This window comes from Streptomyces canus (assembly GCF_030816965.1).
Classification (GTDB): Bacteria; Actinomycetota; Actinomycetes; order Streptomycetales; family Streptomycetaceae; genus Streptomyces; species Streptomyces canus_E.
This window is the reverse complement of record NZ_JAUSYQ010000002.1, coordinates 9,196,049-9,250,715: the sequence shown is the minus strand read 5'-3', so window position 1 is coordinate 9,250,715 and position 54,667 is coordinate 9,196,049. Positions and strand designations below refer to the sequence as shown.

At 71.5% G+C, this 54,667-nt stretch carries 57 protein-coding genes and 1 pseudogene (2 of these 58 cut by a window edge); 25 read left to right on the top strand and 33 right to left on the bottom strand.

Annotation, left to right across the window (positions count from 1 at the left end; translation table 11 throughout):
* Positions 1-78 carry the 5' portion of an SDR family NAD(P)-dependent oxidoreductase gene (locus QF027_RS43175; RefSeq protein ID WP_307080890.1) on the bottom strand. It extends 372 nt beyond the left edge of the window, so only the first 78 of its 450 coding nucleotides appear in the window; the start codon lies at positions 76-78; its stop codon lies off the left edge, out of view.
* Between the two features lie 375 nt (positions 79-453).
* On the opposite strand from QF027_RS43175, the gene QF027_RS43170 reads away from it, so the two are divergent.
* Positions 454-936: a hypothetical protein gene (locus QF027_RS43170; RefSeq protein WP_307080888.1), complete on the top strand. Its 483-nt coding sequence runs from the start codon at positions 454-456 to the stop codon at positions 934-936.
* Positions 937-1,144: 208 nt separating this feature from the next.
* Here QF027_RS43170 and QF027_RS43165 read toward each other — a convergent pair whose 3' ends face one another.
* The 4 genes from QF027_RS43165 to QF027_RS43150 all read right to left on the bottom strand — a co-directional run bounded on the left by QF027_RS43165 (position 1,145) and on the right by QF027_RS43150 (position 4,563).
* Positions 1,145-1,738, bottom strand: a complete 594-nt coding sequence (locus QF027_RS43165; protein ID WP_307080886.1) for a hypothetical protein — start codon at positions 1,736-1,738, stop codon at positions 1,145-1,147.
* Positions 1,739-1,967: 229 nt separating this feature from the next.
* Positions 1,968-2,897, bottom strand: coding sequence for a sensor histidine kinase (locus tag QF027_RS43160; RefSeq protein WP_307080883.1), 930 nt, complete (start codon positions 2,895-2,897; stop codon positions 1,968-1,970).
* Positions 2,894-3,190 carry an STAS domain-containing protein gene (locus QF027_RS43155; protein ID WP_307080881.1) on the bottom strand — a complete coding sequence of 99 codons (297 nt, stop codon included), beginning with the start codon at positions 3,188-3,190 and terminating at the stop codon, positions 2,894-2,896. Before QF027_RS43155 ends, QF027_RS43160 begins: the two co-directional genes overlap by 4 nt.
* A gap of 161 nt (positions 3,191-3,351) precedes the next feature.
* Entirely contained in the window at positions 3,352-4,563 is a 1,212-nt protein-coding gene (locus QF027_RS43150; protein WP_307080880.1) for a PP2C family protein-serine/threonine phosphatase, read from the bottom strand.
* Between the two features lie 335 nt (positions 4,564-4,898).
* On the opposite strand from QF027_RS43150, the gene QF027_RS43145 reads away from it, so the two are divergent.
* Complete coding sequence (locus QF027_RS43145) at positions 4,899-5,102, top strand: cold-shock protein (protein ID WP_020120296.1); 204 nt, start codon at positions 4,899-4,901, stop codon at positions 5,100-5,102.
* A gap of 452 nt (positions 5,103-5,554) precedes the next feature.
* On the opposite strand, the gene QF027_RS43140 is transcribed toward QF027_RS43145, so the two are convergent.
* Positions 5,555-5,716 (bottom strand): hypothetical protein, encoded by a 162-nt coding sequence (locus QF027_RS43140; RefSeq protein ID WP_306973410.1) that lies wholly within the window; start codon positions 5,714-5,716, stop codon positions 5,555-5,557.
* A 236-nt stretch (positions 5,717-5,952) separates the two neighbouring features.
* Positions 5,953-6,858: a LysR family transcriptional regulator gene (locus QF027_RS43135; protein ID WP_306973411.1), complete on the bottom strand. Its 906-nt coding sequence runs from the start codon at positions 6,856-6,858 to the stop codon at positions 5,953-5,955.
* Positions 6,859-7,005: 147 nt separating this feature from the next.
* Between QF027_RS43135 and QF027_RS43130 the strand changes: the two genes are divergently transcribed.
* From QF027_RS43130 to QF027_RS43095, 8 genes are all read left to right on the top strand, one after another.
* Entirely contained in the window at positions 7,006-8,124 is a 1,119-nt protein-coding gene (locus QF027_RS43130; RefSeq protein WP_306973412.1) for a PrpF domain-containing protein, read from the top strand.
* Complete coding sequence (dctA, locus tag QF027_RS43125) at positions 8,121-9,518, top strand: C4-dicarboxylate transporter DctA (RefSeq protein WP_307080878.1); 1,398 nt, start codon at positions 8,121-8,123, stop codon at positions 9,516-9,518. Before QF027_RS43130 ends, dctA begins: the two co-directional genes overlap by 4 nt.
* Before the next feature lie 202 nt (positions 9,519-9,720).
* The gene (locus tag QF027_RS43120) at positions 9,721-10,323 is read left to right on the top strand and encodes a cadmium resistance transporter (RefSeq protein WP_307080877.1); all 603 of its coding nucleotides are present in this window, start codon (positions 9,721-9,723) and stop codon (positions 10,321-10,323) included.
* Positions 10,324-10,577: 254 nt separating this feature from the next.
* Positions 10,578-11,288, top strand: a complete 711-nt coding sequence (locus QF027_RS43115; protein ID WP_307080875.1) for a YqjF family protein — start codon at positions 10,578-10,580, stop codon at positions 11,286-11,288.
* A complete protein-coding gene (locus QF027_RS43110; RefSeq protein WP_307080873.1) occupies positions 11,285-11,923 on the top strand; it encodes a hypothetical protein in 639 nt (212 codons plus the stop codon). Before QF027_RS43115 ends, QF027_RS43110 begins: the two co-directional genes overlap by 4 nt.
* A gap of 117 nt (positions 11,924-12,040) precedes the next feature.
* Positions 12,041-12,376, top strand: a complete 336-nt coding sequence (locus QF027_RS43105) for a hypothetical protein (RefSeq protein WP_307080871.1) — start codon at positions 12,041-12,043, stop codon at positions 12,374-12,376.
* Positions 12,377-12,422: 46 nt separating this feature from the next.
* A complete protein-coding gene (locus QF027_RS43100) occupies positions 12,423-12,617 on the top strand; it encodes a hypothetical protein (RefSeq protein ID WP_307080869.1) in 195 nt (64 codons plus the stop codon).
* 230 nt (positions 12,618-12,847) lie between these two features.
* A complete protein-coding gene (locus QF027_RS43095) occupies positions 12,848-14,029 on the top strand; it encodes a cytochrome c oxidase assembly protein (RefSeq protein WP_307082697.1) in 1,182 nt (393 codons plus the stop codon).
* 98 nt (positions 14,030-14,127) lie between these two features.
* Here QF027_RS43095 and QF027_RS43090 read toward each other — a convergent pair whose 3' ends face one another.
* Both QF027_RS43090 and QF027_RS43085 read right to left on the bottom strand, forming a co-directional pair.
* Entirely contained in the window at positions 14,128-14,310 is a 183-nt protein-coding gene (locus QF027_RS43090; protein ID WP_307080867.1) for a hypothetical protein, read from the bottom strand.
* Positions 14,303-14,437 carry a hypothetical protein gene (locus tag QF027_RS43085; protein WP_307080865.1) on the bottom strand — a complete coding sequence of 45 codons (135 nt, stop codon included), beginning with the start codon at positions 14,435-14,437 and terminating at the stop codon, positions 14,303-14,305. The genes QF027_RS43090 and QF027_RS43085 overlap by 8 nt, the downstream gene beginning before the upstream one ends.
* Positions 14,438-14,571: 134 nt before the next feature.
* Here QF027_RS43085 and QF027_RS43080 point away from each other — a divergent pair, with 134 nt between their 5' ends.
* Entirely contained in the window at positions 14,572-15,486 is a 915-nt protein-coding gene (locus QF027_RS43080; RefSeq protein ID WP_306973420.1) for an SDR family oxidoreductase, read from the top strand.
* A 4-nt stretch (positions 15,487-15,490) separates the two neighbouring features.
* Here the strand turns inward: QF027_RS43080 and QF027_RS43075 are convergent, their stop codons facing one another.
* Positions 15,491-17,377 (bottom strand): ABC transporter ATP-binding protein, encoded by a 1,887-nt coding sequence (locus QF027_RS43075; RefSeq protein ID WP_307082696.1) that lies wholly within the window; start codon positions 17,375-17,377, stop codon positions 15,491-15,493.
* A gap of 150 nt (positions 17,378-17,527) precedes the next feature.
* On the opposite strand from QF027_RS43075, the gene QF027_RS43070 reads away from it, so the two are divergent.
* The 3 genes and pseudogenes from QF027_RS43070 (at position 17,528) to QF027_RS43060 (ending at position 20,398) form a co-directional block, all read left to right on the top strand.
* Positions 17,528-18,502, top strand: a complete 975-nt coding sequence (locus tag QF027_RS43070; protein WP_306973421.1) for a lysylphosphatidylglycerol synthase transmembrane domain-containing protein — start codon at positions 17,528-17,530, stop codon at positions 18,500-18,502.
* A gap of 245 nt (positions 18,503-18,747) precedes the next feature.
* Positions 18,748-19,149 (top strand): annotated as a pseudogene (locus QF027_RS43065) (amino acid permease); the annotation flags it as partial.
* Between the two features lie 163 nt (positions 19,150-19,312).
* A complete protein-coding gene (locus QF027_RS43060; protein ID WP_306986452.1) occupies positions 19,313-20,398 on the top strand; it encodes a mechanosensitive ion channel family protein in 1,086 nt (361 codons plus the stop codon).
* Positions 20,399-20,402: 4 nt separating this feature from the next.
* On the opposite strand, the gene QF027_RS43055 is transcribed toward QF027_RS43060, so the two are convergent.
* Positions 20,403-21,938, bottom strand: a complete 1,536-nt coding sequence (locus tag QF027_RS43055; RefSeq protein WP_306973422.1) for a M1 family metallopeptidase — start codon at positions 21,936-21,938, stop codon at positions 20,403-20,405.
* Between the two features lie 207 nt (positions 21,939-22,145).
* Here QF027_RS43055 and QF027_RS43050 point away from each other — a divergent pair, with 207 nt between their 5' ends.
* Positions 22,146-24,365: an NADP-dependent isocitrate dehydrogenase gene (locus QF027_RS43050; RefSeq protein WP_307080863.1), complete on the top strand. Its 2,220-nt coding sequence runs from the start codon at positions 22,146-22,148 to the stop codon at positions 24,363-24,365.
* Between the two features lie 108 nt (positions 24,366-24,473).
* On the opposite strand, the gene QF027_RS43045 is transcribed toward QF027_RS43050, so the two are convergent.
* The gene (locus tag QF027_RS43045; RefSeq protein WP_307080862.1) at positions 24,474-24,803 is read right to left on the bottom strand and encodes a DUF5713 family protein; all 330 of its coding nucleotides are present in this window, start codon (positions 24,801-24,803) and stop codon (positions 24,474-24,476) included.
* Between the two features lie 47 nt (positions 24,804-24,850).
* Between QF027_RS43045 and QF027_RS43040 the strand changes: the two genes are divergently transcribed.
* Positions 24,851-25,648, top strand: coding sequence for an N-formylglutamate amidohydrolase (locus QF027_RS43040; protein ID WP_307080861.1), 798 nt, complete (start codon positions 24,851-24,853; stop codon positions 25,646-25,648).
* Here the strand turns inward: QF027_RS43040 and QF027_RS43035 are convergent.
* From QF027_RS43035 to QF027_RS43025, 3 genes are read right to left on the bottom strand one after another with little or no spacing between them, the layout of a single operon-like run.
* Positions 25,638-26,150: a hypothetical protein gene (locus QF027_RS43035; RefSeq protein WP_307080860.1), complete on the bottom strand. Its 513-nt coding sequence runs from the start codon at positions 26,148-26,150 to the stop codon at positions 25,638-25,640. The two genes, QF027_RS43040 and QF027_RS43035, sit on opposite strands and share 11 nt — an antisense overlap.
* Complete coding sequence (locus tag QF027_RS43030; protein ID WP_306973426.1) at positions 26,147-26,722, bottom strand: RNA polymerase sigma factor; 576 nt, start codon at positions 26,720-26,722, stop codon at positions 26,147-26,149. Before QF027_RS43030 ends, QF027_RS43035 begins: the two co-directional genes overlap by 4 nt.
* Before the next feature lie 59 nt (positions 26,723-26,781).
* A complete protein-coding gene (locus QF027_RS43025; RefSeq protein ID WP_307080859.1) occupies positions 26,782-28,209 on the bottom strand; it encodes a S8/S53 family peptidase in 1,428 nt (475 codons plus the stop codon).
* 148 nt (positions 28,210-28,357) lie between these two features.
* On the opposite strand from QF027_RS43025, the gene QF027_RS43020 reads away from it, so the two are divergent.
* A complete protein-coding gene (locus QF027_RS43020; protein ID WP_307082694.1) occupies positions 28,358-30,928 on the top strand; it encodes a CHAT domain-containing protein in 2,571 nt (856 codons plus the stop codon).
* Between the two features lie 85 nt (positions 30,929-31,013).
* Here the strand turns inward: QF027_RS43020 and QF027_RS43015 are convergent, their stop codons facing one another.
* On the bottom strand, positions 31,014-32,990 hold the full coding sequence (locus QF027_RS43015) for a LuxR family transcriptional regulator AbsR2 (protein ID WP_307080858.1): 1,977 nt from the start codon (positions 32,988-32,990) through the stop codon (positions 31,014-31,016).
* Positions 32,991-33,088: 98 nt separating this feature from the next.
* On the opposite strand from QF027_RS43015, the gene absR1 reads away from it, so the two are divergent.
* Positions 33,089-34,174, top strand: coding sequence for a beta-glucuronidase AbsR1 (gene absR1 / locus QF027_RS43010; RefSeq protein ID WP_307080857.1), 1,086 nt, complete (start codon positions 33,089-33,091; stop codon positions 34,172-34,174).
* Between the two features lie 135 nt (positions 34,175-34,309).
* Positions 34,310-34,822, top strand: coding sequence for an AAA family ATPase (locus QF027_RS43005; RefSeq protein ID WP_307080856.1), 513 nt, complete (start codon positions 34,310-34,312; stop codon positions 34,820-34,822).
* Here the strand turns inward: QF027_RS43005 and QF027_RS43000 are convergent.
* On the bottom strand, positions 34,803-35,246 hold the full coding sequence (locus QF027_RS43000; RefSeq protein WP_306973431.1) for a GNAT family N-acetyltransferase: 444 nt from the start codon (positions 35,244-35,246) through the stop codon (positions 34,803-34,805). The genes QF027_RS43005 and QF027_RS43000 overlap by 20 nt on opposite strands.
* A gap of 8 nt (positions 35,247-35,254) precedes the next feature.
* A complete protein-coding gene (locus QF027_RS42995) occupies positions 35,255-36,247 on the bottom strand; it encodes a helix-turn-helix transcriptional regulator (RefSeq protein ID WP_307080855.1) in 993 nt (330 codons plus the stop codon).
* A gap of 111 nt (positions 36,248-36,358) precedes the next feature.
* Here QF027_RS42995 and QF027_RS42990 point away from each other — a divergent pair, with 111 nt between their 5' ends.
* Positions 36,359-36,727 (top strand): hypothetical protein, encoded by a 369-nt coding sequence (locus QF027_RS42990; protein ID WP_306973433.1) that lies wholly within the window; start codon positions 36,359-36,361, stop codon positions 36,725-36,727.
* Between the two features lie 7 nt (positions 36,728-36,734).
* Here the strand turns inward: QF027_RS42990 and QF027_RS42985 are convergent, their stop codons facing one another.
* The 10 genes from QF027_RS42985 to QF027_RS42950 form a co-directional block, all read right to left on the bottom strand.
* Positions 36,735-38,111, bottom strand: coding sequence for an NtaA/DmoA family FMN-dependent monooxygenase (locus QF027_RS42985; RefSeq protein WP_307080854.1), 1,377 nt, complete (start codon positions 38,109-38,111; stop codon positions 36,735-36,737).
* Between the two features lie 42 nt (positions 38,112-38,153).
* Complete coding sequence (locus QF027_RS42980; protein ID WP_307080853.1) at positions 38,154-39,353, bottom strand: LLM class flavin-dependent oxidoreductase; 1,200 nt, start codon at positions 39,351-39,353, stop codon at positions 38,154-38,156.
* An 81-nt stretch (positions 39,354-39,434) separates the two neighbouring features.
* A complete protein-coding gene (locus QF027_RS49845) occupies positions 39,435-39,521 on the bottom strand; it encodes a putative leader peptide (RefSeq protein ID WP_373432523.1) in 87 nt (28 codons plus the stop codon).
* A 56-nt stretch (positions 39,522-39,577) separates the two neighbouring features.
* A complete protein-coding gene (locus tag QF027_RS42975) occupies positions 39,578-40,366 on the bottom strand; it encodes a GNAT family N-acetyltransferase (protein ID WP_373432473.1) in 789 nt (262 codons plus the stop codon).
* A 40-nt stretch (positions 40,367-40,406) separates the two neighbouring features.
* The gene (locus tag QF027_RS42970; protein ID WP_307080852.1) at positions 40,407-41,429 is read right to left on the bottom strand and encodes a transporter substrate-binding domain-containing protein; all 1,023 of its coding nucleotides are present in this window, start codon (positions 41,427-41,429) and stop codon (positions 40,407-40,409) included.
* Positions 41,430-41,485: 56 nt separating this feature from the next.
* Positions 41,486-42,250 carry an amino acid ABC transporter ATP-binding protein gene (locus tag QF027_RS42965; RefSeq protein ID WP_307080850.1) on the bottom strand — a complete coding sequence of 255 codons (765 nt, stop codon included), beginning with the start codon at positions 42,248-42,250 and terminating at the stop codon, positions 41,486-41,488.
* Entirely contained in the window at positions 42,247-43,230 is a 984-nt protein-coding gene (locus QF027_RS42960; RefSeq protein WP_306973439.1) for an amino acid ABC transporter permease, read from the bottom strand. The genes QF027_RS42965 and QF027_RS42960 overlap by 4 nt, the downstream gene beginning before the upstream one ends.
* 407 nt (positions 43,231-43,637) lie before the next feature.
* The gene (locus QF027_RS42955) at positions 43,638-44,510 is read right to left on the bottom strand and encodes a glutathione S-transferase C-terminal domain-containing protein (protein WP_307080848.1); all 873 of its coding nucleotides are present in this window, start codon (positions 44,508-44,510) and stop codon (positions 43,638-43,640) included.
* Positions 44,511-44,564: 54 nt separating this feature from the next.
* Positions 44,565-44,687 carry a putative leader peptide gene (locus QF027_RS49840; RefSeq protein WP_373430926.1) on the bottom strand — a complete coding sequence of 41 codons (123 nt, stop codon included), beginning with the start codon at positions 44,685-44,687 and terminating at the stop codon, positions 44,565-44,567.
* A gap of 114 nt (positions 44,688-44,801) precedes the next feature.
* Positions 44,802-46,514 carry an IlvD/Edd family dehydratase gene (locus QF027_RS42950; RefSeq protein ID WP_306973441.1) on the bottom strand — a complete coding sequence of 571 codons (1,713 nt, stop codon included), beginning with the start codon at positions 46,512-46,514 and terminating at the stop codon, positions 44,802-44,804.
* Positions 46,515-46,564: 50 nt separating this feature from the next.
* On the opposite strand from QF027_RS42950, the gene QF027_RS42945 reads away from it, so the two are divergent.
* From QF027_RS42945 to QF027_RS42925, 5 genes are all read left to right on the top strand, one after another.
* Positions 46,565-47,380: an IclR family transcriptional regulator gene (locus tag QF027_RS42945; protein ID WP_306973442.1), complete on the top strand. Its 816-nt coding sequence runs from the start codon at positions 46,565-46,567 to the stop codon at positions 47,378-47,380.
* Between the two features lie 17 nt (positions 47,381-47,397).
* Entirely contained in the window at positions 47,398-48,414 is a 1,017-nt protein-coding gene (locus QF027_RS42940) for a zinc-dependent alcohol dehydrogenase (RefSeq protein WP_307082691.1), read from the top strand.
* Positions 48,415-48,550: 136 nt separating this feature from the next.
* Positions 48,551-49,150: an acyltransferase gene (locus QF027_RS42935; protein ID WP_307080846.1), complete on the top strand. Its 600-nt coding sequence runs from the start codon at positions 48,551-48,553 to the stop codon at positions 49,148-49,150.
* Between the two features lie 121 nt (positions 49,151-49,271).
* Positions 49,272-49,565, top strand: coding sequence for a hypothetical protein (locus QF027_RS42930; RefSeq protein ID WP_307080845.1), 294 nt, complete (start codon positions 49,272-49,274; stop codon positions 49,563-49,565).
* Positions 49,562-50,260: a phosphatase PAP2 family protein gene (locus tag QF027_RS42925; RefSeq protein ID WP_306973445.1), complete on the top strand. Its 699-nt coding sequence runs from the start codon at positions 49,562-49,564 to the stop codon at positions 50,258-50,260. Before QF027_RS42930 ends, QF027_RS42925 begins: the two co-directional genes overlap by 4 nt.
* Before the next feature lie 12 nt (positions 50,261-50,272).
* Here the strand turns inward: QF027_RS42925 and QF027_RS42920 are convergent, their stop codons facing one another.
* The 5 genes in view from QF027_RS42920 to QF027_RS42900 are tightly spaced (at most 6 nt apart) and all read right to left on the bottom strand, a layout consistent with a single transcriptional unit that may run on beyond the window.
* The gene (locus tag QF027_RS42920) at positions 50,273-51,616 is read right to left on the bottom strand and encodes a glutamate-1-semialdehyde 2,1-aminomutase (RefSeq protein ID WP_307080843.1); all 1,344 of its coding nucleotides are present in this window, start codon (positions 51,614-51,616) and stop codon (positions 50,273-50,275) included.
* A gap of 6 nt (positions 51,617-51,622) precedes the next feature.
* On the bottom strand, positions 51,623-52,174 hold the full coding sequence (gene rfbC / locus QF027_RS42915) for a dTDP-4-dehydrorhamnose 3,5-epimerase (RefSeq protein ID WP_306973447.1): 552 nt from the start codon (positions 52,172-52,174) through the stop codon (positions 51,623-51,625).
* Entirely contained in the window at positions 52,171-53,397 is a 1,227-nt protein-coding gene (locus tag QF027_RS42910) for a polysaccharide pyruvyl transferase family protein (protein ID WP_307080841.1), read from the bottom strand. Before QF027_RS42910 ends, rfbC begins: the two co-directional genes overlap by 4 nt.
* Positions 53,394-54,341: a glycosyltransferase family 2 protein gene (locus tag QF027_RS42905; protein WP_307080839.1), complete on the bottom strand. Its 948-nt coding sequence runs from the start codon at positions 54,339-54,341 to the stop codon at positions 53,394-53,396. The genes QF027_RS42910 and QF027_RS42905 overlap by 4 nt, the downstream gene beginning before the upstream one ends.
* On the bottom strand, positions 54,338-54,667 hold the end of the coding sequence (locus tag QF027_RS42900; protein WP_306973450.1) for a hypothetical protein. Its footprint extends 978 nt past the window's final position; the window shows 330 of its 1,308 coding nt (coding positions 979-1,308); its start codon lies beyond the right edge, outside the window; the stop codon is at positions 54,338-54,340. The genes QF027_RS42905 and QF027_RS42900 overlap by 4 nt, the downstream gene beginning before the upstream one ends.

Sequence of the window (54,667 nt, the reverse complement as noted above, 5' to 3'; positions counted from 1 at the left end):
GGCCGCGAAGGTCTTCATGCCGCGCCAGGCCGGCTTCAGCAGTACGGCCATCTGGCCGTCCCACTCGGCCTCACTCAACTCGTGGGCGGGCTTGTTGAGCTGGGCGAAGGCGTTGCTGTGCAGGGGCAGCGCCGATCCCGTGCGCTGCGCCGTTGATCACCGCCACGCGTCCCGCCATCCTGCGGCACTCCGTCATCGTGTACGTCTCCCGTCCGATCCCTGCTGACGACACCCACCCCAGCTCTTTCAATTAATTATGAATATATCTTGACGGCGTGACGATGCCGCTCCAAGACTGACCGGCGTGCATCAGGCACGCCGCCCGGTCGGCGGGCGTCGTACGGGCCGTGATCCGCATATCCGGCGGACCACGCTGGAGCCAACTGCGACCTGGTACCGGCCGACGGCACCTCCGGCCACTACGCCCGGCTGCGCGGCCCCCTCGAACGCGCGGTGAAGCTGCTGCAAGCACGCCACCTCGACATCCCCGTCACCTACTCACTGGGCGAGCCCTGGCCCGGCGAACTCCACGATCTGCCGGAGCAGGCACAGATCGCGCACTTCCACTTCTACGTCTACGGCGTGCTCGGCGCGCTGTACGAGGCGGTCGGACTCGGGCACGGCACCGAAGCGGCGCCCGAGACGGCCACCTGGCCCACCCCCGAACTGGCCGCCATGCTGCGCCCCGACGCACCCTCCTTCGCCGACTACCAGCCCGACGAGCCCTGGCGGCCGGCCGCCACCGGAATCCCGCGCGAACTGTTCTACGCCCACGACTGGGTCGACCCCGACCGATGGGACCTGTGGCTCTACGAGAACTATCCGGCGCACCGGCAGGCCATGCGGGACACGCTCGCCGGGTGGGTCGACTCCGTCGCCGAGTTCGCCCGTCGCCGTGCCGTCCCGGCCGTCCTCGGCGAAGGCGTCGTGGGCTAAACCCCGCTGCTGACGCGCTTCGAGGAAGACGCCGTCGGCAAGGACATCGCCGAGTTCGTCGTCGACCGCTGCCTCGACGCGGGTTTCCAGGGCGTCGTCCTGACCTCCAACGCGGCCCCGCACCACCCCATGTGGCACACCGACCGGGACTGGATGCGGCGGGTCAACTCCCGTATCACCGCGGCCTGAACACTCCCGCGGCGGTCGATCACTCCTGATGTCGCCAGCTCGGCGCGGATCTGCGGAAGCACTTTCGTGCCGAGCGGTTCGACCGGGTGGCGGTGAGTTGGGCGACGAGGAACGCAGCGATGCCGGCGCGGCTCCGGTCGTGGACCGTTTCGGACACGGGCAGAGGGCGCTGATCACCGCGTCGGCGCCACTGTCGGCCTGCTCGACGGCTTGGCGGGGTGACGGCGAGCTTGGCCGGGGTGCGGACCACAGCGGTGACCTGATGGCCGTCGTCCAGGAGCCGGTGGACGACGAGGCGACCGGCCGAGGCACTCGCCGATCCCGACCCCTGGCACGGCTTCACCGGCGTCGAGCCGTCTGTGCCATGCAGGCCGCCGACCGCGGCTTCGCCGACGTTGTGACCACGACCTTCCCCACCGCCAAGGCGCTCGAGACCCGGCGCGCCGAGTCGTACGGCGCGTTCCTCGAACTCATCGCCCGTGCCAAGGACAGCGGCCACCTCCGCGAGGAACTTCGTCCCCGAGGACCCCGTCATCAGTACAAGGCCAACGCCGACGCCATCGCCGACGCCGGCCACGCGGCCCACGACACCTGGCGCCGCCTCGTCGGCCATGTGCTCCGCGCCTACGCCGCCCCGGGGCCCCGATCCCCGCGCTGCCCGAAGCACCGGCGCCCACGGCCCTCTACCGCGCCATGGTCCGCCTCTCACGAAACGGCCCGGGCACCGTCCAGCGCGGCGGTGTCGGCTCGTGGTACGCATCCGCGCCGCGGCGGACGTCCGCCGGCAAACGGAGGGCCGGCCTGTCTGCGGTGAGCGGTGCCGGGTGCCCGTACGGAAGGGATCAGTGCTGACCGATGTAGCAGCGAATGGCCGTTCCGTCGGGGCCGGTGTGGATGCGTACGAGGTCGGCGAGGGAGTGCACGAGCAGCAGGCCCCGGCCGCCGGGCGTGTCCTGTGCGGGTGGGCGACGGCCGGCGAGCGGATCGTTCAGCTCCCCGTGGTCGCGCACCTCGCACACCACTTGGCCCCCGTCGGCCCACACCCGCAGGACGCCGGAACCCCCGCCGTGCACGACGCTGTTGGTGGTCAGCTCGGCCACGATCAGGGCCATGTCCTCCAGGCGGGTACCGGAAAGACCGAACCGCGCGGCCCGTTCGACCGCGAAGAGCCGGGCGCTCGGCAACTGGCCGGCTTGGAAGACGAGTTCCCCGGCCGCCGCCGGCTGCTCCAGGGGCTGGTTGTAGCGCGCGACCACATGCTCGGGGGCGTAGGCGGTGCTGGGCCGTTCGCTGCCGCCGGAGATGATCAGGGGATGGGTCGCGTACGCGTCGGTGAGTACCTGTTCATCGAGGCGGTCGGCGTCGTACGGGCACAGGATGGTGACTTCCCGGCCTTGGAATGCCGGGTTGATCAGTGCCTCGTGCTGCACGCATGCCGGGTACTCCACGGTGCTGCGGCCGGCCCAGATCGGCTCACCGATGATCCGCACCCGCGTCTGGCGATGGGTGTCCGCGAAGGCACGCAGCACTCTGGGGATGATCCGTCCCGGATTGCGCCCCGCCTCGGTCATGTCGAGGAACTTCACGTGTGCGACGTCGTCGCCCAGAGCCGCCTTGAGCATGGCGAGGTTCGGCCCCGGCACGGCCACCGCCACCGGCTCCCCGGCCTTCAGGCCGTCGCGGACGAAAGGCACCGTGCCGTGCAGATAGTCCTGCTCGCCTCGGTAGAACAAGGCGGGGTGAACGAACGGTTCGACGCTGGGAGCCGTCATCGCCCCATCACCTCGACAGAAAGCAGGTCCGGCCAGAACATGTCCAGAACGCGCCGCAGGGTGGCGGGCGGCTCTTCGAGCACGATGCGTCGCCCCCGCGGAAGGCCCTGGGCGGTCATCGCCAGGGCGGAGACGCCGGCGACGTCGACGAAGGTGACCGCTGAAAGTTCCAAGTGGCACGTCTCTTCGTCGCTCCGGGCAAGATGGTCCAGCGTCTGTTCCCAGGCCGGGCGGGTGAGCAGACTGATCTCGCCTGCCGCTTGCCAGCCGGGCCGGTCCGTCAGCGGGAGCATGCGTAGAGCGCCCCCGGGCGGGGCCGACGATGTCGTCGGCGCGTCCGCCTCCCTTGAACTGTCCACGCAGTCACTCCTGGTTGCCTGCCGTCCTGCTCCCCAGTATCTCCTTGCGGTGGAGAATAGGCGACGACAGCATGCCGGAGGGCGGCGGAGTACCCCTACCGGCCACCATGTCTCGGCGATCTCTCCCCGGAGCCGGTCTCGACCGGTCGGCGGCGATCGCCGTGCCAGTCCAGGACCAGGACCGTGGCGTCGTCCTTGAGGCTGCCGCGGCAGGCGTCGAGAACCGCGCCGGTCAAGGCACGGACGGCTTCTCGCGGGTGCAGCGCGCGGGTGTCGTGGATGACCGAGGTCAGGTCGGCGGCCGCGGCACCGCGCTCCTGCATGCCGTCGGTGAGAAGGATCAGACGGTCCCCGGGACGCAGTTGCAGTTCCTGGACGCGGTAGGAGGCCGGTGCCGCCACACCGAACGGCAGGTTGACGGCGAGCTTGACCTCTTCGACCCTGCCGTCACGCAGCCGCAGCGGCCAGGGGTGGCCGGCGTTGACCAGTTCGCACAGGCCGGTTTCGAGGTCGACGCACAGCAACTGTCCGGTGGCCAGCCCGCGGCTGTGGCTCAGCAGGGCCTGGTGGGCGTGGTGGGCCTGCTTGAGGGCGTCGCAGCCACTGCGGCGAGCCCGCCGCAGCGCGCCGACCAACAAGGTGGCCAGCAGTGCTGAGTTCGTGTCGTGGCCCATCGCGTCGGTGATGGACAGGTGCAGGGTGTCGCGGTCGAGGGTGTAGTCGTAGGTGTCGCCGCCGATGTCGTCGGCCGGGACCAGCCCGGCGGCGAGGGTGAACTGGGCCGCCTCGCAGCAGGGGGCCGAGGGAAGCAGTTGGTGCTGGATCTCCGCGGCCAGGCTGGTCTCGGTGGTGCGCCGGCCCAGGTGGTAAAGGTCGGTGAAACGCCCGTCCGTGACGATGATGTAGGCCAGCGTGTGGGCCGCGTCGCGGACCTGCCGCAGCACGGTGTCGTCCACGGACTGCAGGGTCACCTCCAGGACGCCGATGCAGTCGCCGCGGTTGCTGACCGGTGTGATGACGCGCCGTCCGCCCTGGCCGTCCGGCTCCACATGCTGGCGCTGGCTTCGCAGCACGCTGTCGTAGACACTGCCCTGAAGGTCGATCGGCTCGGCCTGGTCCGCGACCTCGTCGTCGGTCGCGGCGAGCCGTACCAGCCGCTGACCTATGAGGTCGGCGAACAGGAAAGACACCCGCTGCGCACCGAACCGCTTCTGCAGGTCGCGGGCCACCACGTCGACGGACTCACCGGGCGGGGCCGCTTCCGCAGCGGCCAGCAACTCGCCCAGTTCCAGATCTCCACCCTCCACAGCAACCTCCCATCGGCTGCCGCACCTTCTTCCCCGCATCTCCGCAACGTCACCCGACGCGGCAAACCTGCCTGGTCACAGACAGGCCCTCGGCGCCGGGGCCGGGAGTGCGGTGGGGGCGGCCGATGCCAGGAAGTACGCCGACACGTGCCGTGTCCTGATGGCGGCTGCCGCTCCCCGGGTGTAGCGTCGTGACCTAGCAGTCGTGGTTCCGAAGTCCCGTTCGCCCGTGATCGCCATCACGGGCGTTCTTGCGTTTCAGCGCCTCTCCGGACCAGGGCGATCACCTCCGGGCACGCAGGGTGCGCGCCCGGTTTCCCTCGAAGGAGACTGTCGTGGCCAAGGGCACTGTCAAGTGGTTCAACAGCGAGAAGGGCTTCGGGTTCATTGAGCAGGAGGGTGGCGGCCCTGACGTCTTCGCCCACTACTCCAACATCGCCGCCCAGGGTTTCCGCGAGCTGCAGGAAGGCCAGAAGGTCGAGTTCGACGTCACCCAGGGCCAGAAGGGCCCGCAGGCGGAGAACATCCGCCCCGTCTGATCGCACCGTTGCGGCAAGGCCCGGCTTACCCACTCGGGTTCGCCGGGCCTTGCCGCGTGCTGGAGCGCGGCAACGTTGTTCAGGCCCTCCCAGTGCAGCAGTACGGGAAGAAAGATCAGCAGCGCCACCTGCGGGGCACAGGGGGCGGCGGAGCGGGGGTTTCGTGCTCCGGGCGGCCGGCTGGTGCGGGTGGCTGCGGCCAGGGTCGTCAGGGCGGCCAGGGAGAGGCTGATGCGCAGGCCCGGGCAGGAAGTGGTCCTGGTCGGCGATCAGGGCACCCGAAGACGGCGACGGCGACAGCGACAGCGACAGCGACAGCGAATGCTCCGCCGAGCTGACGGCTGGTGTTGAAGACGCCGTCGGCGGTGCCGGTCCGGTGGGTGGGGACGCTGTTGACGAGCAGCGCGGTGGTCGGGGCATGGCCGGTGGGCCGCCCATGCCGACGGGGAGCATCAGCAGGGCCCGGCCCCGCGTCGGCGTCCGGGCGGGGGCGAGGGCAGCAGGAGCAGGCCGCCGGTCATCACGAACATGCCGCACGTGATCGGCGTCCGGGCTCCGTAGCGTTCGGCGGCGCGGGCGGAGAGCGGGTTGATGAACGCGGAGAGCACGGTCATGGGCACGAACGCCAGGCCGGTCCCGAGCGCGGACAGACCGCGGCGCGGGGTTCTCGTTCATGGCCGCCTTCTACGGATGGTCTTCGTCTTCAGCATCTACCTCCAGCAGCAGCGCGGCCCAGCGAGGGGACATTCGCGTCCGCCTCCCGCAGGGGCCGACCGGTGAAGAGGCGACGACTCCAAGACGAGGTCGACGCCGCAGCCACTGTCATCGCTGTACCCGAACTCCAGCGGTGTCAGGGTGTCCGGGCCGCGGCGGTGTCCCGGAGGAGTCCGGCGAAGGTCAGGGCGGCGGGGGTGAGCGAGTGGTCGGCCATGCGAACCAGCAGGATGCGGCGGATCGGGGCCGGCGGCTGGAGAGGGAGGGCGTTGACGCCGGGTCGGACGCCCTCCAGGGCCAGGGTGGGAGCAAGGGCGACGCCGATGCCGGCGGCGACCATGGCCTGGGCTTCCTGGTAGTCGTGGGCCTCGTAGGCGATGTGGGGCTCGAAGCCGACGGCGCGGCAGCCGCGGACGAGGGCTTCGGCCACCGGGTGCTGTTCGGCGCGGGTGATCCAGGGGTCGTGTGCGAAGTCGGCCAGTGAGGCGGCGTCACGGCCGGCGAGTGGATGGCGGTCGCTGATGAGAAGGGCCGGCGGGTCATCGAGAAGTGGGGTGACGACGATGTCCTCCCGGTCGATCCGGCTCCAGTCGTAGTCCCACATCAGCGACATCTCGATCTCCCGGTTCTCCAGCATCGTCCAGAGCCCGGCGATGCGGGCGCTGCGGACGGTCAGCCGTACGTCGCAGTGGGCGTCCCGGAAGGCGATCACGGCCTGCGGGAGGAGCGAGGCGCCGACCGTGGGGAAGGTGCCGATGCGCAGTGTGCCCGCGCGCAGGCCGGCGTAGTCGGCGAGTTCGTTTTCCGCGGCCTGCAGTTCGCGTTCGATCCGTTGCCCTCGTTCGGCCAGCGCCCGTCCGGCGTCGGTGACAGTGACGCCTCGGGCGTGGCGTTCCAACAGGGGCTGGCCTGCCTCCGCTTCCAGGCGGCTGATCTGCTGCGATACCGCCGACGGGGTGTAGTTGAGGGCACGGGCTGTCGCGGTCACCGAGCCGCGCCGGGCGACCTCCGTGAACAGCAGGATGCGCCGGACGTCCAGCATGCCGCCACCTCCAGCGTTCACTTCACCTTAATAGCCATGCAGATTTCCGAGATTGTACTTCACGCTGCCGTAACCCACCGTGGAGGACACCACGCACGGCGAGACCGTCGCTGGACTTCCCCCTTCCACGTCTGTGAGGAGTCAGTTGTGCTGCGTCTGCAGGGCGAGATGATCCGCGGAGGAACCAGCAAGTGCTGGATCTTCGACCACCGCGACGTGGCCGCCACGGGCGTGGACGCCGACGCCCTCCTGCTCGCCGCCTTCAACGCCGCGGACCCCCGCCAGATCGACGGCGTGGGCGGCGCCTCCTCCACCACCTCCAAGGCCGCCGTCGTCCGGGCGTCGACCCAGGCCGGCGTGGACGTCGAGTACGCCTTCGCACAGATCGGGATCGGTGACGAGCGCGTGGAGTGGGCCAGCAACTGCGGCAACTGCGCCACCGCCGTGGCCCTGTACGCCGTCCACCACGATCTCGTACCGATCACACCGGACACCACCACCGTCCGCATGGTCAACGTCAACACCGGGGCCCGCCTCACGGGCACCATCCCCACCCCTGCGGGCGTCGCCCCGGAGGAGGGCACCGCCGTGGTGCCGGGTACCTCGGCGCCGGGCGTGCCGGTCCTGCTCGGGTTCCAGGACCCGGCGGGCTCGACGACCGGCCGCGCCCTGCCGACCGGCCGGGCACTGGACGAACTGACCGGCCCGGACGGTCCCGTCGAGGCATCCCTGGTGGACGCCGGCGCACCGGCCGCGCTGTTCGAGGCCAAGGCGTTCGGCCTCGACGGCACCGAATCCCTCACCGCGTTCGCCACCGCCGTACCCGCGCTGACCCTGCTGCGCCGCCAGGCAGCGCTGGCCATGGGCCTGGCCCGCGAGGGCGACCCGGTCAGCCACGCGGTGCCGAAGGTGGGCATCGTCGCCCGGCCCGCCCCCTACCGCACCACACAGGGCACACTCGTCAACCAGGACGAGTACGACCTGGCCGTGCGCATGGTCTCCATGCACGCCCCACACCCGGCGATCGGCCTGACCTCCGCCGTGGCCCTGGCCACGGCCGCCGCCACCCCCGGCACCCTCGCCCACCGCGTCGCCCGGCAGACCGCCGACGGCACGCTGCGCCTGGGCACCCCCGCCGGCGTGATCACCACCCAAGCCGTCCCCGCACCGGACAGCGCCTCCCCCACGGTGCTGCTGCACCGCGCCGCCCGGCGTATCGCCCGAGCCGAACTCCTCGTTCCCGTCCTGGAAGGACGCCCCGCATGAGCCGCAACGACGCCGCCCCGGGTACCGTCACCGCACCACCGGGCCGCATCCGCCGGATGCTGTCCCACCTCTACATCCAGTGCCTGATCGCCGTCCTCCTCGGCGCCGCCGCGGGCGGGCTGTGGCCGTCCGTCGGCGCTGACCTCAAACCGCTCGGCGACGGTTTCATCGCACTGGTGAAGATGTTCATCGCGCCGATCATCTTCTGCACGGTCGTCCACGGCATCGCCTCCATGGGCAACGCCCGCGCGGTCGGCCGCGTGAGCCTGAAGGCTCTGGTCTACTTCGAGGTGCTGACCACCGTGGCCATGGTCATCGGCCTGGTCGTCGTCAACGTCGTCAAGCCGGGCAGCGGTCTGCACATCGACCTCTCGACTCTGTCCACCGAGGGCCTGCCGCCGGAGGCGACCACGGCCCACGAGGGCTTCGCCGCCTTCCTCCTCGCCATCATCCCGGCCACCCTGGTCAGCGCCCTGACCGGCAACGAGATCCTGCCGGTACTGCTGGTGTCCGTGCTGTTCGGCTTCGGCCTGCACGCCAGCGGAGAGGCCGGCCTGGGCATCGCCCGGAGCATCGAGAAGTTCTCCACGGTCCTGTTCACGCTCATCCGCTGGATCATGCGGCTCGCCCCCATCGGCGCGTTCGGCTCGATGGCCTTCACCATCGGCAACTACGGCCTGGGCACCCTGCGTCACCTGGCCCTGCTGGTCGGCTCGTTCTGGCTGACCGCCCTCTTCTTCGTCCTGGTCGTCCTCGGGACGGTGATGCGCCTGAACGGACTGCGGCTGCTGCCGTTCCTGCGCTACATCAAGGAAGAACTGCTGATCGTCCTGGGCACCTCCTCCACCGAGCCGGTCCTGCCGCGCATGATGGCCAAGCTCCAGCACGCGGGCGCCTCGAAACCGGTCGTCGGCATCACGCTGCCCGCCGGGTACTCCTTCAACCTCGACGGCACCGCCATCTACCTGACCATGGGCTCGGTCTTCCTCGCCCAGGCCCTCGGCATCGACCTCAGCCTCACCCAGCAGCTGGCCATGCTCGCCGTCATGCTGCTCACCTCCAAGGGCGCCGCAGGCGTCACCGGCTCCGGCTTCATCGCCCTGGCCGCCACTCTCAGCGCCGTCCCGCACGTCCCGGTCGCCGCCCTCGCGCTGATCTTCGGCGTCGACCGGTTCATGTCCGAGGCACGCGCCCTGACCAGCCTGGTCGGCAACGGCGTCGCCACCCTGGCCGTCGCCCGCTGGGAAGGAGAGCTCGACGAGGACCGCGCCAAGGCCGTCCTGCGCGGCGAGATCCCCTACGCCCCTGCACCCGCTCCTTCTGCGGTGACAGCCGAGCCCGATCCGAAGGAGACGCCCGCACCAACCCGCGACCGCGTTCCCGCCGCAAGCTGACGTCGCATGGGAGGGCCGGCCCGGAGCGGACGCTCCAGGCCGGCCCCTGCGCGGCACCGACATGACGGAGCTCAGCGCCGTTGATCGGGAGTCCAGCCACGGCCTTCTCGTCGACGAGGCTCTGGTGGAGTCCGGCCGGCACTGGGCGGCCGTGCGCCGGATAGTGTCGCCGGGCAGTCACATTCGAGAGGGACAACCGTCAGTGAATCCGGGCATCGTCGGGCAGGCAGCTGGGCTGTTCGCCGTCACCAACATCGACGACATCCTGATCCTGTCTCTGTTCTTCGCCCAGGGTGCGGGTCACCCGCACTCAACTCGCCGGATCGTGATCGGGCAGTATCTCGGCTTCGCAGCGATCCTTGCCGTCGCAGTCGGCGCCGCGTTCGGGGCGACGTTCCTGCCGGAGGCGGCGATCCCGTATCTCGGCTCGCTGCCACTCGCCCTGGGTCTCAAGGCGGCGTGGCAGGCGTGGAAGAACCACCGCGACGGTGAGGACGCGGATGAGGAGGAGGCGAAGGAAGGCGGCCCGAGCCCGCTGGAGGTCGCCGCAGTCACCTTCGCCAACGGCGGTGACAACATCGGCGTCTACGTCCCCGTGTTCGCCACTGCCGGCGTCGGCGGGATGAGCGTGTATGCCGTGGTCTTTCTGACCCTGGTCGCGGTGTGGTGCTTCGCGGGAAGGTTCTTCGCCACCCGTCCGGTCGTCGCCAAGGCTCTCAGCCGCTGGGGCCACATTCTGCTGCCGCTGGTGCTCATCGCGATCGGTCTGCTCATCCTGATCGAGGGCGGGGCCTTCGGGCTGTAGGGGACCGGCTTCCTCCGGCTGGGTGATGCGGCGCTGAAGCTTATCGAGGTCGGCCGGGGCACCGAGACCGGATTCGGTCCGGACCGCCGTGCCCAGGGTTCGGCCGTCAACCGCGTCTCCAGAGCACTCCGTACGGCGTCGCTCGGCAGTCACAGGAGAGGTCGGGCGGTCGTCGGGCGCCCTGGCGCCGGGCAGCCCCCGTCGGCCCCACGACCTGGGCGTTTCCGCGGTCCCCGGGTGGGGACCCGGTCGTCGTGGTGGCGTACGGAGCGGAGCAACGGGTGCGGGTGCCGGCTGTGCGGGCCCGCTGGCGCAGACAGACCTTCGTGCACTGGCCCTTCCCGCCGGTGGCGGTGCAGGCCCTGCTGCCCCGGGAACTGGTCGTCGACGAGTACGACGGGGTGGCGTGGGTGGGGCTCACCCCGTTCGTGATGGCGGACGTGCGCCCCGCGGGCGTCCCCGCCGGCGTCCCCGGGCTCCCGTCGTTCGCGGAGACCAACCTGCGGACCTATGTCCGACGCGAGGACGGACGGGACGGCATCTGGTTTCTGTCCATCGACGTGGCCTGCCCCCTGATGCTGGCCGCTCGTGCCGTCGGGGCGCCGTACACCCTGGGAGCCCTGCGCGTCGCCACGGACGGCGACACCGTGTCGTACGCCGGCTCGCGCGGAGCGGGCGAAGTCTCGTACCGCCTGTACGTCCGTCCCGGCGATCCCGTCCAGCCGGCGGAGCGGGACGTGTGGCTGACCTCGCGCTGGCGTGCGTACACCCGTCGGCTGGGCCGCCTCTGGGAGACGCCCGTGGAACACGAACCCTGGCCGCTGGCGTACGCGGCCGTCGACGTGCTGGAGGAGACCCTGACCGCCGCGGCGGGGCTGCCCGCACCGCTCGACGAGCCCGTCGTGCACTTCTCTCCGGGGGTCGAGCACGTCCGGCTGGGGCCCTCCCGGCCCCTCTTCACGTGAGCGGGCCGTCCAGCGGGGCCCCGCGCGGCGGACGGCTGCGCTTCGACGGCTGGATCGCCGGCCTGGGCACGGCGTCCGGGACCCGCATCGTGCTGGGGCACTGGCCGCGGTCGCCGTTCGGACCGTTCAGCGACGTGATGCTGGAGCGGCCCGACGGAGAACGGCTGCTGCTCGCCCCCACCCGGCAGACGGCGGAGTTCGTCGGCGGCACCTATGTCTTCGACACCGTACGCGTCGTCCCGGTCCGGGTGCGCGTCGCGGACCGGACCTGGAGCGTCACCGCGGGGCCGCTCGACCTGCGTTTCGTGGCGGGCCGCAGACGGCTCCTCGGGCTGCTGCTGTGCGCGGTGCCCGGCGTGCTCGCCGGACGGCCGGGCTGGTGCACGCTCACGTCCGTACCCGCCCGTGTGCTGCTGCCCGGCGTACGCACCCGTGGCAGTGCGCGAGCGGGCCGCCGGGAGTGGTACGGCGCCCGGGACCTGCGGCCGATCCACACGGTGACGGCGGTCTTCGAGGGAGACGACCTCGGTGCGATGGCACCCGTCGTTCCGCCCGTGCGCTTCGGATTCGGGTCCGTGCCGAGGAGACCCGCGCTGACCCGGGTCACGACCACGGTGGCTCTGGAGCCGGAGTGAGGGCACACGGCCAGGGGTACCCGGCAGGCCGGACGAAGGGGTGACGCGTGGGCAGGACGAGCGCTCGGGATCCCGGACAGGGTGTCGCGGTCGCGCACGGGGTCTTCACCATCGTGGGTGGACTGTGGCCCGCTGGTGCATCTGCGCAGCTTCGAATGGATCTTCGGGCCGAAGACCGACGTGTGGCTCCAGAGGACGATCGGCGGGCTCCTGGTCTCCGCCGGTCTCGCCCAACTCGCGGCGGCTCCCGGTCCGCAGGGGCCGGCCCAGGCCCGCCGTATCGGACTGGGCACGGCCCTGACACTGCTGGCCGTGGATCTGGTCTACGTGCCCAAGGGGCGGATCCGGCCGACGTATCTCGTGGACGCCGCGATGCAGACCGGGTGGATCAGCACCTGGCTGCGGTCCGTCCCCGGAGGCGGCACCGCCCGGGCGAGGAGGGGGAAACGTTGAGCGACCGCCCCAGCGCAGACACCGGACACCCCGTAGGAGGCCGACGATGAGTGAACAGACCCCGTCCCAGGCGGAGGGCGAACGCCGGGAGGACAGGCCGGAGGAGACGTCCGGCCGTCGTGACGTGCCCCGAACGACCCCTTCGCAGGCGGAGGGCGAGGACAGGGAGGACAGGGAGGACGAGGACACCGGGCAGGGCGAAGAGCGCGCGGAGCGGGAGAGCGGCTGGTCCGGTCCGTGACGCGTGACAGGCCCTGAAGCGGTACCGCTCCTCTTTTGAAGCTGCGCGCCAAAGCTCCCCAACCGGTAGGAATGGCTTCCGGCAGGAGGGTTACACGCTGCCCGACAGAACGACCCCTCGATGCACCGGAGGGCGGCTGATGGCCACACACACCGAACCGGTCGCTCCGGTCCCGGCGGCGCGGCGGCGCAGCAGAGGCCGCGTGGTCGTGTTGTCGGCAGGCGGCCCCGCTGCTGTTCGTCGCGGCACGCCCTCTGACCCTCGCTCTGCGCGCCCTGACGCCCGGCCGGACACGGCGACTCCTGGTGACCCTCGCGCACTCCGCTCCCGTGGGGCTGCTGCTCTTTCCTCCCCTGGCGGCCGTCCTGGACATCGGCGGGCTCTGGCTGCTGTACCGCACGGAGCTGTTCGCGGCGACGGCGCACCGGCCGTCGGCGCACGGCGCGGTACAGGTGCACATGGTGGCGGCGGGACTGCTGTTCACCCTCGCCGTGTGCGGGCTCGATCCGGTGCGTCGCCGCTGGAGTCTCGCCGTGCGCGGCGCGACCGTCCTGGCCGCCGGTACCGCGCACGCCGTGCTGGCCCGCACGCTCTGCTCCCGGCAGCCGCCCGGCACCGGCTTCACCGCCGCCGACCTGCGTCACGGGGCCCAGTGGATGTACTACCGCGGCGACCTCGTGGAAGCCGGCCTGGCCGTGGTGATGGGGGTGAGCTGGTACGCCTGCGCCGGAGGTGCCCGAGCCCATCGCCGGCGCCGGGGATTTACGGACAGAGCGGTTGACCGGCCCGGCCGGGGCACTCGGAGGCCATCACAGGACTCCGGCAGCCGGAGGGGAACCATGAACAGGACGGCACGGAACTCACACGACGGTGCGACGCGGCAGAAGCGGCTGGTGATCTATCTCAACGACCACCTGGCCGGTGCGACGGCGGGTGTCGAGCTCGCCCGCCGGATGGCTCAGGAGCACCGCGGGTCGGCCTACGGCGAGACCCTGGAGAGCCTGCGCAAGGAGATCTCGCAGGACCGGCAGGCACTGGTACGCCTCCTCGCCGATCTCGACGTCCCTGTCAGGCACTACAAGACGTACGGGGCGTGGCTGGGCGAGAAGGCCGCGCGGATGAAGCCCAACGGCCGTCTGCTGCGCCGCTCGGGGCTCGCGCTGCTGGTCGAGCTCGAAGCGATGCGGCTGGGGGCGCAGGGCAAGGCCTCGCTGTGGCGCGGGCTGCTCGCCGCGTCGGCACAGGACTCGCGTCTGGACGCCGACCGGCTGGAGGAGTTGCTGCGCAGGGCGGGGCAGCAGATCAGGACAATGGATGCCCTGCACGCGAGGATCGCCACGGCTCTGCTGTTTCCCATGACGGGGCAGGAACCGGCGTCGCCGGCCACGGCAGGCACGAGCTCCTCGAGCTGACAGCCCCCGTCGGTCCGGCCGATTCGGTCCCACCGCCCCCTTCACACTTCGGTTGCACGGCACTGGCACGGGTACCCGCGCGGCTCTGTTCCGGCCCATCAGCCCAGGAGACCCTCATGGGCTTCAACCCACTGGAACACCGGGGCATCCCCCTGCGCCAGCTGCGCAACTGGCGGGAGCTCGACGTCGAGCCCGTGGATCCCGACCACGGTGACCCGTACACGAAGTGCCGCATCATCGCGATGAACGGCATCGAGGTCGAGGCGATCCTCTTCAGCCACCAGTTCGCCCGGCCGCCAGACCCTGCGCGAGACCCTGCGCCGGCTGACGCACGCCGTCCTCGACCACCACTCCGGCCGCCTGGACGACGACGCCACCGTCCTGCTGGCCGAATGGCGCGCCGGCCACCAGCACCGGCTCGTCCCCTGACTCCTTCGACCGACTCCTTCGGCTCCTTCGCAGGTTCCGGTTTCTCCCCCGCGAGGCCAGGGCACCCGCGCCCGGTCATGGTCGTTTCCCGACGAACCTCGCAAGGAGGCGTGATGCAAGAGCAGGGCCGGGACCGGATCGACGCCCCTCCGGTGATCACCTCGGAACCCACTCCGGACTTCCCCGAGCAGAAGCAGGATCCGCCGGGCCTCGAGTCGGAGATGGACCCCAGGCCCCGGTACCGGGCCGAGCGCTACAAGGCGGCGGGCAAGCTGACCGGCAAGGTGGCCCTGATCACCGGAGGCGACTCCGGCATCGGCCGCGCCGTGGCGCTGCTGTACGCACGGGAGGGCGCGGATGTCGCCATCGTCTACCTCCCCGGGGAGCAGTCCGACGCCGAGGAGACCCGGCAGGTGGTCGAGGAGCAGGGCCGCAGGTGTCTCCTGCTGCCGGGCGACCTGTGTGAGCCGGAGTTCTGCCGGGATGTCGTCGAGCGCACCGTGCGGGAGCTCGGGCGGTTGAACATCCTGGTCAGCAATGCCGCCTATCTCAACAGCAAGCTGCACCTGGAGCAGCTGACGGCCGAGGACTGGGACCGGACGTTCAAGACGAACGCCTACGCCTACTTCCACCTGGTCATGGCCGCCCTTCCGCACCTGGACGAGGGCGACTCGATCATCGCCACGGCCACGGAGGAAGCCCTCAAGGGCAGCACCACCATGATCGACTACGCGGCTTCCAAGGCCGCCCTGATCACCTTCACCAAGTCCATCGCCCCGCATCTGGCGGCGCGGGGTGTGCGGGCCAACGTCGTGGCGCCCGGCCCCACCTGGACGGTTCTGAACGTCGCCGACCGGCACATGCCGCCCGGCGACCTGGCCCAGGTGGGCAGCGAGACGCCCGTCGGCCGGCCGGCGCAGCCGGAAGAGATCGCCCCGGCCTATGTGTTCCTGGCATCGGACGCGGACTCGAGTTTCGTCACGGGAGAGGTCCTCGCGGTCACCGGTGGTGAGACGGACACCCGGTGACGGGCTACGCCACGGCGGTCTCGGTCATCCCGTCGTCGTGTGAGGCGAACTGGGTCCGGTACAGCTCCGCGTACCGGCCGTCGAACGCGAGCAGTTCCTCGTGCGTCCCCCGTTCCACGATCCGTCCGTCCTCGACCACCAGGATCTGGTCGGCCGTGCGGATCGTGGACAGCCGGTGGGCGATCACGATGGCCGTCCTGCCCTCCAGCGCCTCGGCGAGCGCCTCCTGGACGGCGGCCTCCGAGGTGTTGTCCAGGTGGGCGGTGGCCTCGTCGAGGATGACCACACGCTGGCGGGCCAGCAGGAGACGGGCGATGGTCATGCGCTGACGCTCGCCGCCGGAGAGCCGGTAGCCGCGCTCGCCGACCACGGTGTCGAGACCGTCCGGCAGGGACCGTACGAGATCGTCGAGGCGGGAGCGGCGCAGGGCGTCCCACAGCTCGGCCTCGGTCGCCTCCGGGCGGGCCAGCAGCAGGTTCGCGCGGACCGTGTCGTGGAAGAGATGGCCGTCCTGGGTGACCATGCCGAGGGTGGCCCGCAGGGACCCGGCGGTCACGTCGCGGACGTCGACGCCGCCGATGCGTACGGCGCCCTCGTCCACGTCGTAGAGCCGCGGCAGCAGTTGCGCGACGGTCGACTTCCCGGCGCCGGAGGAGCCGACGAGGGCGACGGTCTGTCCGGGTTCGGCGCGGAAGGAGACGCCGTGCAGGACCTCGGCGCCGCCGCGGGTGTCGAGGGAGGCGACCTCCTCCAGGGAGGCCAGGGAGACCTTGTCGGCGGAAGGGTAGCCGAAGCGGACGTCCGAGAACTCGACGGCGACCGGTCCCTCGGGGACCTCGCGGGCGTCCGGCTTGTCCTCGATCAGCGGTTTCAGGTCGAGTACCTCGAAGACCCGCTCGAAGCTGACCAGGGCGCTCATGACTTCGACGCGGGCGCCGGCGAGGGCGGTGAGCGGGGCGTACATGCGGGTCAGGAGCAGCGCGAGGGAGACCACGGCGCCCGGTTCCAGGCTGCCGCGCAGCGCGAACCAGCCGCCGAGGCCGTAGACCAGGGCGAGAGCCAGTGCGGAGACCAGGGTCAGGGCGGTGATGAACACCGACTGGGCGGTGGCGGTGCGGACGCCGATGTCGGCCACGCGGCGGGCCCGGGCCGCGAACTCCTCGGACTCCTGCTCGGGGCGGCCGAAGAGCTTGACCAGGGTGGCGCCGGGCGCGGAGAACCGCTCGGTCATCCTCGTGCCCATGGCCGCGTTCAGCGCGGCCGCCTCCCGCTGCATCCGGGCCATCCGGCTGCCCATGCGGCGGGCCGGGATCACGAACACCGGGAGCAGCGCGAGCGCGAGCAGGGTGATCTGCCAGGACAGGGTGAGCATCACCACAAGGGTCAGCAGCAGGGTGACCAGGTTGCTGACCACGCCCGACAGGGTGTTGCTGAAGGCGCGCTGCGCGCCGATGACGTCATTGTTGAGACGGGAGACCAGCGCTCCCGTACGAGTGCGTGTGAAGAACGCGACCGGCATGCGCTGCACATGATCGAACACAGCCGTCCGCAGATCGAGGATGAGTCCCTCCCCGAGCGCGGCCGACAGCCGTCTGCCGAGGACGCCGAGCGCGGCCTCCGCGACCGCGATGAGGGCGATGAGCAGGGCCAGGCGTACGACCTTGCCCTCGTCGTCGCCCGACACGATCGCGTCGACGATGTGTCCGGCCAGTACGGGCGTGGCGACGGCGAGCAGCGCGGTCGCCACCCCGAGTACGACGAAGCGGGCGATACGGGTACGGTGCGGGCGGGCGAACGAGCCGATGCGGCGCAGCGTCGCGCGGGCGAACGGGCGGCGCTCCTGTTCGGCGGTCATGACACTGTGCAGCTGTGTCCAGGCTGTGGTCTCCATGCTCATGGGAGAGAACGTACGACCTCAAGCGTTCTTGAGGTCAATGACCGACCCTTTTCTCTCCGTCGGAAGGACTCGATGACCGTACGTAAGACCCTGGCCCCGCTTCCGCAACCCGCCGTTGGCGCGGCGGGGACAGCCTCTCCCGGTGTGACAGCGGTAGAGCTCCCCCAGGGACGCCCTTTCCAGCGCCTGCCCGTCCGCCGTATTCGCCAGATCCTGTGTCTGGTCCCGCTCCTGCTGGTCACCCTCGTGGCGGTGCGGCACCGGTCCGTGCTCGCCGAGGGCTTCGGCCATCTGCGGCATGCCGAGTGGCCGTGGCTCCTCGCCGCGGCCGGTGCCACCTGTCTGACCTGGGTGGCCGCCTCCTTCACCCGGCAGGGCGCGGTGGTGGAGCGGCTTCCCCGGCGGCGACTGCTGGCGACACAGTTCGCGGCGGGCGCGGCGAACCACCTGTTGCCGACGGGCCTCGGCGCGGGGGCGGTCAATCTGCGCTTCATGACGGTGTGTGGTGTCTCGCTCGCCCGCTCCTCGGCCGCGCTCGCCCTGTATCTGCTGGCGGAGTCGATCGGCCGGCTCACCCTGCTGGCCGTACTGTTCGTCGCCTTCCCGGACGCGCTGCGCCTCGACGGGCTGCTGCCCGACACCGCGGTGGGTCCGCTGCTGCTGGGCCTGGGCGCGGTGCTCGTGGTGGCCGTGGGTGTGCTCGCGGGTGTCCGCCGGGTGCGGACGGCCGTGGGTTCCTTCCTGCGGACCGCGCTGGGCGAGGCCCGCTCGGTGCACACCCGCCCGTCCCGGGCGCTCGCGCTGTGGGGCGGTTCGCTCGCCTTCCCGGCGCTGCAGGCGGCCGGGCTGGCCTCGGTGGGGCAGGCGCTGGGGCTCTCGGTGCCGCCGGCGCACATGGCCGTGGCGTATCTGGCGGCGACCTGCGCGGTGGCGCTGGTGCCCACACCGGGCGGGGTCGGCTCGGTGGAGGCGGCTCTGGTGGTGGCGCTGGTGGCGGCCGGCGGCCCGGTGGCCGTGGCCACGGCGGTGGTGCTCGCCTACCGGATCATCACGGTCTGGGTGCCGCTGGTGCCGGGGGCGCTGACGCTGGGTGCGCTGGTGCGGCTGAAGGTGATCTGACCCGGGCGTCGCGCACCAGGGCGTTCACCGACCGGTGAGCCGCACGCGCACGACCTGGTGAGTCCAGCGGGCGGTCAGGGTGACGGTCCGGTTCGGAACCGCCGTGCGCAGGCGTGCGCGGTGCACGGTGCGGCCGTCCTGGGTGATGTGCAGGACGGCGCGGGACGGCGGGGTCGCCGTGCGCAGGAAGTACGGCAGGGGGTCGGCCGGGGTGACGCGCTTCGGGGCGTCCCCTCGCCTGCCGCCTCGGTTCGGACGCAGCGAGCGCGCTGCTCGTCGTGATGATCGTGGCGCAGCTGTTCTGCGGCAACGTGTACTCGGCGACCGCCTACGGCGCGGTGACCGCGATCAACGTCATCGGCATCACGCCCGCCTAGGCCATCCCCGTACTGCTGCGGCTGCGCGCTGGGAGCCGTTTTCAGCCGGGTCCGTGGAGCCTGGGGCGGTGGGGCAAGCCCATCGGATGGACGGCGGTGGTGTGGGGGGCCTGTGTGACGGTGGACACGATGAACTACGCCTCCGTCGCCCTGGCCGTCTTCCTGCTGATCGCCACGGTGTGGTGGTTCGTGGCCCGGCGGTGGTACGGAACGCCCACGACCGCCGCGTACTGCGACCGGGAGCAGGCCGAACTCGCCGAGGGCATCGTCCGAAACCCCGCCGTCGGGCACGAGGCCGGCTACGAACTCCCGTGCCGGATACGGCAGGATGAGCGGTCGCGTCGGCCACGGAACCTTCACACGGCCGACGCGATCGCACATCCCGCAATTTCGAACAGGTGGCAACGTGACGGCATTTCAACGGGATCTCACCATGGACGACATGGTCGGCGCCGGCATCGCCGTGGTGGCGGGCCTGGTGGCGGCCTTCCTGCTGCGCATGCTGCTCAAGTGGCTGGGCAAGCACGCGGACCGCACCAAGTGGGGCGGCGACGACGTCCTCGTGGCCGCGCTGCGGACCGTGGTGCCCTCGGCGGCGATCGCGGGCGGCATAGCCGCGGCCGCGGCGGCGATGCCGCTGACCAAGGCGGTCCAGCACACCGTCAACCAGGTGCTGACCGTGCTGTTGATCTTCGTCGTCACGGTGGCGGCGGCCCGGCTGGTCGCAGGGCTCGTGCGGACGGTCACCACGTCCCGCTCCGGGGTCGCCGGTTCGGCCACGATCTTCGTCAACATCACGCGGGTGCTGGTCCTGGCGCTCGGTTTCCTCGTCGTCCTGCAGACCCTCGGCATCTCCATAGCGCCGATGCTCACCGCCCTCGGCGTCGGCGGTCTCGCGGTCGCGCTGGCCCTCCAGGACACCCTCGCCAACCTCTTCGCGGGCATCCACATCCTCGCCTCCAAGACCGTCCAGCCCGGCGACTACATCCGGCTGGCCAGCGGCGAGGAGGGCTACGTCGAGGACATCAACTGGCGCCAGACGACGGTCCGCGCGCTCTCCAACAACCTGATCGTCGTGCCCAACGGCGAGCTCGCCAAGACGAACATGACCAACTTCATGCGTCCCGAGCAGCAGTTGACGATCCTGGTCCAGGTCGGCGTGGCCTACGACAGCGATCTCGACCACGTCGAGCGGGTCACCTGCGAGGTCGTCACCGAGGTCATGACCGAGGTCGAGGGAGCCCTCCCGGAGCACGAACCGCTGGTCCGCTTCCACACCTTCGGTGACTCCCGGATCGGCTTCACGGTCATCCTGGGCGTCGGTGAGTTCAGCGACCAGTTCCGCATCAAGCACGAGTTCATCAAGCAGCTGCACAAGCGCTACCGCAAGGAGGGCATCCGGATCCCGGCGCCGACGCGGACCGTCGCCCTCCAGCAGGGGTCGGTGTCGATACCGCACCAGCGTGGAGCGGAGACCGTGATCGAGCCGGGCGAGGTGCCCTCCGCCCGGCTCGACTGAGTCCCTACAGGGTCGCCGAGTTGTCGTGCCAGTGGCCGTCCGTGCGGTTCTGCGGCTGCCGCAGCGCGGAGCTGACCGGCGTCACCGTCCAGTCGGGGTGGCCCGGCATCCTCGGGGTCTTCGTGCCGTAGAGCCAGTCCCGCAGGAAGCCGGACTGGTCGGCGCCGGAGACCTCCGAGGCGACGGCGATGTAGTCGCCGGTCGACGCCGAGGCGTTGCGGAAGCGCTCCAGGAAGGTGGACTCGATCGCGCTGAAGACGCTCTCGCCGACCTGCTGGCGCAGCGCGTACAGGACGAGGACACCGCCGAGGTAGCGCTGGCTGTCGAAGAGGTTCGCCTCGTTCGGGGCGGCGACCGGGCCCGAGGACTTGCGCCACTGGTCGCCGCGCGCGTAGGTGTCCTTCATGCGCGCTTCCATCGTGGTGAGACCGAGGGAGTCGGCCCAGCCGCGCTCGTAGCGGTAGAGCAGCCCGTAGAAGTCGGCGTGGCCCTCGTTGAGCCACAGGTCGGACCAGGTCGCCGGGCTCACGCTGTTGCCGAAGTAGGAGTGCACCAGCTCGTGCATCATGTGCGAGCCGATGCTCTTCTCCGCCTGGAGCAGGAAGTTCGGCTTGTACAGGGTGAGGGTCTGGGTCTCCAGACCCGTGAAGTCGAAGGCGTCCGAGGCGTCGTTGTTGCACGGCAGCAGGCCGTACGTCTCGAACGGGAAGGCCCCGAGCCGCTGCTCGATCCAGCTCACCAGGTTCGGGGTGAGGGCGAGCGCGGGCTCCAGGGCGGCGGCCCGGGCGGTCGGGACGACGTCCCTGAGCGGGAGTCCGTGCGGCCCTTGCCGGTCCTTGATCACGTAGTCGCCGACCGTGATCTGCACGATCTCGGTGGCGATCGGCTCCCGGGACCGGTAGCAGTACGCGGTTCGGCCGTCGCCGAGCTCCTCGGTGCTCACCAGGTGGCCGCTCGCGACGCCCCTGAGGCCGGCCGGGACGGTGATGCGGAAGGTGAAGTCCGCCTTGTCCGAGGGGTGGTCGTTGCACGGGAAGACGGTGTGCGCCGTGTTGGGCTGGGGGCAGACCGCGAAGCCGTCCGGGGTGGGCACCCAGGCGGTGTGGGCGAGAGCGGCACGCGGGTCCGCCGTGTACGTCACGGTCACGGTCGCCGTGGTCTGCGCGGCCAGCGAGACGGCCGGGGTGATCCGCAGCTTCTCGCCGGCCTGCTCCCGGGCGGCGGGCACGCCGTCGAGCAGCACCTCGTGCACGTCGAGGCCCAGCGCGTCCAGGGAGAGGCGGCTCAGCTCCTGGGTGGTGGTGAGCGTCAGGGTCGCCGTCGCCTCGACGAGCCGGGTCGTGGCGTCGTACGCGAGGTCGAGGTGATAGGCGCCGACGCGGTAGCCGTCATTGCCGAGGCTCGGGAAGACGGGATCCCCGAGGGTCTCCGGGCCAGGGGTGCCGGTCTCCGGGTCCGCGTGCGCCGGGGAGGCCACGGACAGGGCCGCCACGGTGCCGAGCAGAGCTGCCGGGGCCGTCACTCTGGTGCGATATCTCATGGTCTGCTTTCCCTCGGGCGGCCGGGTGGTCTGGGACCGGCCGTCGGATGAGTGCGATCAACGTGCATGACCACAAGATCAGACGCTTCGGTTGCCCCGGGGAATGTGCAGGATCTTCGGAAGCAGGCGAGGACCGCTGTCGAGGACGGCGGCATCACGAGATATCTTGATGTCGAGCAATGTTGCAGACGTGGAGCGGAGCACCCGGTGACTGACTCGACCATCATCTATACGCACACTGACGAGGCCCCGGCCCTGGCGACGTATTCCTTCCTGCCGGTGGTCCAGGCGTACGCGTCGCAGGCGGGTGTCTCCGTGGAGACGCGGGACATCTCGCTGGCGGGGCGCATCATCGCCGTGTTCCCGGAGTACCTGACCGAGGACCAGCGGATCCCGGACGCCCTGCACGAGCTGGGCGAACTGGCCAAGACGCCCGAGGCCAACATCATCAAGCTGCCGAACATCTCGGCGTCGATCCCGCAGCTCAAGGCCGCCGTCGCCGAGCTTCAGGCCCAGGGCTACGCGCTGCCGGACTACCCGGACGACCCGAAGACCGACGAGGAGCGGGACATCCAGGCCCGCTACGACAAGGTCAAGGGTTCCGCCGTGAACCCGGTCCTGCGTGAGGGCAACTCCGACCGCCGCGCCCCCGCCTCGGTCAAGAACTACGCCAAGAACCACCCGCACCGCATGGGCGCATGGTCGTCGGAGTCCAAGACCAACGTGGCGACCATGGGTGTGGACGACTTCCGCTCCACCGAGAAGTCCGTCGTGATCTCCGAGGCCGGCTCGCTGCGGATCGAGCTGGTCGGCGACGACGGCTCCACCACCGTGCTGCGCGAGTCCGTTCCGGTTCTCGAGGGCGAGGTCGTCGACGCCTCGGTGCTGCACGTGGCCCCGCTGCGGGAGTTCCTCACCGCGCAGATCGCCCGCGCCAAGTCGGAGGACGTGCTGTTCTCCGTGCACCTGAAGGCCACGATGATGAAGGTCTCGGACCCGATCATCTTCGGTCACGTGGTGCGCGCGTTCTTCCCGAAGACCTTCGCGCAGTACGGCCAGACGCTCGCCGCGGCCGGCCTGACCCCGAACGACGGTCTGGGCGGCATCTACAAGGGCCTGGAGTCCCTGCCCGAGGGTGCCGCGATCAAGGCGTCCTTCGACGCCGAGCTCGCCGAGGGCCCGGCCCTGGCGATGGTCGACTCCGACAAGGGCATCACCAACCTCCACGTGCCGTCCGACGTGATCGTGGACGCCTCGATGCCGGCCATGATCCGCACCTCCGGCCACATGTGGGGCCCGGACGGTCAGGAGGCCGACACCCTCGCGGTCCTGCCTGACTCGTCGTACGCCGGTGTCTACCAGGCCGTGATCGAGGACTGCCGTGCCAACGGCGCCTACGACCCGTCGACCATGGGCTCCGTCCCGAACGTCGGCCTCATGGCGCAGAAGGCCGAGGAGTACGGCTCCCACGACAAGACCTTCGAGATCCAGACCACCGGTACGGTCCGCCTCGTCGACCAGAACGGCAACGCCGTCATCGAGCAGACGGTCTCCGCCGGCGACATCTTCCGCGCCTGCCAGACCAAGGACGCCCCGATCCGCGACTGGGTGAAGCTGGCCGTCACCCGCGCCCGCGCCACCGGCAACCCGGCGGTGTTCTGGCTGGACGAGACCCGCGCCCACGACGCCAACCTGATCACCAAGGTCAAGCAGTACCTGACCGAGCACGACACCGAGGGCCTGGACATCCGCGTCCTGAACCCGGTCGAGGCGACCAAGCTGTCGGTGGAGCGCATCCGCCGCGGCGAGGACACCATCTCCGTCACCGGCAACGTGCTGCGCGACTACCTCACCGACCTGTTCCCGATCCTGGAGCTGGGCACCAGCGCCAAGATGCTGTCGGTCGTCCCGCTGATGGCGGGCGGCGGCCTGTTCGAGACGGGCGCCGGCGGCTCCGCGCCGAAGCACGTCCAGCAGCTGGTCAAGGAGGACTACCTGCGCTGGGACTCCCTCGGTGAGTTCTTCGCGCTGGTCCCGTCCCTGGAGCAGTACGCCGACTTCACGGGCAACTCCCGCGCGAAGGTCCTCGCCGACACCCTCGACCGCGCCACGGCGACCTTCCTCAACGAGGACAAGTCCCCCACCCGTCGTGTCGGCGGCATCGACAACCGCGGCAGCCACTTCTACCTGTCCCTGTACTGGGCCCAGGAGCTGGCCGCGCAGACCGACGACGCGGACCTGGCGAAGGCCTTCGCCCCGCTCGCGGAGACACTCGCCGCGAACGAGCAGAAGATCGTCGAAGAGCTGAACGCCGTCCAGGGCAAGCCGGCCGACATCGGCGGCTACTACCAGCCCGACCCGGCCAAGGCCGCGAAGATCATGCGCCCGTCGACGACGTGGAACGAGACGCTGGCGTCCCTGAGCTGACACCGGCTCGCTGCGTGACCTCGCCCCGACCGGCAGCTGTCCGGCCGGGGCGAGGTCGTCTCAGCCGTGGGGAGGCCGCGGGTCCCGCGGGTCTGCGGCGAGGGCCTCTCACCAGTCCCGGGTCGCGATGAGCTCCTCGACGTCGGCGTCCGCGAAGCCGTAGGCGTCGGCCACGAACCGGAAGTTCCCGGCTATCTCCTCGCGGGCCACGGTCTCGATGTCGAAGTCGTCGTCCTGCAGGTCGTTGAACTCCTCGGTGGCCGCCTGGGTCAGCACGTACAGCGCGGCCGGGTCGGCGGGCCGGTCCGCCTCGATCCGCTCGCACAGCCGCCGCAGGATCTCCTTGCCCCGGTCCACCGCGCGCTCGGGGTAGTAGCCGTCGCGGTGGAGCGCCTCGAGGAACGAGTGGGCGGTCACCTGCTGGTTGCTGATGTTCATGCTGAGATGGTGCACCACGCCACTGACAACGCCCCGGGAGCAGCCGCATGCCCTCGTTCGACCTGTTGCCCGGTGCCGAGCAGTCGCCGGTGATCCTCCATGTGCCGCACTCGGGGCGGGAGATACCGGCCGAGGTGCGGGCCGGGATCGTGCTGGACGACTTCGCGCTGGAGCGGGAGCTCGATCACATCGTCGACGCGCACACGGCTCGGCTCGCCGAGGAGGCGGCTCGCCAGGCCCGCCTGATGCCGTGGCGGTTCGTGAACCGGCTCTCCCGGCTGGTCGTCGATCCCGAACGGTTTCCGGACGAGCGGGAGGAGATGCTCGCCGTGGGGATGGGGGCCGTGTACACGCGGACCACGCACGGGGAGGAGCTGCGGCCCGCGGACACCGACCCCGAGCCGCTCCTCGCGCGCTACTTCCGGCCGTACGCCCGGGCGATGACCGAGGCCGTGGCCCAGCGGCTGGCCGTCACCGGACGGGCGGTCGTCATCGACGTGCACTCCTATCCCAGTGCGCCGCTGCCCTACGAGCTGCACGGCGAGGGGCCACGGCCGCCGGTCTGCCTCGGTACCGACTCCTTCCACACCCCGCCCGAGCTGCTCGCCGCGGCCCGGGAGGCGTTCGGGGAGGTCGGGCTGGACAGTCCGTTCGGTGGGGCGTACGTGCCGCTGGAGTTCTACGGGCGCGAGCCCCGGGTGAGTGCCCTGATGGTGGAGATTCGGCGGGACACGTACATGACGGAACCGGGCGGGCCCGCCGGGCCGGGGCTGCTCCGGCTCGCGCAGGCACTCGCGACTCTCGTGGACGCTCTGGAGTCTCCTGACGCCCGGTTCAGACGGTGAGCCAGTCGGTGACGATCACTCCTTCGCCGGTCCGCAGCCGCAGGGCGAACGGTCCGGCGGGCGACGCCTCGTGGATGAAGCGCCCCATGTCGTCGGTGGTGAGCGGCGCGCCGGCCTGGGGACCGCTGAGCACCTCGATCCGGGCCGACTGGGGCGGCAGCACCTGCCCCATGAGGCCCTGCGGGGTGAGTTCGACGTCGACCGTCACCTCGCCCGCGTGGAAGGTCAGCATCCGCGGTGCCCCCGTCGCTCCCCTCACCGGAAGGGCGTCCACCACGGAGTCGAAGGCGAGTTCGGCGATCCGGCTGTCCAGGTCGTGCAGCGCGAACGCCTCGACGGCGATCTGCCGCAGGGCGGGCGGTACGGGGTCCAGGATGGCCGTTGCCTGCCGGAGCTCCTCCTCCAGCAGGTCGAGGGCGAACTCCTCGTCCGGCGACGCCTCTTCGTCGAAGGCTGCGTCCTGGTCGTCCTGGTCGTCCTGATCGTCGTTCATGTCGCTCATACCGCCCCCCGGGCTTCGAGCCGCGCCCGCAACCGCCTCAGGCAGCGCTGGCGCAGTGGTCCGATGCTGCCCACCGCGACACCCAGGGCGGCGGACACTTCCTGGTAGCCGGGCTTCGGCGAGGCCATCAGGATGCGCAGCAACTGCCGGCAGCGCTCGCCGAGTTCCTCGAACTCCTGCCACAGGTACCGGACGCGCTCGCTCTGCGCGGCGGCCTCCTCGGAGTCGATGAACGACTGCTCGGGCGTGCGGTCCTCGCTGATCCGGTCCAGGAGCTGCGGATCGTCCGTGACGGTCAGCCGCTTCAAGCTCTTGAGCACCTTCAGGCACTCGTGGCGCGCGGTGCTCGCCAGCCAGGACTTGGCCTTGTCGGGTTCGCGGATCCGCCCGAGGTGCTGGGCGAAGCGGAACCACACGGTCTGGTACACCTCGTGCGCGTCGGCGTCGGAGAGCCGGTGCGCGCGCACGACGGACCACACCAGGGGGCTCAGCCCTTCCACGAGCGCCTTCCAGGCCGCCGCGTCACCGTCGACGGCGGACTGGACCAGCGCACCGACATCTGCTCGGTCCACGGTCCCACCCCTCGTGTACGGCAAGTCATCGTACGCCGTGGAAGGGACCACTCCGGCCCTCATGCGCCGACAGGGCGCTGCACGACCGGCACCGGGCGCCAGCCGGCCGGCCTCAGCGCCGGTACGTGCGCCCCGCGCACTTCGGCGAACTGCGTGTTCGTGGCAAGCAGTTGCTGCCGGGCGGCGCGCGGGTCGGTCTCCTTGTTCGCGGTCATGTGGGCGGCGACCAGGCCTGCCACGACCGGGGTCGCGAAGGAGGTGCCGCTCCAGTGGGCGTACCCCTCGAACATCACCTGGTCCGGCTTGGCCGTGGTGCCGTCCTCGCTCAACGCGCCGACGTGCGAGGGAGACTGGCAGGTGCACACGTAGGTGAAGCCGAACCGGCAGGCCTCGTACGTGGAGTGCTGGTAGAGGTACGGCACGGGCGCGTCGAAGCCGGTGAGGGCGCTGGTGAGCCGCTCGCCGGGGGCGTAGACCTTCACCCAGGAGCCGTGGTTGCTGAAGCAGGCGCCGAACTCGCCGTCGCCGCGCAGCGCGCCGACCGACAGGACGACGTCCTGGTACGCGGGCAGGTCGGCGTAGGCGGCGGGCCAGAAGGGGCTGGCGCTGGCGTTGTTGCCGGCCGCGGCGACCAACAGGGTGCCGCGGGCGCGCAGTTCCTGCATGAAGGCGTCCATGCCGAGCAAGCCGTCGCTGCGGCCGTTGGAGGTGCCCGCGGAGAGGCTGATGAGGTCGGGCCAGCCGTCGGCGACGGCCTCGAAGAGTCTCTCACCGAGCTCGGACTCCAGGATGGCACCCGCGTCGTTGAGGGTGTTGCGGACGGTGATGTCGGTGTTGGGCGCGACGGCCGCGAGGACACCGGCGATGAACGTGCCGTGGCCGACGTACTGGAGGAGGTTGCCGGCCCCGTCGGTCTCGGTGCCGTGCAGGTCGCCCTCGACGTGGGCCAGCAGCGGGACGAGGCCGTGGTCGTGGGTGAGACCGTTGTCGACGACGAGGACGCCCACGGCGGTGTCGGGGTCGTGACCGGCTTCCGCGGGGGCCGGGTTGGTGCCCAGGCCGAGCGCGGCGGGCACGGGCTCGTCGCCGGGGCAGGAGTTGACCGCGATCGACACCACGTGGTTGCGGCTGATCAGCCGGTGTCCGGCGCGTCCCTCGCGTTCGCTCATGGCGCGCAGGGCGTGGGTGACGGCACGGTCGCCGCGCCGGTCGCCGTGGCCCGGGTCGCCGACCTTGATCCGGGTGATGCCCGAGCGGTTGGTCTCGGGGCTGTCCCGGCGCACATGGTCGCCGGTCAGACCGGTCGCCTCGGTGAAGTGGGTGCGGACGGTGTCCTCGACGAGCGCCGCGTCGTGTCCGTCGCGGGCGAGCACGACACCCTTCTCGTAGATGAACTCGGAGGCGTCGTCGGGTCCCAGTGCCAGCGGGACGTCGGGCATGGAGCGCTGGATCTGGTCGAACTGCTCGTGGAATCGCTGAGGTGCCATGGCGTTTCCTCCCACTGAGGCGGCGGTCGTCAGTCAGAGCCGCGGGGCCGGTGATTGATACAGCGCCAAACCGGTGTGGCCTGCCACCTGGGCCACTACCATCCATGGGGTGACAGCGGGAAGCGACTCGGTTCTCGAACTGCTGCCGATGGTGTTCGCCGCCCCCAACCAGGCGCTGGCGAGGGCAGAGGAAGTACTCGGCTCGGATCCCTCACCGCTGCACGCCTCCGTCGCCCATCAGGTGATCGGCATCTGGCAGCGGGACTGGGGCGACATGCGGATCGCCCTGGACCATCTGCGCCGGGCCCGCGATCTCGCGGCGCGCTCGGAATCGGCCGACCGGGAGGCGGACGTGCTGGCCGCGCTCGGTGTGGCGCTGGTCCACGCGGGGCGGACCCGGCAGGGTCTCGCGGCGCTGGAGCGGGGGGTCGAGGTGGGCAGCGGGCACACCCGCGCGCGTGTCCTGTTCCGGCGTGCCTACGCGTCCTGGGTCCTCGGGCATCACCGGGCGGCGCTGGAGGACGTACGGCGGGCGGTTCCGGTGCTGCGGCAGGCCGACGACGTGATCTGGACGGCGCGGGCGCTGACCCTGCGGGCCACCGTGCATCTGGCGCTCGGGGCGGTGGAGCGGGCGGACGCCGACTTCACGGCGGCGGAGGCGCTGTGGGACACCACGGGCCAGGAGCACGACAAGGCCGACGCGGTGGAGAGCCGGGGGCTGGCCGCGTACCGGTCGGGGAACATACCCGCCGCGCTGCGGCTGCTCGACGAGGCGCAGGAGCGGTACGCGAAGCTCGGCACGCCGATGTTCATGCTCAACATCAGACGCTGCGAGGTCCTGTTGGCGGCGGGGCTCGCCCCGGAGTCGCTCGCGGAGGCGGACGCGGCGATCGGGGTGCTGGACGGGATCGGCGGGCAGTCCACCCGCAAGGCGGAGCTGTTGCTCGCCGCGGCGCGGGCGGCCCGGCTCGCGGGTGACGCCCACACCGCGATCGCGCGCGCGGACATGGCGGTGCGACTGTTCGCGGGGCAGCGGCGCACCTGGTGGGAGACGCATGCGCGGCTGGTGTTGATCGAGGCGCGGGTCGCCGCCGGGCGCGGCTCGGGTCGGCTGGTCGCGGACGCGGCCGCGGTCGCCGACCGGCTGGCCTCGTTCGGCGCGCCGGCCGCCCCGGAGGCCTCGCTGCTCGCGGGCCGGATCGCGCTCGGCCTGGGGTGGCGGGAGGACGCCCAGCGGCATCTGGAGGTGGCGGCCCGCAGTCGGCACAGCGGGCCGCCGCTGGCACGGATGACGGGGTGGGCGGCGCAGGCGCTGTGGGCGCGGGCCGTGGGCTCCGACCGTCGGGTGCTCGAGGCCTGTCGCCGGGGACTGGACGTGCTCGACGACCACCGTACGACGCTCGGCGCCTCGGAACTCCGTGCGCGGGCCACCGCTCAGGGTGCTGAGCTGGCCGGGCTCGCCGCGCGGGCCTCGCTCGCCTCGGGCGGGCCGCGGCGGCTGCTGGTGTGGAGCGAGCGCTGGCGGGCCACGGTGTTGTCCGCGCCGCCGACCCGCCCGCCCGCCGATCCTGAACTGCTCAGTGACCTGACCGCCTTCCGGGAGATCGCGGCCCGGGCGGAGGCGGCCCGGATGGAGGGCCGGCCGGTGCCGACGCTGGAGCGTGAACAGCGGCGCCTGGAACGGGAGATCCGCTCCCGGACCCTCCACATGCGGGGAGACGCACCCTCTGACGGGTACCGGTTCGACCCCCGAAGGCTCCTGGAGCGGCTCGGTGACGACGTACGGCTGGTCGAACTGGCCGTGCTCGACGGGCGTGTTCAGGTGCTGTTGTGCGCGCAGGGGCGGGTGCGGCGGTTCGAGGGAGGGTTGCTGGCCGACGCGGAGCGCGAGGCGGAGCACGTCCAGGCGGGGCTCAGGCGGCTGGCACATCCGGGGGCGGAGGCGCGGCTTCCGGTGGTGGAGGCGGCCGGACGGCGACTGGAGGAGCTGCTGCTCGGGCCGGCCGCGGCGCAGCTCGGCTCCGGACCGGTCGTGGTGGTGCCGCCGGGGCGGCTGCACCGGGTGCCGTGGGCGCTGCTGCCCTCGCTGCGGGAACGGGTGTTCAGCGTGTCGCCGTCGGCGAGCAGCTGGCTGCGGGCGAGGGAGACGGTGCCGCCCCCCGGCGGGCGTCAGGTGCTCGTTCGCGGGCCGGGCCTCGCGACCGGAGGCGCCGAGGTGCCCGAACTGGCCAGGCGCCACGGCTCCGCGACGACCGTCCTGGAGTACGACGACGCGCGCGTGCCGCGGGTGTTGGCGGAACTGGACGGGGCGGCGTTGGCACATATCGCCGCGCACGGCACGTTCCGTGCGGACAGCCCGCTGTTCTCGGCGTTGCGGATGGCCGACGGGCCGCTCATCGTCCACGACTTCGAGCGCCTGGACAGCAGCCCGTACCGGATCATCCTGTCCTGCTGCGACACCGCCCGGTTCGCGTCGGTGGGCGCGGACGAGTTGCTCGGCCTGGTCACCGCGCTGCTGCCGCTGGGTACGGCGGGAGTGGTGGCGTGCAGCGCGCCGGTCAACGACGAGGCGGTGGTGCCGTTGATGCTCACGCTGCACAAGGGGCTCAGTGCGGGGGCGTCGATGGCGGAGGCGTTGCGCGACGCGCGGGCCTCGCTGCCGGGGGACTCGGTGCATCAGGCGACGGGATGGGCGTTCTCGGCGTTCGGGGCGGCGTGATGCCCAAGGGGATGCGCGATGTGTGGGGCGGCCTGACCCCTCCCCCGAATACTGGGGGTCAGACCGCCCCGGTCCGGTGTTCGGCTCAGGCCGGCTGTGCCTCCGGCAGCTCGACCAGGCACGGCAGCGCGTCGCGGTCGCTCGCACCGAGGCGGGCGTACGCGCTGTAGAGGTGGTTGCCGACCGTACGGATCGACAGGGTGAGCTTCTCCGCGATCTGGCGGTTGCTCAGGCCGGCGGCCGCGAGGGTGACGATCTGCCGCTGGCGGACGGTGAGTTCGCCGAGGACCAGCCCGGCCAGGGCCGGGGTGCGGGCGCCCTGGCAGCGCCGGGCCAGGGCGACGGCTCGGGTGCGTGAGGTGCGGGCGGCACCGGGGTCGCGGTGCGACCGTACGGCCTGGGCGTACGCCTCGGCGGCGAAGAGCAGGAAACCGCGCTCCTCCAGCGCTTGCGCCGCCCGGTCGAGGGCAGGACCGTCGTCGTGGGCGAGCGCCTCGGCGTGTGCGGCGAAGACACCGGTCAGCCGGCCGACGGCCCGCTCGGGCGCGCCGAGCCGGACGGCGTCGTACGGATCCTCGCCGACCGTGCCGAGAGCCGCGTCGAGATCACCGCGGGCGGCGGCCCACCAGGTGAGAGCCGAACCGCCCGCGACCTCCCGCGAGTCGGCAGCGCCGCTGGGACGAGCCGGGGTCGCGTCGCCCCGGCCGGTGCGCGATCCGGGCGACGGCTCTGCCGAACGATCGGTGCCCGACCCGGACAAGGGGACCGCGGATGTCTCGGCGTCCGACCCGCCCGAGGCCCCGGCGGCGAACCGGTCGACGCCCGGGCCCGCCGGAGGTGCCACGAGCTCCGGGTGCCCCGACTGTGCTACGGCCAGGGCGAGTTCGACACGGCAGGCCGGGTCATCGGCAGCAGCCCGCATTCCCTCCCTCGCCCAGGCCGCGGCCTCCCGCAGTTCCCCCCGCAGGCGTGCGAACCGTGCCCGTACCGCGGCGTGCCGGGCCGGTACGCCGGCACCCTCGTCCAGGAGCCACTCCCCCACCGGCGCGGAGACGGCCCGTACGTCCGCCTCGCCGATCGCCCGGGCCAGTGCGGCCGTCTCGGTCTCCAGGGCCGCCGCGCAGTCGGCCGGGGTGCGGGCCAGGCGCAGGGTCTTCAGGCGTCCGGCGGCGGATCGCAGCACCGGGGCGTGGAGCGGGTGGGCGAGACGGGCGGTGCCCTGCTCGTCGACGTGGACCAGACCGTCGGCCTCCAGGCGTTCCAGGGCGTCCAGGTCGAGCGTGCCGGCGTCCACGGGGAGCGGCTCGCCGAACGCCAGGCGGTCCAGGGTCCCACGCTCGCCGGGACCCGTGCGGTCGAGGAGGTGCGCGGTGCGCTCGCGCACGGTCGCGGTGACCGGCACCGGGCCGCGCCACTCCCACTCGGTCGAGTCCGGGACCCGGGCCGGCAGCCCCTGCTCGCACACCGCGTCCACCAACTCGCGCAGCAGTCGCAGATCGCCCCGGCACATGCGGTACAGCCGGTTGACGGTGAGGGCTTCGAGGCCGCCGACGCCGGCCGCGAGCAGCTGCGCGGTCTCCTCGCGGGGCAACGGCTCCAGGGCGAGGCGCGGCAGGAGCTCTCCGGTCCACAGGCGGGAGATCGCGCCCGGCGCGCGGGCCCCGTCCGTGGCGACGACCAGGAGACGGGTGCGGCCGTGCACGGCGAGCTGGTGGACGAGGGCCGCCGAGGCGTCGTCCAGCAGATGGGCGTCGTCGACAAGCAACAGCCGTACGCCTGACAGGAGTTGGACCGCGCGGTGCAGGGACGCGGTCTCCGGAACAAGGTGCGCGAAAGCGGCGAACGGGAGCCCGCGGGTCCCGGGCGTGCCCGCCACCCTGGCACAGTCGGTGCCGCGTACGGCCTCCGTGACGAGCCGGGTCTTGCCCCGGCCCGCGGGACCGGTGACCACGATGCCGTGCCGCCCCCCGGCGACAGACCCGCGGACCAGCTCGAGTTCGTCCTCCCGCCCGGTGAACGGCCAGGGCAGCTCCAGGGTCTTCGCGTCCCGTTCGAAAGTCATCACGGAAGCAGGAGCACCGCTACTCAGTCCTGATACAGGGGGACTTGAGTAGCCCCCGACTCAGGCGCCCCGAGACGCCTCACGGCACGCTGAACCCCATGACCGCACGCTACTGCTCACTCGCGCAGCAGTCGGCTCCGGCGTTCGCCCCGGGGCTGGCCGCCGAGCGGCTGAGTGCGCTCATCGGCGGCAGCCGGATGTGGGTCAACAGCACGGTCCTGCACTACTGCTTCTTCGACGGCGACACCGACGGGTCGGTCATTCCGGTTCCGGGGACGGGGCAGTCCCGCCGGGTGTCGTGGGTCGGCGCCAAGGAGCAGCGGGACGTGGTGCGCGAGTGCTTCCAGGAGTGGCAGGACCTCGGGATCGGCGTCACGGTCAGCGAGGTCGGTGACCGCTCGGAGGCCGAACTGCGCATCGGCTTCCAACTCGGCGACGGCTCCTGGTCGACGGTGGGCAGGGACGCGCTCCAGGTCGGTCTGAACGAGCGCACCATGAACTTCGGCTGGGACCTGACCGCGCCCGGGGAGCGCGGGACCGCCCTGCACGAGATCGGGCACGCGCTCGGCATGCTGCACGAGCACCAGAGTCCGTTCGCCGGGATCCACTGGGACGACGAGGCCGTCTACGCCGATCTGGCGGGCCCGCCGAACTTCTGGAACCGGGACCGGACGTTCTTCAACATCCTGCGCAAGCTCGACCCGGACGAGGTGAACGGCACCGTCTGGGACCCGCAGTCGATCATGGAGTACGCCTTCGAGGCGGGACTGATCCTGGAGCCGGAGCAGTTCCGCGCGGGCCTCGACCCGCCCGGCACCCTGTCGGCCGCAGACAAGGAGTACGTCCTGCGCTGGTACCCGCCGACCGAGCCGACCCGGCCGTCGGCGCTGGTGCCCTTCCGGTCCGCGCCGCTCGGTCTCAAACCGGGTGAGCAGGCCGACTTCACCGTGGAACCGCCGGAGACCCGCGAGTACACCGTGGGCACCTTCGGCGACAGCGACACCGTCGTCGTGGTCTTCGAGGAGCGGGACGGAGAACCCCGCTATCTCACCGGCCGGGACGACGGAGGCACTCCGCACAACGCCACGATCAGGGCCCGTCTCGTGAAGGGCCGCCGCTACTTCGTCCGTGTGCGCCTGTACTCCGCGTGGGGTTCGGGGGAAACCGCGGTCATGTGCTGGTGACAGCACAGACGGGCCGCACGGGCGAGGCTGGACCGCTGTCCGGCGCCGGGGGAATGGCCGGCGCACGTCACCTTCGGGGGAGGGAGACGTGCGCCGGCCACACGGCGTGCGCGTTCGGGGTGAAAGGGTGGGGGCGTGCTGATCGTCATCGGCGGCCTGCCCGCCACCGGCAAGACCACCCTCGCGCGGCTCCTGGCCGCCAGGACGGGCGCGGTCCATCTGCGGGTCGACACCATCGAGCAGGCGGTCGTCACCTCCGGACTGGCCCGGCATCCCGTGGGGCCGGTGGGCTATGTCGTGGGGTACGCCCTCGCCGAGGAGCAGCTGCGGCAGGGGCTCACGGTGATCGCGGAGTCCGTCAACCCGCTGGCGGTCACGCGCGATGCCTGGTGCGGCGCCGCGACGAGGGCCGGGGTGCCCGTGGTCGAGGTGGAGGTCGTCTGCTCCGATCCGGACGAGCACCGGCGCCGCGTGGACTCGCGCTCGGTGGACATCCCGGACCTGCCGCTGCCCACCTGGCAGCAGATCGTCGATCGGGAGTACGAGCCGTGGCACCGGGACCGCCTCGTGGTCGACACCGCGGGACAGGAGCCCAGGGATTCGCTGGGCCCGCTGCTCGACGCGATCCTCACCGCAGGTCCCGGGTGAAGACGACGCGGGGACGGCCGGGGCCGTCGTAGTCCTCCACCACTCCGGCGTCGAAGCCGAGGCTGCGATGGAAGGCGATCGAGCCCTCGTTGGTGACCGAGGTGATGGCCTTGAGGCGGACCGCTCCCTGCCCGCGGGCGGCCTCGGTGAACGCCTCGTAGAGGGTACGGCCGAGGCCGGTGCCGCGGGCATCGTCGCGGGTGGCGATCAGGTGGACGTAGCCGGTGCGGCCGGGAGTGACGAATCCGAAGAGGTAGCCGCGGATGCCGTCCTCGGCTCTGGCGACCAGACAGGTGGCGCCGAACTCCTGCACCAGCGCGGTGAGGTGGAGTGCGCGCAGGTCGCGCTCGCCCCAGTAGCGGGCGTGGTCCGCCAGGACCTGGTGGAGGTCGCTCACATCGGCGAGGTCGATTCGGACGGCCATGGCGTCGATCATGGCATGGGGTCGGACGCATTCCGGTGACGAGCATTCCGGTAACGAGCGGCCGTGCGGCGCGCGGTCTCCGCCAACTCCCTGCGTACGTCCGCCGGTTCGAGAACCTCGGCGTCGGGGCCGAAGCCGAGCAGACGGCGGCAGGCGGTGCGCCGGTCGTCGAAGTGGAGGACCAGGCGGTGCCGGCCGGGTTCCTCGGGATCGGGGACCGCCCGCGCCGCCGACTCCGTGTCGCCGAGTACCTGCGGAAGTGCGGCGAGTCCTGCCGCCGACAGGCGTACCGTGACCGGGAGTTGGTCCAGACTCGCCTCGAACTCGGCGGCCCAGCGCGCCCAGTGGGCAGGGAGGTCGAAGTCGGCGGGGCGGGTGAAGGACTCGGGCAGGAGTTCCGCCTCCGTGATCCTCGACGCCCGGTGCGCGCGGATGCCCCGGTCGGAGCGCACGACCAGGTACCAGACGCCCGCCTTCGCGACCAGGCCCAGCGGGTCCACGTCGGACCGGACATCGCGCTGCGCGTGCCGCAGACGCAGACGCCTGTCCCGGCGGACGGCATCGACCAACACGGCGAGGTGCGCGACCGGTTCCGGTGGCTTGAACCAGGCCTGGGTGTCGATGTGGAAGCGGCTCGCCGTCAGGCTCACCTGCTCGCGGCCCGCCGCCGGCAGGGCGGACAGCAGTTTCAGGCGCGCCTGGGCCAGCGCGTCGCCCAGCGCGATCCGTTCCAGCGGGCCGCCCTCGGACGCGACCGCGAGCAGGGCCGTCGCCTCCTCCGCGCTGATACCGAGCAACGGACTGCGCCAGCCCTCCATCAGACGGCAGCCGCCGCCAGGGCCGCCGCTCGCCACCACCGGTATGCCCGCCGCGCTCAGCGCCTCCAGGTCCCGGTAGACGGTACGCACCGAGACCTCGAGCTCCGCCGCGAGATGACGGGCGGTCATCTGTCCACGGGACTGAAGGCAGAGCAGGAGGGACAGCAGCCGGTCCGCACGCATCGGGCGACCACCTCATCGACGTATGACTGACGGCCGTATGACTGACACAGGATGTCAGCCATACGGCCGTAGCGTCATCCGCAAAGCCCCCGATCAGCAGGGAGACAGCACATGATCACCGGATATGTCATCGGCGAGAGCCTTCGGCCCGGCGCGGTGTTCGAGCCGCGTGGACTGCGGTTGCGGAGGGTCAGCAGGGTCGAGATCGGCGGGGCGAGCGACGCGCAGCCGCCGGTGTGGACGCTCGTCGAGTGGGAGACCGACGGCGAGGAGGTCGGTGCCCTGGCGGAGGCGCTCGCCGAGGCGTTGCAGCCGGAGCTCGGCTGGTACGCCGATTTCACCGCCGGGGACGAGCGCGTGGTCGTCTTCGCGGGGAAGGTGTTCCGCTATCGGCGCGGCGACGAGGCGGGCCGCGCCGAAGCGGTGGCGTACGGGCGGTCGGTGGGTACGCCCGAGCATCAGCTCGACTGGGAGGAGTGACCTCGCTTCACGACGCGACCCGCTGCTCGTCCTGGACGTCGTCCGGGTGGGCGAGGCCGAGGTGGTGGCGGAGGGTCGGGCCCTCGTAGTCGGTGCGGAAGACGCCCTGCTCCTGGAGGAGCGGGACGACCTTGTCGGCGAAGGCGTCGAGGCCGGTCGGGGTGATGTGCGGGACGAGGATGAAGCCGTCGCTCGCGTCGGCCTGCACGTACGCGTTGATGGTGCGGGCGATCGTCTCCGGCGAGCCGATGAAGTTCTGCCGGTTGCCCGTGTTGATGACCAGGTCACGGATGGACCAGTTGTTGGCGGCGGCCAGTTCGCGCCATTCGCGAGCGGTGGCCAGCGGGTCCCGGTACATGCGGACCTGGGCACGCCCCTTGGAGATGTGGTTGTCGCTGACGTCCGGGTCGATGTCGGGCAGCGGCCCGTCGGGGTCGTAGGAGGACAGGTCCCGGTTCCAGACGAACTCCAGGTGCTTGAGGGCGGTGGCCCCGCTGACCTGCTGGCGTCGCACGGTCCGCGCCAGTTCCTCGGCCTCCGCGTCGGTATCCGCGAGGGCGAAGGAGGCGGCGGGCAGGATCAGCAACTGGTCGTGACGGCGGCCGTACTTGGCGAGGCGGTTCTTGACGTCGGTATAGAAGGCCTGGCCCTCCTTGAGGGTGGCGTACCGGCTGAAGATCGCGTCGGCACTGGAGGCGGCGAACTCCCGGCCCTCCTCGGAGTCACCGGCCTGGAAGATCACCGGGCGGCCCTGCGGGGAGCGCGGGACGTTGAACTGCCCGTGGATGTCGAAGTGCTGCCCGGTGTGCACGAAGGAGCCGGCCTTCGCGTCCCGCAGGAACACGCCCGAGGCCTGATCGGCGAGGATCTCGTCGCCGTGCCAGGAGTCGAAGAGCTCCTGGGTGGTGGCGAGGAACTCCTTGGCGCGGGAGTAGCGCTCCTCCTGGGGCAGGAAGCCGCCGCGGCGGAAGTTCTCGCCGGTGAAGGCGTCCCAGGAGGTGACGACGTTCCACGCGGAGCGGCCGCCGGAGAGGTGGTCGAGGCTGGCGAACTGGCGGGCCACCTCGTAGGGCTCGTTGAACGTGGAGTTGATGGTGCCGGTCAGGCCGAGGTGCTCGGTGACGGCGGCCAGCGCGGCCAGGACGGTGAAGGTGTCGGGGCGGCCGACGACGTCCAGGTCGTAGATCTTCCCGCCCTGTTCCCGCAGGCGGAGGCCCTCGGCGAGGAACAGGAAGTCGAACTTGGCGCGTTCGGCGGTCTTCGCGAAGTGCGCGAAGGAGCTGAACTCGATATGGCTGCCGGCCTCGGGGTCGCTCCACACGGTGGTGTTGTTGACGCCCGGGAAATGCGCGGCCAGGTGGATCTGCTTCAGCGGCTTGCTCATGATGTGCGGTCCTTCCGGCTCAAGACTCAGAGGCTCAAAGGCTCAGGCGGCGGCGTAGCGGTTGGCGGGGCGGGTCAGGCCCAGCAGGCCACGCAGGGTGTCGGCCTCGTAGTCGGTGCGGAAGGCGCCCCGGCGCTGGAGTTCGGGGACCAGACCGCGGGTGATCGCCGGGAGGTCGTGGCCGGCGACGGCGGGCCGCAGCCGGAATCCGGTCAGACCGGCGGCCTGGAACTCACCGAGCAGGTCGGCGAGTTGCGAAGGAGTGCCGGTGAAGATGCGGGCGTCGCTGGTGTACGGCTCGCCCGCGAGCACGTCGAGACGGTCCCGGCGGGCAGCGGCCTCGGCGGGGTCGTCGTCGAGGAAGACGACCAAGTCGCCGAAGACATGGAGGAGTTCCTCGCTCCGCCCGGCGGTCTCCTGCTCGGCGCGGATCTCGGCGACGATCGCGCGGGCCTCGTCGGTCTCGTGCGGGGTGACGTAGCCGACGTCGGCCTGGCGGGCGATGAGCCGGTAGGGGACGGTCTGGTGCCCGAGGGCGGTGACGAGTGGCTGGCCCTGCGGTGGGCGGGGTGTGATGGAGGGGCCCTTGACACTGAAGTGCTTGCCCTCGAAGTCGATGTAGTGCAGCTTGTCCCGGTCGATGAAGCGGCCGGTGGCGGCGTCGCGGATCTCGGCGTCGTCCTCCCAGCTGTCCCAGAGGCGACGCACGGCCTCGACGTAGTCGGCGGCCTCGTCGAAGAGGTCGGTGACGAGTTCCTGGGCCCCGGGGCTGTCGTAGGCCTCGATACGCGGGATGGTGCGGCGGCCGAAGTGCGCGGCCTCGCCCGGGCGCGCGGTGATCTGGACCCGCAGGCCCGCGCGGCCGGTGCTGACGTAGTCGAGGGTCGCGATCGCCTTGGAGATGTGGAACGGCTCCGTGTGGGTGACCACCGCGGTCGGGACCAGGCCTATGTGCCGGGTGAGCGGGGCGATGCGCGAGGCGATCAGGACGGCGTCGAGCCGGCCGCGGACCTGGTCGGTGCGCTCGTCGGGGTCGAGGAAATGGGAGGACTGCGGGCCGAGGCCGTCCTCGATGGTGACGAAGTCGAGCAGGCCGCGCTCGGCCTCGGCGACCAGGTGGGCCCAGTATCCGGCGGTGAACAGCTCACGGGGCCGGGCCACCGGCTCGCGCCAGGAGGCGGGGTGCCAGCCGGTGCCGTCCAGAGCGACGGCGAGATGCAGCAAGGAGGGAGAAGGGGACACAGGTGGGTGCCTTCCTGGGGATCCGTACGAGAGCGCCGGCCCGCGGGTGGGCAGGGCACGGCGGCTGGGGCAGCTGACGGGTCAGGAACAACAGAGCGCGGTGGACACGCGCAGGAGATCGATGTGGGGCCGGGAGTGGAGGTGCGCGGAGCGGAGTGTGCTGATCACGCCCGTCACCTCCTGCTTCTGGGCGCACGACGGCGCCCGGCGGATCTCGTCGTCGGTCACAACGCCGTGGCCTCGCGGGATGTTCCCGGGCTGCGGACCAGGAGGACAGGCGAACGGCGGCGCAGGGTGAACCCGATCGACTCGTAGAGCCGGATCGCGGTGGTGTTGTCCGCGGCCGCGTGCAGGAACGGGGTGTCGCCGCGCTCCCGGATGCCGGCGGCGACCGCGCGGACCAGGCGGGTCGCGAGGCCCCGGCCGCGATACGCGGGGTCGGTGCAGACCGCGCTGATCTCGGTCCAGCCGGGCGGGCGGATCCGCTCACCGGCCATGGCGATCAGGCGCTCGCGGTCGCGGATGCCGAGGTAGGTGCCGAGTGCGATGGTCCGCTTGAGGAAGGGTCCCGGCTGGGTGCGGGCGACCAGGTCCAGGATCTCGGGCACGTCATCGGGGCCCAGCCGTACCGCCTCGGGGGCCGGTTCGGCGCGCAGGGCGGTGTCGACGAGCTGGACGCCCTCCCCCATAGCCTTAAGGGCATGGGAGGTACCCCCATCCCCGCCGACGACCTCCCAGCCGTCCGGGACCGTGTCAACGGGCTTGACCCGAACGGTGGTTCCGGGACCGACGAGCGTGTGCAGGTCGGCCCACGCGGCGGGGTCGCCGGGATCGGCGAGGGCGGCGAAGGCGTAGACGTCGTCCGGGTAGCGGGCGGCGCGGCCGACGCGTTCGGCTAGGTGGGCGTGTGGGCCGTCGAGGGCGGCCCACACGGCGTTGTCGAGGACGGAGGTGTCGTGCGCGGTGGGTCTCGAGGAGGCTCCGCCTGCGCGGATGTCGGTCTGCTGGGTCACGGAGGCGGAGTCCTTTCCTACCGGGTTCGCCGAGGACGGGTCAGGAGTTGTCGAGCGGCAGCCCCGGCGGGTTGACCTCCGACTTGGAGACGGCGTCGTTGGAGAGGTTCCACGCGGCGAGCCACTTGGCGTACTGGCCGTTGTCGATCAGGTGGTTGATCGCGTCGGCGAGGGGCTTGGCGAGGCCGCTGTCCTTCTTGGCGGTCGCGGCGATCAGGCCCTGGAGCGACTCCCCCGCACCGGAGTACTGGCCGGCGATTCGGGTCGCGTTGGGCGTGCTCGCGGTCTGGGTGACGTGATAGGAGAGGTTGGGGCTGGGGCCCAGATAGGAGTCGATCTTGCCGCTGCCCAGGGCCAGATAGATGCTGGGGCTGTCCTGGAAGTACTTGATGGTCAGCTGCTTGCCCTCCTTCTTCAGCCTGCTCTGCCACTCCAGCAGGATCCGCTCCTGGTTGGTGCCGGCGCCGACCGAGACGGTCCTGCCCGCGAGGGCCTCGTAGTCGCCGTCGAAGGTCCACTTCGAGGTCTTGAGCGTCTCGAAGGCGAGGTCGTCCTTGCGGTAGGAGGCGAACTCGTACTTCTTCTTGCGCTCCTCGGTGTCCGTGATGTTGGAGAAGCCGACGTTCACCTTGCCGCTGTCGATGCCGACGAAGAGGTTCTCCCACGTGAACCGCTTGACTTCGGGCTCCAGACCGAGGACGGCGGCGACCAGGCGGGCCAGGTCGGTCTCGGAACCGGTGAGGGTCTTCTGGTCGCTGCCCACGAAGCCCAGCGGCGGGGAGCCGGAGGGGAGGGTGCCGGAGCCGATGACGAGCTTGCCGCTCTTCTTGACGGCGTCGGGCAGTTCGGCGCTGATGGACTTCACCTCGGCGACCTTGAGCGCGGTCTCCTTGGCGGCTCCGTTGGACAACCGGCCCACGGTGACCGTGCCGGCGCTGTCGGTCGTCCCGGTGGCGGCGTCGCTGTCACCGCCGCAGGCCGCGAGCCCGCCGGCGAGGGTGGCGACGGCGGTCGCCGCGGTGATGCCGCGCATCAGGCTGCGTCGGGAGGGGCGAGTGGGCATGGCTGTCCTTAGGAGTTGGGAGAAAGGCGGTAAAGGGGTAAAGAGGTGAAGGAGGTTCAGAGGACCTTGCTCAGGAAGTCCCGGGTCCGCTCGTGCCGCGGCCGGTCGAGGACCTCGGAGGGCGGGCCCTGCTCGACGATGCGTCCGCCGTCGATGAAGACGACCCGGTCGGCGATCTCGCGGGCGAAGCCGATCTCGTGGGTGACGATGACGAGCGTGGTGCCGCTGGTCGCCAAGTTTTTGATGACGGCGAGGACTTCACCGACGAGCTCGGGGTCGAGGGCGGAGGTCGGCTCGTCGAAGAGGATCACGCCCGGGCGCAGGGCGAGGGCGCGGGCGATGGCCACGCGCTGCTGCTGGCCTCCCGACAACTGCCGTGGATAGGCACCGGTCTTGTCGGCCAGGCCGACCCGGCCGAGGAGTTCTCGGGCGAGCTCCTTGGCCTCCGTCCTGGTGAGCTTCCCGGTCGCCACCGGGGCGGCGGCCACGTTGTCGAGGACGGTCAGGTGCGGGAAGAGGTTGAAGTTCTGGAAGACGAACCCGATGCGGCTGCGCTGGGTCAGGATGGCGCGCTCGCTCAGCTCCTTCAGCCGGTCGCCCTGACGGCGGACGCCGATCAGTTCGCCGTTGACGCTGACGTGGCCGATCTCCGGTTTCTCCAGGTGGTTGATGACCCTGAGGAGAGTGGACTTCCCGGACCCCGAAGGGCCGAGGATGACGGTGACCTCGCCGGGGCGGACGGTCAGGTCGACACCGTCCAGGACGCGGTGGGCGCCGTACCACTTGTGCACGCCGTGCACTTCGAGCGCTGCGGCGGTCATACGGCGGCCTCCCTGCGGATGCGGGCCCGCAGGTCGGTGAGACCGGCCCGCAGTTTCTGGAGTGGGGTCGGCGGCAGGGAGCGGGTGGCGCCCCGGGCGTAGTACCGCTCGACGTAGAACTGGACGACCGAGACCGCGCTGGTGAGGATCAGGTACCAGACGGTGGCGACCAGCAGCAGGGGCACGATGTCACCGGGGTAGGTGGCGCCCATGGACTGCACGGTGCCGAACAGGTCGAGCAGCGAGACGTAGAAGACCAGCGAGGTGCTCTTGACGAGCCCGATGAGCTGGTTGACGTAGTTCGGGGTGATGGAGCGCAGCGCCTGCGGAAAGACGATCTTCCGGAACTGGTAGCCCTTGGGCAGGCCGAGGGCGGAGGCCGCCTCGTGCTGGCCCTGGTCGACGGAGAGGATGCCGCCGCGGACGACCTCGGCGGCGTAGGCCGCCTCGTTGAGGCTGAGGCCGACGACGGCGATGACCATGTCGGTGGCGAGCCGGGACTCGTCGAAGGAGAAGAAGGCCGGGCCGAAGGGGACGCCGACGCTGAGTGTCTTGTACAGGGCGCTGAAGTTGTAGAGGAAGAGCAGAACGACGATCAGCGGTATGGAGCGCAGGGCCCACACGTAGGTCCAGCTCACCGCGCGCAGCACCGGACTCTTGGAGAGCCGGGCCAGCGCGAGCAGGATGCCGCCCAGGAGTCCCAGTACGGCGCTGTAGACGGTGACTTCGAGGGTGATGCGGAGCCCGTCGAGGACGGTGGGCCGCAGGAACCAGTAGCCGAAGCGGTCCCACTGGTAGAACGGGTTGGTCGCCAGGCCGTGGACGAACTGGGCCGCCAGGACCAGGACGACGGCGGTGACGATCCAGCGGCCGGGCCGTCGCAGTGGCAGAACTCGCTGTGCGGCGAGCTGTGGTGGCGCCACGTCGGCCTGCGGCGGCGCCTCGGTGACGGACACGGCGGCGCCTGGGGGTTCACTCATGAGGGACTCCGGCGGAGTGGGGATTCCCCTGGGGCACGGCGAACACGGCGTACTACGGGCGCAGGACGCGACGCACGGGAACCGGGGGCTGGGCGGACAACGGCACACCGCGAGCGCGGTGTTCGTCAGGAACGCGGGGACTGCGGAGGCGGAACGTCAGCCCCGACAGCGGGCACGGCCCGGTGCGGTACACAGTGCGCTGCTCACGCGGAGCAGGTCGACGGCCCGGTTGGCGACGAGCGGATTGCCGTACGGCCGTACGCAGCCCGGGGAACGGCGTGAGGCCGTCCTGGGAGCTGCGTACATGTCGGTCACCGTCGCTGTTCTCGGGGGTCAAGGCTCTTGTGAGCCGCAAGTAAAAGCAGTCGCCCGGACCGGTGTCAACGCCGGTCCGGCAGATGGGACGGTCAGGAACGCCTGGAAGGCCCGGCGTGCGAGGCCCAGTCCAGAATCTGTACGGCGGACCCGGCGGCCTCCAGGCCCTGGCAGTGGGCGTGGTGCCGGCGGGCGATGCCGTCGAGGTCGAGGTGGGTGCCGAAGGCCGGGCGGGCGGTCAGACGGCGGGCGTAGGCCCACAGCGTGGGGTGGCCGGCGATGCGCTGCACCGCGGCGGCGTCGAGGTGGTGGCGGTGCACGGTGTCGAGTTGCACCAGCGTGACCCACAACTCGACATCGGCGGCGGTGACGTGATCCCGGATCAGGAAGTCGCGGTCCACCAGCCAGCGCTCCAACGAGCCCAGGGAGTCCAGCAGTTGCTCCAGGGCGGCGACTCGGTCCACGTCGTCACCGCCCGCCGCCCCGGCCTGCTGCGCGGCCTGTGCGATTCCCCTGCTCATCCGCTCGACGGCCTCGGTCTCCGACTCCGCTCCACACGGGTACAGCGCCGGACGTCCGCCGCCGAAGTGCCGGGCCAGGTCGCGGGTGATGTCGGTGGCGTGGGTGCTGACGATCCGTCCCGACCAGTCGTCGCTGAGCACGGGTGCGACGGCAGCGCCGGTGTACCGGTGCGCGCTGGCCTCGTACAGCGGGCGCAGCGCGGAATGCCCCCCGTCGGGACAGTCGGGGACCGGGTCCAGGAGGGTCACGGGACAGATGTCGTCGAGGCCGAGCAGGCTGTGCACGACGGCGATGCGCAGACCGTCCGCGCAGGCGGCGGTCAGGTGCAGCCGGTAGCGGCGCGGCACGGCGTAGTGCCCACTGCGTGCGTCCTGGCCGATCCGGCCTCGGAACGCGGGGGCCGGGTGGGTGGCGGAGATGCGGGCGAGCGGTGTGACGGACATGGGTCTCCCCGGAGTGTCGGTGCGCGGGACGTACACGCGGCGGAAGCGTCGGGCTCAGCCCAGGGGCCTGATGGCGCTGCAGACCCGGAGCAGATCGATGTGACGGCGGGAGGTCAGAAGAGGCGACGGCCGGGATGTCCGGCTCTCTCGGCCGACGGCCGGTTCCACGCGCCCCATGTTTCCCTACCTGTTCACTAGGATTCCCATCTGGAGTGTCGATCGGGCCGGGGCGCACGTCAAGAGGGCGTCCACGAGGCGGGCAGGGGCAGGAACCCGCGGCTGTCCTCGCGGTCAGTGCGACTCGCGGCTGACCTCCGAGCCGCTCGAACCGAGGAGGAAGTCCAGGTCTGCTCCCGTGTCGGCCTGTTGGACATGGTCGACGTACAACCGCTCCCAGCCCCTCCCGGGGTTCGCGAAGCCCGCGACGGTGGCCGCGTTCGGGGTGCGGGCGGCGAGTTCGGCGGCGGGCACCTCCAGGTCGATACGGCGGGCCTCGACGTCGAGACTGATGACATCGCCTGTCCGTACGAGGGCGAGCGGTCCACCCGCCGCCGCTTCCGGGGCCACGTGCAGGACGACCGTGCCGTACGCGGTGCCGCTCATCCGGCCGTCGCAGACGCGGACCATGTCCCGCACCCCCTGCTCCAGCAGCTTGGTGGGCAGCGGCATGTTGGCCACCTCGGGCATGCCCGGATACCCCTTGGGGCCACAGCCGCGCAGGACCAGGACGGAGTCGGCGTCGACGTCCAGGTCCGGGTCGTCGACGCGGGCGTGGAAGTCCTCGATGCTGTCGAAGACGACCGCCCGGCCACGGTGCCGCAGCAGCTGCGGGGAGGCGGCCGCGGGTTTGATCAGCGCTCCGTCGGGGGCGAGGCTGCCGCGCAGGACGGCGATGCCGCCCTCCTCGACCAGAGGCCGCGCCCGGGTCCTGATCACCTCCGCGTCCCAGATCGGGGCGTCGGTGAGGTGGTCCACCAGCGGCTTGCCCGTGACGGTCAGCGCCTCGGGGTCCAGGAGGTCGGCGACCTCGCGCAGCACGGCGAGCAGGCCGCCGGCCCGGTGGAAGTCCTCCATGAGGAAGCGCCCGGCGGGCTGGAGGTCCACCAGGACCGGCACCCGGGAGCCGACGCGGTCGAAATCGTCCAAAGTCAGGTCGACCCCCAGCCGGCCCGCGATGGCGAGGAGATGGACGACGGCGTTGGTGGAGCCGCCGATCGCGGCCAGCGCCACGATCGCGTTGTGGAAGGACCCCTTGGTCAGGAAGGTGCTCGGGCGGCGCTCGGCGGCCACCAGCTCCACCACGAGCCGCCCGGTGCCGTGCGCGGCCGCCAGCAGCCGGCTGTCCGGCGCGGGCGTTCCGGCCACCCCGGGCACGACCGTGCCCAGCGCCTCGGCGACCAGCGCCATCGTCGAGGCCGTGCCCATGGTGTTGCAGTGCCCGCGGCTGCGGATCATCGAGGACTCGGAGCGGATGAACTGCTCCTGGGACAGGGTGCCGGCGCGGACCTCCTCCGACAGCCGCCACACGTCCGTGCCGCAGCCCAGCGGTGTGCCGCGGAAGGTGCCGGTCAGCATCGGCCCGCCGGGCACGACCACGGCGGGCAGGTCCACCGAGGCGGCGGCCATCAGCAGCGACGGGATCGTCTTGTCGCAGCCTCCCAGCAGGACCACGCCGTCGAGGGGGTTGGCCCGCAGCATCTCCTCCGTGGCCATCGCCGCCATGTTGCGCCAGAGCATGGCCGTGGGCCGCACATTGGTCTCGCCCAGCGACACGACGGGCAGGTCGAGGGGGATACCGCCCGCCTCGTACACACCGTCCCGGACGGACCTGGCCACCTCGTCCAGGTGCGCGTTGCAGGGCGTGAGATCGGAGGCGGTGTTGGCGATGGCGATCTGGGGCCGGCCGGTGAAGGCGTCGTCCGGGACACCCCGGCGCATCCAGGCCCGGTGGATGTAGGCGTTGCGGTCCTGTCCCCCATACCACTGTGCGCTGCGAAGGCCCATCGCTCGGCTCTTTCCGGTAATCGGTACGACGGTCTACTATCCGGAACGCGATGCAGCATACGCAGCCCTTCCCCGCTTCGACAGCCCCCGTCACGGACCGCGCGGAGGGCGACCGTCTCGTGGGATCGGACCGGGTGCTCGCCGTGCTCAAGGAGCTCGCCCGGCACCCGGACGGGGTCTCGCTCGAAGGGCTCACCAGAGTGATCGGCAGCCCCAAAGCGACCGTGCACCGGGCTCTGGCCGCCCTGCGCCGAGCCGGTCTGGCCGGCCAGGACTCCCGCGGCCGTTATCTGCTGGGCGACGAGTTCCTGCGGATGGCCTTCGTCCATCACGAGGCCCGCCCCGAACACGTGCGGGTCCGGCCGCTGTTGGAGTCACTGGCGGACCGGTTCGGCGAGACGGCCCACTACGCCGTCCTGGACGGCCGTGAGGTCGTCCACCGCGCCAAGGCCGACCCGCCCACCGGTGCCGTCCGGCTCACCTCCACGGTCGGCGGCCGCAATCCCGCCCACGCGACCGGCGCCGGAAAGGCGCTGCTCGCCCACGAGTTGGGCACCCTGAACGCCGTACGGCAATGGATCGGCAAGGCGCCCCTGGAGCGCCGGACGCCTCGAACCCTGTGCACGGCCGCGGAGTTGTACCGCGAGCTGCGGGCCACGCGCGAGCGGGGGTACGCCCTCGACGACCAGGAGAACGAGACCGGCGTCAACTGCCTCGCGCTGCCCGTGTACGGCACCTCACCGACCGTTCCCTCCGGGGCGGTGAGCGTCAGCGCGCTGGCATACCGGACTCCGCTGCGGACGCTGGTCGACGCGGTCGAGGAGATCCGTGACGCCCTCGGCCCCCTGAAGGAGCCCCTGAGTTGAACGCACCCGACGCCGAGATACGCGCCTTCGTCCTCACGGCCCCCGGCGAGTTCGCGGTCCGGGCGGTACCGGCACCGGTACCCGCGCCCGGCGAGGTCGTCGTCGACGTCGAGCGGGTCGGGGTGTGCGGCACCGACCTGGAGTTCTTCACCGGGGCCATGACCTATCTGCACCAAGGACACGCCGCCTATCCGATGCGGCTGGGCCACGAGTGGGCCGGCCGGGTCCGCACCGTCGGCGCCGGTGTGGATCCCGTCTGGACCGGCCGCCGGGTCATGGGCGACACCATGCTCGGCTGCGGGACCTGCCGCCGCTGCCGGCGCGGAGGGCAGCATGTCTGCGAGCAGCGGGAGGAGGTGGGCATCCGGGGCGGCCGAGCGGGTGCCCTGGCCGAACAACTCGCCGTGCCCGTGAGTTCGTTGCACCTCCTGCCCGACTCCGTGGACCCGGTGCTCGGCGCGCTGGTCGAGCCGGGCGGCAACGCCCTGCGGGCCGCGCGGGCGACAGGAGCGGGGCCCGGTGACCGGGTCCTGGTGCTGGGTCCGGGGACCATCGGTCTGCTGGTCGCGCTGTTCGCCCGGTCCGCCGGTGCGGAGGTGCATCTGCTGGGCGCCACCGACGCCTCCCTCGTCTTCGCGCGCTCGCTGGGCTTCCCGCACGCATGGCGCGAGGACACCCTGCCGGACCTGCCGTTCGACGCGGTCGTCGACGCCACCAACGCGGTGCATCTGCCGGCCCTGGCGCAGGAGCTGGTCGAACCGGGCGGGCGGCTCGTGTACATCGGGCTGGCCGGTGAGCCCAGCAGGATCGACACCCGCACGCTCGTCCTGAAGGACGTGACGGCGATCGGCGTCCTGTCGGCCTCCCCCGGGCTCGACGCCACCATCAAGGCGTACGCCGAGAGGATCGTCGACCCGAGGCCGCTCGTGGCCGCCACCGTCGCGCTGGAGGCGATCGGTGCCGTACTCGCGGGCGAGCGCCCGCCCGGCGCCGGTCCGGGCCCGAAGATCCACGTCGATCCCGGCCTGGTCTGAGTCCGCCGCGGTTCGGGACGGTTCACGAACGGAGGCCGGCATTCCGTCGGGGCGGTGATCAGACTCGGTCCGTCAAGTGACACCGCCGGCATGTTCGACGACCAGATGTGATCGACGAGACGAAGGGCTCAGCCCGATGAACTTCAAGGTGCAGCCGACCGCCCAGGTCGACGAGCCGGCGGCGATCGGCGAGGGGACGACGGTCTGGGATCTGGCCCAGATCCGCGAGAACGCCGGGCTGGGGAGCGGGTGCATCGTGGGCCGGGGCGCCTATGTCGGCCCCGGGGTGCGGATCGGCGACAACGTGAAGCTCCAGAACTACGCGCTGGTCTACGAGCCCGCCGTGCTCGGCGACGGGGTGTTCGTCGGTCCGGCCGCGGTCCTCACCAACGACTGCTTCCCCCGGTCGGTGGACCCGGAGGGCAAGCTGAAGCGCGGCGACGACTGGGAGGCCGTGGCGGTGGAGGTGGCCGAAGGAGCGTCCCTCGGGGCCCGGTCGGTGTGTGTGGCGCCGGTCCGTGTCGGCCGCTGGGCGCTGGTGGCGGCGGGCGCCGTGGTGACCCGTGACGTGCCCGACCACGCGCTCGTGGCCGGTGTTCCGGCGCGCCGGATCGGCTGGGTGGGCCGGGCCGGTGTCCGGCTGGTCGAGCGGAAGGGCGAGCCGGGCGGCTGGGAGTGCCCGGAGTCGAGTGCGCTGTACGACGACAAGGACGGCCACCTCGTCGAGCGCGCATGACGCCTGTTTCCACCACAACGTGCAACGTTCTGAGCCACCCGACGATGGCCTCCGCGGTGGCGGTGCCGCCGATGTAACCGACCGGCCACGGCTGCCGGCGCCTTCCGCTAACGTGTCGCCCATGATCACGGGCGAGATCAAGGGCAAGGTGGACCGCGTCTGGGATGCGTTCCGGTCCGGTGGGATCTCGAACCCGCTGGACGTGACAGAGCAGATCACGCGCCTGTTTTTCACTGAGGACCGGCAGGAACCGCGCCGGCAGCGAGCGCGCGGTCACTCGCTCCGCCGACGCGGTCAGCGTCTTGTCGCGTTCCCGCCGCGCCGGCAGGGCGACGAGGTGGTCCCGCAACGCCCGACTCTGCGCACGGTGGACAAGAAGGTCACCGCGGGTCAACCGGACGCGGTGGGCGTGTGACCGGCCGGCCGACGCCCGCGGTGCTGCCCCCGTCGCTGCGCGCGCGGCTCGGGCTGGTCGCGGCCCTCGCCGCGCTGGTGGTCGTCGTGCTCGCTGTCCTGTACGCCGGCCACAGCCGGCCCGGCAGGGTGGACAGGTGGATCATCCCGCCGACCGCGGACAGCGTACGGCCGCCGTGGCGGCACGTCGCTCTGGCTCTGGACTTCTTGGGAGAGCCCGCCGGATCGGTGATGCTGGTCATGGTCATCGTGGCGGGCTGCCTGCTGCTTCGGCGTCCCCGCGCGGCGGTGCTCGTCGTTGCCGGCGCCGCCATGGCCGTGGGGACGGCGACGCTGCTCAAGCATCTGGTGGGGCGCACCATCCACGGCGCCGGCAACCTGTCCTATCCGAGCGGGCACACCGCCTTCTTCACCGCGCTCGCCTTCATCGTGGCGCTGCTCGCGGCCGGCCGGCTCGGCCTCGGCAGGACGGCCGGCACGTCACTCGTGCTCTGCACGGCGCTCCTGGCCGGCGCCGCGATGGGATGGGCGCAGGTCGCCCTGGGCGCGCACTACCCGACCGACGTGCTTGGTGGCTGGTGCACCGCGCTGGCGGTGATTCCGGCGACCGCGTGGCTGGTCGACCAGGCAGCTGACCGGACGGCCGACCGGTTGGTCGATCGGACGGCCGGCGCCGGTCAGCGGGAGCCTCGCTGACGTCACGTCACGTCACGCCAAACGACGGAATACAGGCTTCACCGGTCGTCCGCCCACCCAGGGGGTGGGGTCGGCGGCGTCCAGTGCCTTCCGGTACACCGCACATGCCTGGGCCACCACGTCGACGGTGTGATCGATGTCGGCGTCGCTGAGCGCGCTGCTCACCACGAACGACGGGGCCAGCACCCCGCCCGCGAGGAGCCGGCGCAGGAACAGAGTGCGGTACTCCTGCGACGGCTGCCCGTTCTCGTCGAGGGTGGCGAAGACCAGGTTGCTGGCCCGGCCCCGGACGACGATGTGCTCGCCGACGCCCATACCGGCCGCCGCGTCGCGGACACCGGCAGCCAACCGCTCACCGAGGGTGTGCAGCCGCGCGGTGACGCCCTCTTCGGCGTAGATGGTCTGCACGGCCATCGCGGCGGCCAGCGAGTGCGTTTCCGCGCCGTGCGTGGTGGACAGCAGGAACACCCGTTCGCCGGAGTGGCGCAGCCCGCCCCGCTCCATCAGCTCGCGGCGCCCGGCCAGCGCGGAGACGGCGAATCCGTTGCCCAGCGCCTTGCCGAACGTGGAGAGGTCGGGGACGACGCCGTACAGGCCCTGGGCGCCCGCCTCGGACCAGCGGAAGCCGGTGATCATCTCGTCGAAGATCAGTACGCAGCCGTACCGGTCGGCCAGCTCGCGCAGACCGGCGAGGTACCCGGGCGGCGGCTCGGTGTGGGTGGCGGGCTCGAGGATCAGACAGGCGACCTCGTCCTGGTACCGGGTGAGCAGTTCCTCCGTGGCTGCCAGGTCCCCATAGGGGAACGCCACGGTGAGCTCGTTGGTCGACTCCGGGATGCCGGCGGACATCGGCGTGGTGCCGATGAACCAGTCGTCGGTGGAGAAGAACGGATGGTCGGCGCAGAGGGCCACCCGCCGGCGCCCGGTGGCGGCGCGGGCGAGGCGCACCGCGGCGGTGGTGGCGTCGGAGCCGTTCTTCGCGAACTTCACCATCTCGGCGGTCGGCACCGTGCCCAGGAAGCGTTCCGCGGCTTCGACCTCCACGATGGACGGCCGGACGAAGTTGCTGCCGCGGTCGATTTCCCGCCGCACCGCCTCGGTCACGCGTGGGTGGGCGTGGCCGAGGCTGACCGACCGCAGGCCGGAGCCGTACTCGATGTACCGGTTGCCGTCGACATCCCACACGTGGGCACCGCGGCCGTGGCTGATGACCGGGGCCAGGCCCTCGGGGTACTGGTCGTCGCCCTTGGCGTAGGTGTGCGCGCCTCCGGGGATCAGGGCGTGCAGCCGCTCGTTCGCTGTCCGCGACCGGGGCAGGAGGAACTCCGCGGTCTCTTCGGTGTGCTCGGTGGTCAACCGCCTTCATCCTTCCTTGTGCTTCAGGACCTCGGCGAGGCTCGGTGCCTCCCGGTCCCGCTGGGACATCGAGGCGACCGGCAGCGGCCAGGGAATGTCGAGCTCCGGGTCGTCGAAGGCGATCGTGACGTCCTCGGACGGATCGTGCGGACGGTCGATACGGTACGAGGTGTCGGCGGTTTCGGTAAGCGCCTGGAAGCCGTGCGCGCACCCCGCCGGGATGTACAGGGTCGTCTGCCTCTCGCCGGACAGCTCGAAGAAGGCCCGGTTCCGGTACGTCGGCGAGTCCGGCCGCAGGTCCACGACGACGTCGAAGATCTGCCCGTACGAGCACCGCACCAGCTTGGCCTCGCCGGCGCCGGAGCGCAGGTGCAGGCCGCGCAGCACGCCCCGGACCGAACGGGACACGCTGTCCTGAACGAAGGCGTGCGGGTCGAGGCCCACCGAGCGGACCACGTCGACGTCGAAGGTGCGGCAGAAGAAGCCGCGTTCGTCGGCGTACGGTGTCGGCTCGAACAGGTACGCGCCGGCGATCTCGGGGACTTCGGTCGCTTTCATGGAGCCTTCCGCAGGGCGTGGGTGTTCGCGGGGAACAAGGTCGTGGTCAAGGCGGTGAACTGCTGGGCGAGTTGCTGTGCGACGACCTGGTTGCGCCCGGACAGGGTCTGCCGTACTTCGGCCGAGTGCTTCTCCAGGTCCCGGAACTGCTCCAGCAGCCGGGCGGCGTCGACCTCGCGTGCCGGGTGGCAGTACGCGCCGAGTCCCATCCCGTCCATGAGCGCGTCGCTCTTCGCCGCGTAGCAGAGGGCGAGCGCGGGTGTTCCGGTCCGCAGCGCGCAGATCAGGTTGTGGTAGCGGACAGCCACCACCGTGTCGGCGGCCGCCATCTCGTTCATCAGGTCGGCCAGTGAGGCCGGCTCGGCCGCGGTGACCAGCGGTGAGTCGACGGCGTCGAGGATCGCGGCGACCACCGACAGGTCGCACTGGTCGCCGGTGAGCAGGCGGACCTGCCTGCCCTCCTCGACCAGTGCGCGGACGAACCGGATCGTCCCGTCGAGGTAGCGCCGGTATATCTCCTCGGCCCGGGCGCGGTCGTCGTTGCCGCCGTGGAAGTCCATGACACCGACGCAGACCGGGCCCGGCGAGCCCGAGGGCGCGCTCGCCCGGGGTGCGGGCAGCGAGAACGCGAGGTCCGGGTAGACCTCGTCGCGCACGGTGTCCACGCCCATCGCCCGCATCGCGTCACGGGACTGGGTGTCCCGGTACGACCGGTACGTGGCCAGCCGGGCCGACCAGCGCACCAGGGCCCGGGTCGGCCGGTTGCCGATCTCGGCGGCGCCGACGCTGACCAGCGCGACCCGGGTGCCCAGCAGCCGGCCGCTCGCGCAGAGCAGGAACAGCGAGTAGGGGAAGCCCCACGGCCGCAGCGGCAGCGTGGCCTCCAGGACCCCCATGCCCGGCACGATCACCACGTCGTGCCGGCGCGCCCAGGCGGCGGTGCGGAAGACGTCGACGAGTTTGCCCACGCCCTTGCCCGCGATCGCCGCCGCGCGTGACGCGGTCCGGTACTCCCCGCGGTACCAGTGCAGCCGTGTCGCGGGGATCCCGAACCGGGCCGTGACGGTCTCGGGTCCGCCGCACAGCGCGTCCACGACCGCCTCCGGATGCTCGGCGCGGAGGTATCCGAGGACAGCCTCGAGCGACCCGTCGTTGCCGAGGTTGCCGGAGCCGAGCAGGCCGAACACCCCGACGCGCACCGGGGTTTCGTCCGCTGACGTCATGCCTGCCTCCCCTCGCGGCCGGCGACGAGGGCGTCGACCGAAACGGTCAGCTTGGCCGGGTCGACCGGGGCGCGGTCCTCGACCCGCTCGCCGGCGCCCGGCCGGACCCGGCTGGTCATCCATGCGGCCATGTGGCGGTAGCAGGCGCGCCGGTCGGCCGGGGACAACGGGGCCCGTCGGATCGCCGAGGCGAAGCCCCAGACGTACTCGGCGAGCAGCCGGGGCGTCGGGTGCAGCAGGCCCGCCCGGCGCGGGTCCAGGTTGACGCACCGGGAGCGCTTGGACGGGTTCGCCCGCTCGGCACGGTTGGGGTGGTCGCGGCGGAAGTACAGCAGTTCCGGCACCTGGTGGAAGCGCCCGTGCAGCGCGATCTCGGCGACGAACGTGCGGTCCGCGTGGTGGTAGCTGTCCATCGGCTTCACCCGGCGCAGCGCGTCGGCCCGGATCACCCCGTAGAAGTCGTCACCGCCGGGCTCGAACAGCATGCTGCGGAAGCGCTCCGGCGCGTGCGGTGAGTCGGTCGCAAGGGTGTACTCGTAGGGGACCTTCACCTGGCCGTCGCCGTCGATGACCGCCTGGTCGGCGTGCGCGAGGATCACGTCCGGCCGCTCGTCCAGCGCCTCGACGCAGCGCCGGACCAGATCGCGGGCGTAAAGGTCGTCGTGCGAGGCCCACTTGAACAGCTCGCCGCGGCACTCGGCGAACACGCGGTTGTGGTTCGGCGTGGCGCCGACGTTCCGGGGCAGCCGGAGGTACCGGATGCGTGCGTCCTGCGCGGCGTACTTGCGGCAGATGTCCTCGGTCCCGTCGGTGGAGGCGTTGTCGGAGATGACCAGTTCGAAGTCCTCGTAGGTCTGGCCGAGCAGCGCGTCGAGCGATTCCGCCAGGTACTCCTCGCCGTTGTACACGGGCAGGCCGATGGTCAGCCTGGGTTGGGCGGTCATGAGGTCCTCACTTCGGGGATGGGGTTGTGGCGGTGCTCGCGCCGGGCGGACCGCAGGTGCAGCCACCACACGGCCGAGCCGCTGACGGTCGCGGCGGCGACGCCCCAGGCCGAGCCGACCGTGCCGGCCACGGCTGCCCCGCCGAGCCCGCCGCTGACATAGCAGGCCGAGGCGAACAGCTGGGAGCGCAGGCTGCGCCGGGCCGCGCCGAGCGCGCGCAGCCCGGCCGCCGCGCCGGTGCCGAGGCCGGCGCCCGCGACGCCGAGGGTGATCGGCGCGATGAGCTGCGAGGCGGAGTGCCAGACGCTGCCGAGCGCGAGCTCGCC

Excerpts from the sequence above, each read along its gene's own strand:
- QF027_RS42995 (WP_307080855.1), bottom strand. The coding sequence starts at position 36,247 with ATGCGTGCGGACCGGCTGCTGTCCCTCCTGCTCTGCCTTCAGTCCCGT.
- QF027_RS49840 (WP_373430926.1), bottom strand. The coding sequence starts at position 44,687 with ATGGGGCGCGTGGAACCGGCCGTCGGCCGAGAGAGCCGGACATCCCGG.
- QF027_RS43060 (WP_306986452.1), top strand. The coding sequence starts at position 19,313 with ATGGACGACATGGTCGGCGCCGGCATCGCCGTGGTGGCGGGCCTGGTG.
- QF027_RS42955 (WP_307080848.1), bottom strand. The coding sequence starts at position 44,510 with ATGTCCGTCACACCGCTCGCCCGCATCTCCGCCACCCACCCGGCCCCC.
- QF027_RS43000 (WP_306973431.1), bottom strand. The coding sequence starts at position 35,246 with ATGGCCGTCCGAATCGACCTCGCCGATGTGAGCGACCTCCACCAGGTC.
- QF027_RS42930 (WP_307080845.1), top strand. The coding sequence starts at position 49,272 with ATGATCACGGGCGAGATCAAGGGCAAGGTGGACCGCGTCTGGGATGCG.
- QF027_RS43165 (WP_307080886.1), bottom strand. The coding sequence starts at position 1,738 with ATGGCCGACGAGGCGGCGCCAGGTGTCGTGGGCCGCGTGGCCGGCGTC.
- QF027_RS43080 (WP_306973420.1), top strand. The coding sequence starts at position 14,572 with ATGCAAGAGCAGGGCCGGGACCGGATCGACGCCCCTCCGGTGATCACC.
- QF027_RS42905 (WP_307080839.1), bottom strand. The coding sequence starts at position 54,341 with ATGACCGCCCAACCCAGGCTGACCATCGGCCTGCCCGTGTACAACGGC.
- QF027_RS42950 (WP_306973441.1), bottom strand. The coding sequence starts at position 46,514 with ATGGGCCTTCGCAGCGCACAGTGGTATGGGGGACAGGACCGCAACGCC.
- QF027_RS43025 (WP_307080859.1), bottom strand. The coding sequence starts at position 28,209 with ATGGCACCTCAGCGATTCCACGAGCAGTTCGACCAGATCCAGCGCTCC.
- QF027_RS42910 (WP_307080841.1), bottom strand. The coding sequence starts at position 53,397 with ATGACGTCAGCGGACGAAACCCCGGTGCGCGTCGGGGTGTTCGGCCTG.
- rfbC (WP_306973447.1), bottom strand. The coding sequence starts at position 52,174 with ATGAAAGCGACCGAAGTCCCCGAGATCGCCGGCGCGTACCTGTTCGAG.
- QF027_RS43045 (WP_307080862.1), bottom strand. The coding sequence starts at position 24,803 with ATGAACATCAGCAACCAGCAGGTGACCGCCCACTCGTTCCTCGAGGCG.
- QF027_RS42945 (WP_306973442.1), top strand. The coding sequence starts at position 46,565 with ATGCAGCATACGCAGCCCTTCCCCGCTTCGACAGCCCCCGTCACGGAC.
- QF027_RS43075 (WP_307082696.1), bottom strand. The coding sequence starts at position 17,377 with ATGGAGACCACAGCCTGGACACAGCTGCACAGTGTCATGACCGCCGAA.
- QF027_RS43035 (WP_307080860.1), bottom strand. The coding sequence starts at position 26,150 with ATGAGCGACATGAACGACGATCAGGACGACCAGGACGACCAGGACGCA.
- QF027_RS42970 (WP_307080852.1), bottom strand. The coding sequence starts at position 41,429 with ATGCCCACTCGCCCCTCCCGACGCAGCCTGATGCGCGGCATCACCGCG.
- absR1 (WP_307080857.1), top strand. The coding sequence starts at position 33,089 with ATGACCGCACGCTACTGCTCACTCGCGCAGCAGTCGGCTCCGGCGTTC.
- QF027_RS42990 (WP_306973433.1), top strand. The coding sequence starts at position 36,359 with ATGATCACCGGATATGTCATCGGCGAGAGCCTTCGGCCCGGCGCGGTG.
- QF027_RS43015 (WP_307080858.1), bottom strand. The coding sequence starts at position 32,990 with ATGACTTTCGAACGGGACGCGAAGACCCTGGAGCTGCCCTGGCCGTTC.
- QF027_RS43100 (WP_307080869.1), top strand. The coding sequence starts at position 12,423 with ATGAGTGAACAGACCCCGTCCCAGGCGGAGGGCGAACGCCGGGAGGAC.
- QF027_RS43055 (WP_306973422.1), bottom strand. The coding sequence starts at position 21,938 with ATGAGATATCGCACCAGAGTGACGGCCCCGGCAGCTCTGCTCGGCACC.
- QF027_RS42985 (WP_307080854.1), bottom strand. The coding sequence starts at position 38,111 with ATGAGCAAGCCGCTGAAGCAGATCCACCTGGCCGCGCATTTCCCGGGC.
- QF027_RS43155 (WP_307080881.1), bottom strand. The coding sequence starts at position 3,190 with ATGCTCCCGCTGACGGACCGGCCCGGCTGGCAAGCGGCAGGCGAGATC.
- dctA (WP_307080878.1), top strand. The coding sequence starts at position 8,121 with ATGAGCCGCAACGACGCCGCCCCGGGTACCGTCACCGCACCACCGGGC.
- QF027_RS43040 (WP_307080861.1), top strand. The coding sequence starts at position 24,851 with ATGCCCTCGTTCGACCTGTTGCCCGGTGCCGAGCAGTCGCCGGTGATC.
- QF027_RS43020 (WP_307082694.1), top strand. The coding sequence starts at position 28,358 with ATGGTGTTCGCCGCCCCCAACCAGGCGCTGGCGAGGGCAGAGGAAGTA.
- QF027_RS43135 (WP_306973411.1), bottom strand. The coding sequence starts at position 6,858 with ATGCTGGACGTCCGGCGCATCCTGCTGTTCACGGAGGTCGCCCGGCGC.
- QF027_RS42935 (WP_307080846.1), top strand. The coding sequence starts at position 48,551 with ATGAACTTCAAGGTGCAGCCGACCGCCCAGGTCGACGAGCCGGCGGCG.
- QF027_RS42960 (WP_306973439.1), bottom strand. The coding sequence starts at position 43,230 with ATGAGTGAACCCCCAGGCGCCGCCGTGTCCGTCACCGAGGCGCCGCCG.
- QF027_RS43160 (WP_307080883.1), bottom strand. The coding sequence starts at position 2,897 with ATGACGGCTCCCAGCGTCGAACCGTTCGTTCACCCCGCCTTGTTCTAC.
- QF027_RS43140 (WP_306973410.1), bottom strand. The coding sequence starts at position 5,716 with ATGACCGTGCTCTCCGCGTTCATCAACCCGCTCTCCGCCCGCGCCGCC.
- QF027_RS42965 (WP_307080850.1), bottom strand. The coding sequence starts at position 42,250 with ATGACCGCCGCAGCGCTCGAAGTGCACGGCGTGCACAAGTGGTACGGC.